General features: G+C 71.5%; 55 protein-coding genes, 1 tRNA gene and 1 pseudogene (1 of these 57 only partly in view). 33 read left to right on the plus strand and 24 right to left on the minus strand.

Features of this window, described 5'->3' with window-relative positions; genetic code table 11:
• From moaC to galU, 3 genes are all read right to left on the minus strand, one after another.
• A protein-coding gene (gene moaC / locus RWE79_RS16435) for a cyclic pyranopterin monophosphate synthase MoaC (RefSeq protein ID WP_475945858.1) crosses the window boundary here: on the minus strand, positions 1-299 show its 5' portion. It extends 163 nt beyond the left edge of the window; the window shows 299 of its 462 coding nt (coding positions 1-299); the start codon lies at positions 297-299; the stop codon falls past the left edge of the window.
• A 71-nt stretch (positions 300-370) separates the two neighbouring features.
• A complete protein-coding gene (gene glp, locus RWE79_RS16440; RefSeq protein ID WP_475940823.1) occupies positions 371-1,699 on the minus strand; it encodes a molybdotransferase-like divisome protein Glp in 1,329 nt (442 codons plus the stop codon).
• A complete protein-coding gene (gene galU, locus RWE79_RS16445; RefSeq protein WP_475940824.1) occupies positions 1,696-2,604 on the minus strand; it encodes a UTP--glucose-1-phosphate uridylyltransferase GalU in 909 nt (302 codons plus the stop codon). The genes glp and galU overlap by 4 nt, the downstream gene beginning before the upstream one ends.
• An 81-nt stretch (positions 2,605-2,685) precedes the next feature.
• Here galU and RWE79_RS16450 point away from each other — a divergent pair, with 81 nt between their 5' ends.
• Complete coding sequence (locus tag RWE79_RS16450; protein WP_475945860.1) at positions 2,686-3,291, plus strand: 5-formyltetrahydrofolate cyclo-ligase; 606 nt, start codon at positions 2,686-2,688, stop codon at positions 3,289-3,291.
• A gap of 94 nt (positions 3,292-3,385) precedes the next feature.
• On the opposite strand, the gene RWE79_RS16455 is transcribed toward RWE79_RS16450, so the two are convergent.
• The gene (locus tag RWE79_RS16455; protein WP_475940825.1) at positions 3,386-6,199 is read right to left on the minus strand and encodes a penicillin acylase family protein; all 2,814 of its coding nucleotides are present in this window, start codon (positions 6,197-6,199) and stop codon (positions 3,386-3,388) included.
• Positions 6,200-6,397: 198 nt separating this feature from the next.
• On the opposite strand from RWE79_RS16455, the gene RWE79_RS16460 reads away from it, so the two are divergent.
• The 4 genes from RWE79_RS16460 to RWE79_RS16475 all read left to right on the plus strand — a co-directional run bounded on the left by RWE79_RS16460 (position 6,398) and on the right by RWE79_RS16475 (position 11,086).
• Positions 6,398-7,933, plus strand: coding sequence for a potassium/proton antiporter (locus tag RWE79_RS16460; RefSeq protein WP_475945862.1), 1,536 nt, complete (start codon positions 6,398-6,400; stop codon positions 7,931-7,933).
• Between the two features lie 279 nt (positions 7,934-8,212).
• A complete protein-coding gene (locus RWE79_RS16465) occupies positions 8,213-9,481 on the plus strand; it encodes an MFS transporter (protein ID WP_475940826.1) in 1,269 nt (422 codons plus the stop codon).
• Between the two features lie 65 nt (positions 9,482-9,546).
• Positions 9,547-9,903, plus strand: coding sequence for an FmdB family zinc ribbon protein (locus RWE79_RS16470; RefSeq protein WP_475940827.1), 357 nt, complete (start codon positions 9,547-9,549; stop codon positions 9,901-9,903).
• 154 nt (positions 9,904-10,057) lie between these two features.
• The gene (locus RWE79_RS16475; RefSeq protein ID WP_475945864.1) at positions 10,058-11,086 is read left to right on the plus strand and encodes a zinc-dependent alcohol dehydrogenase family protein; all 1,029 of its coding nucleotides are present in this window, start codon (positions 10,058-10,060) and stop codon (positions 11,084-11,086) included.
• Here the strand turns inward: RWE79_RS16475 and RWE79_RS16480 are convergent.
• The gene (locus tag RWE79_RS16480; RefSeq protein WP_475940828.1) at positions 11,046-11,705 is read right to left on the minus strand and encodes a helix-turn-helix domain-containing protein; all 660 of its coding nucleotides are present in this window, start codon (positions 11,703-11,705) and stop codon (positions 11,046-11,048) included. The genes RWE79_RS16475 and RWE79_RS16480 overlap by 41 nt on opposite strands.
• Before the next feature lie 288 nt (positions 11,706-11,993).
• Here RWE79_RS16480 and RWE79_RS16485 point away from each other — a divergent pair, with 288 nt between their 5' ends.
• Complete coding sequence (locus tag RWE79_RS16485; RefSeq protein ID WP_475940829.1) at positions 11,994-12,497, plus strand: hypothetical protein; 504 nt, start codon at positions 11,994-11,996, stop codon at positions 12,495-12,497.
• Positions 12,498-12,796: 299 nt separating this feature from the next.
• Positions 12,797-13,270: a large conductance mechanosensitive channel protein MscL gene (gene mscL / locus RWE79_RS16490; protein ID WP_475940830.1), complete on the plus strand. Its 474-nt coding sequence runs from the start codon at positions 12,797-12,799 to the stop codon at positions 13,268-13,270.
• A 19-nt stretch (positions 13,271-13,289) separates the two neighbouring features.
• On the opposite strand, the gene RWE79_RS16495 is transcribed toward mscL, so the two are convergent.
• The 5 genes from RWE79_RS16495 to RWE79_RS16515 all read right to left on the minus strand — a co-directional run bounded on the left by RWE79_RS16495 (position 13,290) and on the right by RWE79_RS16515 (position 18,564).
• Entirely contained in the window at positions 13,290-13,469 is a 180-nt protein-coding gene (locus RWE79_RS16495) for a hypothetical protein (protein WP_475940831.1), read from the minus strand.
• 89 nt (positions 13,470-13,558) lie between these two features.
• Complete coding sequence (locus RWE79_RS16500) at positions 13,559-15,577, minus strand: PTS fructose transporter subunit IIABC (protein WP_475940832.1); 2,019 nt, start codon at positions 15,575-15,577, stop codon at positions 13,559-13,561.
• Between the two features lie 37 nt (positions 15,578-15,614).
• On the minus strand, positions 15,615-16,565 hold the full coding sequence (pfkB, locus tag RWE79_RS16505; protein WP_475940833.1) for a 1-phosphofructokinase: 951 nt from the start codon (positions 16,563-16,565) through the stop codon (positions 15,615-15,617).
• Entirely contained in the window at positions 16,562-17,341 is a 780-nt protein-coding gene (locus tag RWE79_RS16510) for a DeoR/GlpR family DNA-binding transcription regulator (protein ID WP_475940834.1), read from the minus strand. The genes pfkB and RWE79_RS16510 overlap by 4 nt, the downstream gene beginning before the upstream one ends.
• 236 nt (positions 17,342-17,577) lie before the next feature.
• Positions 17,578-18,564, minus strand: a complete 987-nt coding sequence (locus RWE79_RS16515) for a sigma-70 family RNA polymerase sigma factor (protein WP_475940835.1) — start codon at positions 18,562-18,564, stop codon at positions 17,578-17,580.
• 165 nt (positions 18,565-18,729) lie between these two features.
• Between RWE79_RS16515 and RWE79_RS16520 the strand changes: the two genes are divergently transcribed.
• Together RWE79_RS16520 and RWE79_RS16525 are read left to right on the plus strand one after the other, a co-directional pair.
• Positions 18,730-19,275, plus strand: coding sequence for an N-acetyltransferase family protein (locus RWE79_RS16520; protein ID WP_475940836.1), 546 nt, complete (start codon positions 18,730-18,732; stop codon positions 19,273-19,275).
• A gap of 180 nt (positions 19,276-19,455) precedes the next feature.
• A complete protein-coding gene (locus RWE79_RS16525) occupies positions 19,456-20,109 on the plus strand; it encodes a peptidoglycan-binding domain-containing protein (protein WP_475940837.1) in 654 nt (217 codons plus the stop codon).
• 30 nt (positions 20,110-20,139) lie between these two features.
• Here RWE79_RS16525 and RWE79_RS16530 read toward each other — a convergent pair whose 3' ends face one another.
• Complete coding sequence (locus tag RWE79_RS16530; RefSeq protein WP_475940838.1) at positions 20,140-20,637, minus strand: MarR family winged helix-turn-helix transcriptional regulator; 498 nt, start codon at positions 20,635-20,637, stop codon at positions 20,140-20,142.
• A gap of 183 nt (positions 20,638-20,820) precedes the next feature.
• Here RWE79_RS16530 and RWE79_RS16535 point away from each other — a divergent pair, with 183 nt between their 5' ends.
• Both RWE79_RS16535 and RWE79_RS16540 read left to right on the plus strand, forming a co-directional pair.
• Complete coding sequence (locus tag RWE79_RS16535; RefSeq protein ID WP_475945866.1) at positions 20,821-21,579, plus strand: dioxygenase family protein; 759 nt, start codon at positions 20,821-20,823, stop codon at positions 21,577-21,579.
• Between the two features lie 9 nt (positions 21,580-21,588).
• Entirely contained in the window at positions 21,589-22,404 is an 816-nt protein-coding gene (locus RWE79_RS16540) for a hypothetical protein (protein ID WP_475940839.1), read from the plus strand.
• Positions 22,405-22,603: 199 nt separating this feature from the next.
• On the opposite strand, the gene RWE79_RS16545 is transcribed toward RWE79_RS16540, so the two are convergent.
• From RWE79_RS16545 to RWE79_RS16555, 3 genes are all read right to left on the minus strand, one after another.
• Positions 22,604-24,130: an MFS transporter gene (locus tag RWE79_RS16545; protein ID WP_475940840.1), complete on the minus strand. Its 1,527-nt coding sequence runs from the start codon at positions 24,128-24,130 to the stop codon at positions 22,604-22,606.
• A gap of 160 nt (positions 24,131-24,290) precedes the next feature.
• Entirely contained in the window at positions 24,291-24,896 is a 606-nt protein-coding gene (locus RWE79_RS16550; RefSeq protein WP_475945868.1) for a TetR/AcrR family transcriptional regulator, read from the minus strand.
• A 221-nt stretch (positions 24,897-25,117) separates the two neighbouring features.
• A complete protein-coding gene (locus tag RWE79_RS16555) occupies positions 25,118-25,528 on the minus strand; it encodes an organic hydroperoxide resistance protein (protein WP_475940841.1) in 411 nt (136 codons plus the stop codon).
• Between the two features lie 108 nt (positions 25,529-25,636).
• Here RWE79_RS16555 and RWE79_RS16560 point away from each other — a divergent pair, with 108 nt between their 5' ends.
• The 6 genes from RWE79_RS16560 (at position 25,637) to RWE79_RS16585 (ending at position 30,505) form a co-directional block, all read left to right on the plus strand.
• Positions 25,637-26,182, plus strand: a complete 546-nt coding sequence (locus RWE79_RS16560; protein ID WP_475940842.1) for a MarR family winged helix-turn-helix transcriptional regulator — start codon at positions 25,637-25,639, stop codon at positions 26,180-26,182.
• 109 nt (positions 26,183-26,291) lie between these two features.
• The gene (locus RWE79_RS16565; RefSeq protein WP_475940843.1) at positions 26,292-27,698 is read left to right on the plus strand and encodes a cellulose binding domain-containing protein; all 1,407 of its coding nucleotides are present in this window, start codon (positions 26,292-26,294) and stop codon (positions 27,696-27,698) included.
• Positions 27,699-27,768: 70 nt separating this feature from the next.
• Positions 27,769-27,841 (plus strand) — tRNA-Arg (locus tag RWE79_RS16570).
• A 458-nt stretch (positions 27,842-28,299) separates the two neighbouring features.
• Positions 28,300-28,809: a hypothetical protein gene (locus tag RWE79_RS16575; protein ID WP_475940844.1), complete on the plus strand. Its 510-nt coding sequence runs from the start codon at positions 28,300-28,302 to the stop codon at positions 28,807-28,809.
• 19 nt (positions 28,810-28,828) lie between these two features.
• Positions 28,829-29,356, plus strand: a complete 528-nt coding sequence (locus RWE79_RS16580) for a hypothetical protein (protein WP_475940845.1) — start codon at positions 28,829-28,831, stop codon at positions 29,354-29,356.
• 159 nt (positions 29,357-29,515) lie between these two features.
• Entirely contained in the window at positions 29,516-30,505 is a 990-nt protein-coding gene (locus RWE79_RS16585) for a cation diffusion facilitator family transporter (RefSeq protein ID WP_475940846.1), read from the plus strand.
• A gap of 34 nt (positions 30,506-30,539) precedes the next feature.
• On the opposite strand, the gene RWE79_RS16590 is transcribed toward RWE79_RS16585, so the two are convergent.
• The 4 genes and pseudogenes from RWE79_RS16590 to RWE79_RS16605 all read right to left on the minus strand — a co-directional run.
• On the minus strand, positions 30,540-30,947 hold the full coding sequence (locus RWE79_RS16590; RefSeq protein ID WP_475940847.1) for an arsenate reductase ArsC: 408 nt from the start codon (positions 30,945-30,947) through the stop codon (positions 30,540-30,542).
• Between the two features lie 89 nt (positions 30,948-31,036).
• Entirely contained in the window at positions 31,037-31,399 is a 363-nt protein-coding gene (locus RWE79_RS16595; RefSeq protein ID WP_475940848.1) for an ArsR/SmtB family transcription factor, read from the minus strand.
• Between the two features lie 347 nt (positions 31,400-31,746).
• On the minus strand, positions 31,747-31,935 hold the full coding sequence (locus RWE79_RS16600) for a hypothetical protein (RefSeq protein WP_475940849.1): 189 nt from the start codon (positions 31,933-31,935) through the stop codon (positions 31,747-31,749).
• 95 nt (positions 31,936-32,030) lie between these two features.
• Positions 32,031-32,354: pseudogene (locus tag RWE79_RS16605) on the minus strand (GNAT family N-acetyltransferase); the annotation flags it as partial.
• Between the two features lie 97 nt (positions 32,355-32,451).
• Here RWE79_RS16605 and RWE79_RS16610 point away from each other — a divergent pair.
• The 3 genes from RWE79_RS16610 to RWE79_RS16620 are packed head-to-tail and all read left to right on the plus strand — an operon-like array spanning position 32,452 to position 34,728.
• Complete coding sequence (locus RWE79_RS16610; protein WP_475940850.1) at positions 32,452-33,552, plus strand: LLM class flavin-dependent oxidoreductase; 1,101 nt, start codon at positions 32,452-32,454, stop codon at positions 33,550-33,552.
• A complete protein-coding gene (locus tag RWE79_RS16615) occupies positions 33,549-34,232 on the plus strand; it encodes an FMN reductase (protein WP_475940851.1) in 684 nt (227 codons plus the stop codon). The genes RWE79_RS16610 and RWE79_RS16615 overlap by 4 nt, the downstream gene beginning before the upstream one ends.
• Positions 34,233-34,275: 43 nt before the next feature.
• Positions 34,276-34,728 (plus strand): tetratricopeptide repeat protein, encoded by a 453-nt coding sequence (locus RWE79_RS16620; protein ID WP_475940852.1) that lies wholly within the window; start codon positions 34,276-34,278, stop codon positions 34,726-34,728.
• On the opposite strand, the gene RWE79_RS16625 is transcribed toward RWE79_RS16620, so the two are convergent.
• Complete coding sequence (locus RWE79_RS16625; protein ID WP_475940853.1) at positions 34,688-35,590, minus strand: GNAT family N-acetyltransferase; 903 nt, start codon at positions 35,588-35,590, stop codon at positions 34,688-34,690. The genes RWE79_RS16620 and RWE79_RS16625 overlap by 41 nt on opposite strands.
• Before the next feature lie 269 nt (positions 35,591-35,859).
• On the opposite strand from RWE79_RS16625, the gene RWE79_RS16630 reads away from it, so the two are divergent.
• The 5 genes from RWE79_RS16630 (at position 35,860) to RWE79_RS16650 (ending at position 39,719) form a co-directional block, all read left to right on the plus strand.
• On the plus strand, positions 35,860-37,371 hold the full coding sequence (locus RWE79_RS16630) for a carotenoid oxygenase family protein (RefSeq protein WP_475940854.1): 1,512 nt from the start codon (positions 35,860-35,862) through the stop codon (positions 37,369-37,371).
• Between the two features lie 8 nt (positions 37,372-37,379).
• Positions 37,380-38,195 (plus strand): hypothetical protein, encoded by an 816-nt coding sequence (locus RWE79_RS16635; RefSeq protein ID WP_475940855.1) that lies wholly within the window; start codon positions 37,380-37,382, stop codon positions 38,193-38,195.
• Positions 38,196-38,410: 215 nt separating this feature from the next.
• Positions 38,411-38,713: a hypothetical protein gene (locus RWE79_RS16640; RefSeq protein WP_475940856.1), complete on the plus strand. Its 303-nt coding sequence runs from the start codon at positions 38,411-38,413 to the stop codon at positions 38,711-38,713.
• Positions 38,714-38,799: 86 nt separating this feature from the next.
• The gene (locus RWE79_RS16645) at positions 38,800-39,195 is read left to right on the plus strand and encodes an RNA-binding S4 domain-containing protein (protein ID WP_475940857.1); all 396 of its coding nucleotides are present in this window, start codon (positions 38,800-38,802) and stop codon (positions 39,193-39,195) included.
• Between the two features lie 128 nt (positions 39,196-39,323).
• Entirely contained in the window at positions 39,324-39,719 is a 396-nt protein-coding gene (locus RWE79_RS16650) for a nuclear transport factor 2 family protein (protein WP_475940858.1), read from the plus strand.
• Between the two features lie 36 nt (positions 39,720-39,755).
• On the opposite strand, the gene RWE79_RS16655 is transcribed toward RWE79_RS16650, so the two are convergent.
• Together RWE79_RS16655 and RWE79_RS16660 are read right to left on the minus strand one after the other, a co-directional pair.
• The gene (locus tag RWE79_RS16655) at positions 39,756-40,139 is read right to left on the minus strand and encodes a VOC family protein (RefSeq protein ID WP_475940859.1); all 384 of its coding nucleotides are present in this window, start codon (positions 40,137-40,139) and stop codon (positions 39,756-39,758) included.
• Positions 40,140-40,141: 2 nt separating this feature from the next.
• The gene (locus RWE79_RS16660) at positions 40,142-41,410 is read right to left on the minus strand and encodes a cytochrome P450 family protein (protein WP_475940860.1); all 1,269 of its coding nucleotides are present in this window, start codon (positions 41,408-41,410) and stop codon (positions 40,142-40,144) included.
• A 190-nt stretch (positions 41,411-41,600) separates the two neighbouring features.
• On the opposite strand from RWE79_RS16660, the gene RWE79_RS16665 reads away from it, so the two are divergent.
• Both RWE79_RS16665 and RWE79_RS16670 read left to right on the plus strand, forming a co-directional pair.
• The gene (locus tag RWE79_RS16665) at positions 41,601-41,819 is read left to right on the plus strand and encodes a heavy-metal-associated domain-containing protein (protein WP_475940861.1); all 219 of its coding nucleotides are present in this window, start codon (positions 41,601-41,603) and stop codon (positions 41,817-41,819) included.
• Positions 41,819-44,014 carry a heavy metal translocating P-type ATPase gene (locus RWE79_RS16670; RefSeq protein WP_475940862.1) on the plus strand — a complete coding sequence of 732 codons (2,196 nt, stop codon included), beginning with the start codon at positions 41,819-41,821 and terminating at the stop codon, positions 44,012-44,014. Before RWE79_RS16665 ends, RWE79_RS16670 begins: the two co-directional genes overlap by 1 nt.
• Positions 44,015-44,272: 258 nt before the next feature.
• Here the strand turns inward: RWE79_RS16670 and RWE79_RS16675 are convergent, their stop codons facing one another.
• The gene (locus tag RWE79_RS16675; RefSeq protein WP_475940863.1) at positions 44,273-44,686 is read right to left on the minus strand and encodes an SsgA family sporulation/cell division regulator; all 414 of its coding nucleotides are present in this window, start codon (positions 44,684-44,686) and stop codon (positions 44,273-44,275) included.
• Positions 44,687-44,867: 181 nt separating this feature from the next.
• Here RWE79_RS16675 and RWE79_RS16680 point away from each other — a divergent pair, with 181 nt between their 5' ends.
• Positions 44,868-46,334, plus strand: a complete 1,467-nt coding sequence (locus tag RWE79_RS16680) for a sigma factor (RefSeq protein ID WP_475940864.1) — start codon at positions 44,868-44,870, stop codon at positions 46,332-46,334.
• On the plus strand, positions 46,334-47,515 hold the full coding sequence (locus RWE79_RS16685) for a winged helix DNA-binding domain-containing protein (RefSeq protein ID WP_475940865.1): 1,182 nt from the start codon (positions 46,334-46,336) through the stop codon (positions 47,513-47,515). Before RWE79_RS16680 ends, RWE79_RS16685 begins: the two co-directional genes overlap by 1 nt.
• A 62-nt stretch (positions 47,516-47,577) precedes the next feature.
• On the opposite strand, the gene RWE79_RS16690 is transcribed toward RWE79_RS16685, so the two are convergent.
• Positions 47,578-49,338, minus strand: coding sequence for a D-alanyl-D-alanine carboxypeptidase (locus tag RWE79_RS16690; protein ID WP_475940866.1), 1,761 nt, complete (start codon positions 49,336-49,338; stop codon positions 47,578-47,580).
• A 617-nt stretch (positions 49,339-49,955) separates the two neighbouring features.
• Here RWE79_RS16690 and RWE79_RS16695 point away from each other — a divergent pair.
• The 3 genes from RWE79_RS16695 (at position 49,956) to RWE79_RS16705 (ending at position 52,271) form a co-directional block, all read left to right on the plus strand.
• Positions 49,956-50,654 (plus strand): GOLPH3/VPS74 family protein, encoded by a 699-nt coding sequence (locus tag RWE79_RS16695; RefSeq protein WP_475940867.1) that lies wholly within the window; start codon positions 49,956-49,958, stop codon positions 50,652-50,654.
• Between the two features lie 365 nt (positions 50,655-51,019).
• Positions 51,020-51,877, plus strand: a complete 858-nt coding sequence (locus RWE79_RS16700; protein ID WP_475940868.1) for a helix-turn-helix domain-containing protein — start codon at positions 51,020-51,022, stop codon at positions 51,875-51,877.
• Positions 51,878-52,064: 187 nt separating this feature from the next.
• Positions 52,065-52,271, plus strand: coding sequence for a DUF397 domain-containing protein (locus RWE79_RS16705; protein ID WP_475940869.1), 207 nt, complete (start codon positions 52,065-52,067; stop codon positions 52,269-52,271).
• Positions 52,272-52,623: 352 nt separating this feature from the next.
• Here RWE79_RS16705 and RWE79_RS16710 read toward each other — a convergent pair whose 3' ends face one another.
• Positions 52,624-53,487 carry a hypothetical protein gene (locus RWE79_RS16710; RefSeq protein WP_475940870.1) on the minus strand — a complete coding sequence of 288 codons (864 nt, stop codon included), beginning with the start codon at positions 53,485-53,487 and terminating at the stop codon, positions 52,624-52,626.
• A gap of 116 nt (positions 53,488-53,603) precedes the next feature.
• Here RWE79_RS16710 and RWE79_RS16715 point away from each other — a divergent pair, with 116 nt between their 5' ends.
• Positions 53,604-54,812 carry an aminotransferase-like domain-containing protein gene (locus RWE79_RS16715; RefSeq protein ID WP_475940871.1) on the plus strand — a complete coding sequence of 403 codons (1,209 nt, stop codon included), beginning with the start codon at positions 53,604-53,606 and terminating at the stop codon, positions 54,810-54,812.
• The last annotated feature ends 168 nt before the right edge of the window (positions 54,813-54,980 follow it).

Below are 54,980 nucleotides of genomic sequence, written 5' to 3' on the forward strand. Positions count from 1 at the left end.
TCGACGCCCGTACGGTCGGTGGTCCGCACGGTCGCCGTGATCTCCACGGCGTCGTCGGCGACCGCCAGGTCGAGCTTGACGCCGGACAGGGCCAGCGGGTGGCAGAGCGGGATCAGGTCGGGGGTGCGTTTGGCGCCCATGATGCCGGCGATACGGGCGGTGGCGAGGGCGTCGCCCTTGGGCAGCCCCTCGCCGGGGGCGTCCCCGCGCAGCAGCTCGACGACGCGGGGGGAGACAAGGACCCGGCCGGTGGCGCGGGCGGTGCGGGCGGTGACGTCCTTGGCGGAGACGTCGACCATGCGGGCCGCGCCGGCCTCGTCGATGTGGGTGAGATGTGGTTGCTGCTCGGTCACCGGGCCACCGTACCGGCTCAGTCGAGCAGTACCACGTCGACCTCGGCGCCGTCGGGGACGTCGGTGGTGTCCTCGGGGACGACGATCAGGGCGTTGGCGTGGGCCAGCGCTTTGACCAGGTGTGATCCGGCGCCGCCGACCGGGGCGACCCGTCCGGTGCTCGCGTCGTACCAGCCGCGCAGGAACTGCCGCTTGCCCTTGGGCGACTCGGTGACGCCGCCGGCGCAGACCGCACGCGCGGAGTACCGGAGGACCGGCTCGACGCCCATCAGGGTGCGGATGGCGGGGCGGACGAAGAGCTCGAAGGAGACGTATGCGCTGACCGGGTTGCCCGGCAGGGCCAGAAGGGGGACGCGGGCGGTGCCGGGCTCGCCCTCGACCTCGCTCTCGCCGCCCATGAAGCCGAAGCCCTGCGGCTTGCCGGGCTGCATGGCGAGCCGGCGGAAGTCGATCCCGTCGCCCAGCGCCTCCTTGACGACGTCGTACGCGCCGACGCTGACGCCGCCGGTGGTGACGATGAGGTCGGCGCGGATCAGCTGGTCCTCGACGGTGGTCCGGAAGGTCTCCGCCTCGTCGACGACGGCGCCGACCCGGTACGCGATGGCACCGGCGTCCCGCGCGGCGGCGGTGATCATGAAGCTGTTGGAGTCGTGGATGGTGCCCGGGGCCAGCTCCTCGCCGGGCGGGACCAGCTCGCTGCCGGTGGACAGGACCACGACGCGGGGCCGGGGCCGGACCCGTACCGCCGCCCGGCCGACGGCGGCGAGCAGCGCGATCTGCGGCGGCCCGAGGACCGTGCCGGCCGCCAGGGCCAGCTCGCCGGCGGCGATATCGCTGCCCCGGGCCCGTACGTACTGCCCGGGGTCGACGGGGCGGTGGACCCGGACCTCGGCGCCGGGCGCGAGCGGGGCGGCGCTGGCCGCGCGCATGGCGTCGGCGGGGCCCGCGGAGCCCGTACCGCCGTCCGTCCACTCCACCGGGACCACGGCCTCGGCGCCCGGCGGCAGGGGCGCGCCGGTCATGATGCGGGCGGCCTCGCCGGGGCCGACGGTGGGCAGCTCGCCCGCCCCGGCCGCGACATCACCGACGACGGTGAGGACCGCGGGGTGCTCGTCGGTCGCGCCCAGGGTGTCGGTGGTGCGGACCGCGTAGCCGTCCATCGAGCTGTTCTCGAAGGGCGGCAGCGCGACCGGCACGGTCACGTCCTCGACCAGGACACAGCCCTGGGCGTCGAGGAGTTGCAGCTCGATCGGTTCCAGCGGCTTGAGCTGCCGGAGGATGTTGTCGAGGTGGTCGGACACGGACCAGACGCGGTCGCCCGCCGCGCTGCTCGCGGTACTGCTCAATCTTGCATCTCCTCGTTGACATACTCGCGAAGCCAGGACCGGAACTCCGGTCCCAGGTCATCACGTTCGCATGCCAGTCGGACAATCGCACGCAGGTAGTCGGCGCGGTCCCCGGTGTCGTAGCGGCGGCCGTGGAAGACCACGCCGTGCACCGGGCCGTCGGGGCCGCCTTCCTGGGCGAGTTCGCGCAGCGCGTCGGTGAGCTGGATCTCGTTGCTACGGCCCGGCTTGGTCTTGTTGAGAGCCGCGAAGATCGCCGGGTCGAGCACATAACGGCCGATCACGGCGTACGAGGACGGGGCCTCGCCCGCGGCGGGCTTCTCGACCAGGTCGGTGATGCGGACGACGTCCTGGTCACCGGTGGGCAGTATGGCGGCGGAGCCGTAGAGGTGGATCTGGGCCGGGTCGACCTCCATGAGGGCGATGACGCTGCCGCCGTGCTCCTCCTGGACCTCGATCATGCGCGAGAGCAGGGGGTCGCGCGGGTCGATCAGGTCGTCGCCGAGGAGGACCGCGAAGGGCTGGTCGCCGACGTGCGGCTCGGCGCACAGCACGGCGTGGCCGAGGCCGCGCGGGTCGCCCTGGCGGACGTAGTGCATGGTGGCGAGGTCGCTGGACTCCTGCACCTTGGCGAGCCGGGACTCGTCACCCTTGCGGGTGAGGGCCTCTTCGAGCTCGTAATTGCGGTCGAAGTGGTCCTCAAGGGGGCGCTTGTTGCGGCCGGTGATCATCAGGACGTCGGAGAGACCGGCCGAGACCGCCTCCTCGACGACGTACTGGATCGCGGGCTTGTCGACGACCGGCAGCATCTCCTTGGGCGTCGCCTTCGTGGCGGGCAGGAAGCGGGTACCGAGGCCCGCGGCGGGGATGACAGCCTTGCTGATCCGAGTACGCGCGTGAGTCATGTTCTGCACCATAACCGCTGACTATGAGGGGAAGATGAAGTTCCGGACGTTTAATGGCGATAGGCGGCTATTGTGCGCCAAATAGGCGAGGGTCAGGGTAACGGTAACAAGTCCGTGTTGCGGGCAGATCTCCTAGGGGTCAGACGCTCGTTGACGGCTGCGGCACGGGCGGCGGCCGAGCGCGCCATCGCCGAACACGCCCTTGAGCTGGAGGAATTGACGGGAGCGCGGACCGTGGCCGGCTACGTGTCGGTCGGCGCCGAACCGGGGACCCGGGCCCTGCTGGAGGCGCTGCGGGGGCGCGGGAAGCGGGTGCTGCTGCCGGTGCTGATGGCAGACAACGACCTGGACTGGGCGGCCTACGAGGGCCCGCGGCGGCTGGAGCGGGCCGCCCGGGGGCTGTACGAGCCGGCCGGGCCCCGGCTGGGGTCCGCGGCGGTCCTGGGCGCCGACGTGGTCCTGCTGCCCGGGCTCGCCGTGGACGGCCGGGGGCTGCGGCTGGGGCGGGGCGGCGGTTCGTACGACCGCGTACTGGCGCGGCTGGAGGCGGCCGGGGCGAACCCGGCGCGGGCGGTGCTGCTCTACGCGCACGAGCTGATCGGCGCCGTCCCCGCCGAGCCGCACGACCGGCCGGTGGACGCGGTGGTGACACCGGAAGGGGTGACGCGCTTCGCGGCCGGGGGGTGACGCGCCGCGGGGGCGGGGGCGGCCGTCTCCGGCCGTTTCCCCCGCCCCCGCCCCCGCCCCTACGGCTACAGCTACAGCTACAGCTACGGCTCGGCTACGGCGTCAGCGCGAGCGTGTCGGACGTCGTGGCGTCGACCTTCTTGCTGGAGAACGCCCAGGGCAGCAGCTCGCCCTTGGCCCACTTCGTCGTCTGATCGGAGTAGTGGGCGCTGTAGGCGTGGCCCGAGGCGCCCGTCAGGTTGATCCAGCGGGACTTGTCGAAGTCGGCCAGCGAGACGACCATCCGCATGGACGGCACCCAGACCACGTCGTAACCGCCGGCCGCGTTCCAGCCGGTGGCGTTGACCGCCGCCTCGCCACCACTGAGCTGCCAGGGACCCCGGTTGAGGAGCCACTTGACGATGCCGGGGCCGGAGGTGCCCAGGGTCTGGTTCCTCAGCGTCAGCGTGTGGAGCCGGCCCCAGCTCCAGGTGTCGACGTCCTTGCCGAGCTTGGCGGTGAGCTCGAAGCGGGCGTCCTTCATGGCCTCGGCGAGGAGTTCGTCGCGCGTCGTGCGCTTCTTGTCGCTGTTGACGTCGTAGAAGGCCGTCGGCGAGGAGATCCACCACTTGTTGGTCTTGTCGCTCAGGATCGACCGGACCACCTCGAACCAGCGGTCGCCGCCGTCGGGCTGCGCCTGGTCGGAGGCGCGCTCACCGCATTCGCGTACGAGCTTCGACTTGCCGTTGAGATCGTCGACAGGCCCGGAGGAGTCGGTGGCGGGGACGGTGAGGCACTGGCCCTCGGGGCGCAGTTCCTTGGGCAGCTTGTTGCCGAAGGCCAGCTTGAGGGTGTTGCGCCACACGGCGTTGAAGTAGGCCGCGGCGGCGGAGTCGGAGTCCTGGTTGTAGTCCCAGGTCTCCAGCAGCTTCTGGGCCTCGCGTACGTAGTCGTTCTTGTCGTTCTTGATGTCGATCTTGGTCAGGATCGGGACGAGCAGCTTGGCGATCTCGCTGCTGCTGTCGCTCTGCATCTCCTGCATGTCGTCCATGGAGATGACGCCGCTGTCCTTGATCTTGGACTTGATGAGGTTGTTGATCCGCTGGCTGCGGGTGCCGTACCCCCAGTCCGAGGTGATCAGGTACGGGTACTTGTCCTCGTCCACCACGGCCTGGTTGGCGGTGACGATGTAGCCGCGCTCGGGGTTGTACTCGGTGGGCATCTCGTCGTACGGGATGTAGCTCTTCCAGCGGTAGGCGGAGTCCCAGCCCGGAGCCGGGTAACGGCCGTCGCCGGTGGCGCGGACCGGGACCCGGCCGGGGGCCTGGTAGCCGATGTTGCCGTCGGTGTCGGCGTAGATGAGGTTCTGGGAGGGAACGGCGAAGTTCTTCGCCGCGGCCCGGAACCCGGTCCAGTCGGTGGCGGTGTCGATCTCGAAGACCGCGTCCATGGTCCTGGAGGGCGTGAGCGCGGTCCACTTGAGCGAGACCGCGTAGCCGTCGCCGCGGTCCGGGGCGGAGGCGGTGACCGGGGCCTCGTCGCCGACGTCGCGCAGTTCGGAGTCGCGGTCGGAGATCACCGGGCCGTTGTTGGTGCTCCGTACGGTGATGGTGCGGTCGGCGCCGCCGGCGACCTTGATGGTCTCCTTGCGGGTGGTGAACTTCTTCTGCTTGCCGTCGTAGAGATAGCTGTCACTGGTGACCTTCTCCAGGTAGAGATCGGTCACGTCGGCGCCCAGATTGGTCATGCCCCAGGCGATGTCCTGGTTGTGGCCGATGACGACACCCGGCATGCCGGAGAAGGTGTAACCGGCGACGTCGAAGGGGCAGGCCGCGCTGACCGTGGTGCAGTGCAGGCCCATCTGGTACCAGAGCGACGGCATCTGGGGCGCCAGGTGCGGGTCGTTGGCGAGCATGGGCTTGCCCGTGGTGGTGTATTTGCCGGAGACGACCCAGGAGTTGGACCCGATGCCGTTGCCGGACGGGCCGAGCAGTGACGGGATCTCGTCGAGGGTGTCGGAGAGCGCGGACAGCTGCGACTCCACGTTCGTGGCGGCGGTGGCGGCGGTCGTGGTCGCCGTCGCCGTGGTCGCCGTCGCCGTGGTCGCCGTCGCCGTGGTGCCGGAGGTGGTGGTGCCGGAGGTGGTGGTGCCGGAGGTGGTGGTGCCGGTGCTGCCGGTGCTCGTGCTCGTGCTGCTGCCGGTGCCGGTGCCGGTGCCGGTGCTTTCGACGACGGTGTCGTTCCGGCTGTACGGGTAGTCCGGGTACAGGTCCGAGATCTGCTTGGCGCTCAGCCGGCTGGTGAGCAGCGAACGGTCGATCTCGTCCTGCATATTGCCGCGCAGGTCCCAGGCCATCGCCTTGAGCCAGGCCACCGAGTCGACGGGCGTCCACTTCTCGGGCTTGTAGTCGTTGACGAACCCCAGCGCGGCGTACTCGACGGAGAGTTCGGATCCGCTGTGGTCGGCCAGATAGGCGTTGACGCCGGCCGCGTAGGCGCGCAGGTACTTCTTGGTGGTCGCCGACAGCTTGGTGTCGTACTCCTTCTGCGCGACCTTGCGCCAGCCGAGGGTGCGCAGGAAGGCGTCGGTCTCGACCTGGCCGCTGCCGAACATCTCCGACAGGCGCCCGGAGGTCATGTGCCGGCGCACGTCCATCTCGTAGAAACGGTCCTGCGCCTGGACGAAGCCCTGGGCGCGGAACAGGTCCTCGGCGTTGCCTGCGTAGATCTGCGGGACGCCACTGCTGTCGCGTTTGACCTGGACGGGTTTGGTCAGCCCGTCCAGCTTGAGTGAACCGGTGGTCTGCGGGAAGGACGCGCGGACGGTGTCGACGCTCCAGTACGACCCGTAGCCGATGCCCGCCACGAGGAGGACCACGAGCCCGAGAACGAGCAGGCGCGTGCGGCGGGACTTCTTCTTGGCGGGCATCGATGTCCTTCGAGGGGCAGGGTGGACCGATTGCTGGGTCACACCTTAGGCGTAGCGCCTGGGCGGCCCCTACGCGGAGTCACTGAGATCGTCACGAGATCGCCCAAGTCTCAAGTACAGGTAAAATATTAGGCGCGGCGATGAACTTCCCGGTGGGCTTCCCGTGAGGCTTCCCGCCCTGTTCCGCCAAGCCCTGCCCTGCCACCGGCCCAGAGGAAGGACCCTCTCCTGACTGTCGACCGGCTCAACGAACTCCTGTTGGTGTGTGCGGCCGTACTGCTCGTCGCTGTCGTCGCGGTACGCCTGTCGTCGCGCAGCGGACTGCCCAGCCTGCTCATCTACCTCGGCATCGGGGTGGCACTGGGGCAGGACGGGCTCGGCATGCGCTTCGACAACGCCGAACTGACCCAAGTGCTGGGATATGCCGCTCTTGTGGTGATTCTGGCGGAGGGCGGACTCGGCACCAACTGGCGGGACATCAGGCCGGCGGTGCCGGCCGCGGCCGTGCTGGCGACGCTCGGGGTCGCGGTCAGTGTGGGCATCACGGCGACGGCCGCGCACCTGCTGGTGGGCCTGGACTGGCGGCAGGCGCTGATCATCGGCGCCGTGGTGTCCTCCACGGACGCTGCCGCGGTCTTCTCGGTGCTGCGGCGGGTGCCGCTGCCGTCCCGGCTGACGGGTGTGCTGGAGGCGGAGTCGGGCTTCAACGACGCACCGGTGGTCATCCTCGTCGTCGCCTTCTCCACCGCCGGGACGGTCGAGCACTGGTATCTGCTGATCGGCGAGATAGCCCTGGAGCTGGCGATCGGCGCCGCCGTCGGGCTGGCGCTGGGCCTGCTGGGCTCGTACGCGATGCGGCATCTGGCCCTGCCGGCCTCCGGCCTGTACCCGATCGCGGTCATGGCGATCGCGGTGCTGGCCTACGCGGGAGGCGCACTGGCGCACGGCTCGGGCTTCCTCGCGGTCTATGTGGCCTCGCTGGTGCTCGGCAACACCAAACTGCCGCACGGCCCGGCGACCCGGGGCTTCGCCGAGGGGCTCGCCTGGATCGCGCAGATCGGGCTGTTCGTGCTGCTGGGTCTGCTGGTGACCCCGCACGAACTGGGCGACGACGTCTGGCCGGCGCTGGTGGTCGGCCTGGTGCTGACTGCGGTGGCGCGGCCGGTGTCGGTGCTGCTGAGCATGGCGCCGTTCCGTACGCCGTGGCGGGAGCAGGCACTGCTGTCGTGGGCGGGGCTGCGCGGGGCGGTGCCGATCGTGCTGGCGACGATCCCGATGGTGTCGGGGATCCAGGAGAGCCGGCGGATCTTCAACATCGTCTTTGTGCTGGTGATCGTATACACCTTGCTCCAGGGCCCCACGCTGCCGTGGCTGGCGCGACGGCTGCGGCTCGCCAACGCGGAGGCGGCGGCGGACCTGGGGATCGAGTCGGCGCCGCTGGAGCGGCTGCGGGGGCATCTGCTGTCGGTCAGCATCCCGGAGGCCTCGCTGATGCACGGCGTGGAGGTGAGCGAGCTGCGGCTGCCGGCCGGGGCCGCGGTGACCCTGATCGTCCGTGACGGCAAGAGCTTCGTACCGCTTCCGATGACGGTTCTGCGGCGCGGGGACGAGCTGCTCGTGGTCGCGACCGACCCGGTCCGGGACCGGGCCGAGGCACGCCTGCGGGCGATCGGGCGCGGCGGAAAGCTCGCCGGCTGGCTGGGCACCGGCGGCAGCAGCCGGAGCTCGGGGTAGCCGGAGTTCCGGGTAGTCGGAGTTCCGGGTAGCCGGAGCCGGGAGCCGGGGTGCCGGAGGGCGCGGGGCGATCGTGGGCACACGATAGGATGAGCCGTTGTTGTAACGTGATGGAAACTTGTAATCACCAACTCTGCCTGATGTAGAGCTGGCGCGACCGCATGGCGGCCAGGGTCGATGAACCGACCCGGTATCTACCCCGGTACGGCGCGAGAGGACAGCTCTCGGCGCACCCCGCGATCGACGGGGCTCGCTACCAGGCGGCAGAAAGGCCCGGCCGTGGCATCCACGGTCACTCGTCGTCCCGGATACGGTCAGCTGCTGCGCACCCCCGGTGCCTGGAGCTTCCTGCTGCCCGGCTTCGCGGCCCGGCAGCCCTTCGCGATGCTGACGATCAGCATCGTGCTGCTGGTCGAACACACCACCGGCTCCTACGGCACGGCGGGCGCGGTCGCCGCCGCCACGGGCGTGTCCATGGCGCTGTTCGCCCCGCAGAGCGGCAAGCTCGCCGACCGCCACGGGCAGGGCGCCGTACTGTTGCCGGGCGTGCTGGTGCACGCCGCGTCGGTGGTGCTGCTGGCCGCGCTGGCTCTGGCGCACGCCCCGCTGTGGGCGCTGTTCGCCGCCGCCGTACCGGCCGGCGCCTCGGTGCCCCAGGTCGGGCCGATGGTGCGGGCCCGATGGGCGGCGGCTCTGGACTCCGGTTCGCCGCTGATGCCGACGGCGGCCGCCTTCGAGTCGGTGACGGACGAGTTCACGTTCGTCATCGGCCCGGTCCTGGCCACGGCACTGTGCGCCGGTGTTCACCCGGCGGCCGGGCTGGCCGCCGAGGCCACGCTGACTCTGGCCGGCGGGCTGCTGTTCGCCGCCCGGCGCCGTACACAGCCCGTACCGGGCCGCCTGGCCGGGGCGACCCGTGAGCCGAGCACCTCGGCGCTGGCCATTCCGGGCGTACGCGTGCTGGCCGTGGCCTTCCTGGGCATCGGCGCCGTCTTCGGCGGTATGCAGGTCTCGCTGACCGCCTTCGCGCAGGAGGCGGGGCAGCCCGGCATCAACGGCGTGCTCTACGGCGTCTTCGCGGCCGGCAACATGCTCGCCGGCATAGCCTGCGGCGCCGTCGCCTGGAAGGCCGCGCCGCGCCGCCGCCTCCTCGTCGGCTACGCGGCCCTCACCCTGGCCGCGTCCACCCTGTGGGCCGTGCACTCGGTGCCTCTCATGGCGGCCGCCGGGCTGCTGGTCGGACTGTGCATCGCCCCGTCCCTGATCACCGGCTTCACCCTCGTCGAGGGCCTGGTCCCGGCCACCGCTCGCACCGAGGCCTTCACCTGGCTCACCGGGTCGGTCGCCCTGGGCCAGGCCGCCGCCGTCACGGTCGCCGGCCGGCTGGCCGACGGTTTCGGCGCCAGTGCGGGATTCGTGGTGCCGCTGGCCGGTACCGCACTGGCCCTGGTCACACTGCTCGCCCTGCGCCGCAGGCTCTCCACCCGGACTTCGGGCCGGGTCGTGGCTCGTGGGATCGGTCACCAAGTGCCGGTCGCAGTGGACTGACGCCGCGGAATGCTGCACTATTGACCGTCGTTAGCACTCAATGAGTGAGAGTGCCAGGAGGACACGTGCCGACGTACCAGTACCAGTGCACCGCTTGTGGCAATGGCCTTGAGGTGGTGCAGAAGTTCACCGACGACGCGCTCACCGAGTGCCCGGCGTGCGACGGACGCCTGCGCAAGGTGTTCTCCGCCGTCGGCGTCGTCTTCAAGGGCTCCGGCTTCTACCGGACCGACAGCCGTAGCTCGTCGTCGAGCAGCGCGCCGGCCTCGAAGGCCGCCGCCGCCAGCAGCGACACGTCGTCGTCGAGCACCTCGAAGACATCGAGTGCCTCCTCCTCCGGCTCGTCCGGTTCTGGTTCTTCCGGCTCTGGTTCTTCCGGTTCTGGTTCCTCCGGCTCGTCGAGCAGCAGCTCGGCCGCCTGAGGCCACTGCGCCCGGGGTTGCTGAGGGCCGCTGCCTGAATCTTCGTTGGGCCCCGCCGATTCGTCCGGCGGGGCCCGAAGCATGCCCGCTCCCGTCCGGGCGGCCGCGTTACGCCGTGGCCCATTCGCCGTCGCGGTCGCAGACTGGATACATGCTGAGCGGGTGGGTCGTGGACCGGCCCGGGCCAATGGTGACGGAGCCGCTGGTGAGAGTCCGGCGTCCGGTGCCCGAGCCGGGGCCGGGTGAGCTGCTGCTGCGGGTCGAGGCCTGCGGGGTGTGCCGGACCGACCTGCACCTGGCCGAGGGCGACCTCGCGCCACGGCGCCGCGAGACCGTCCCCGGCCACGAGGTGGTCGGCCGGGTGATCGGCACCGGGCCGGGGGTGACGGCCTTCCGCGAGGGCGACCGGGCCGGGGTGGCCTGGCTGCGCGGCACCTGCGGGTCCTGCCGCTACTGCACGGCCGGCCGCGAGAACCTGTGCCCCGCCTCCCTCTACACCGGCTGGGACGCCGACGGAGGCTTCGCCGACTTCACCCTGGCGCCCGAGGCGTACGCCTACGAGCTGCCGGAGGGCCCCGACGCGGCTCAGCTCGCACCGCTGCTCTGTGCGGGCATCATCGGCTTCCGCGCCCTGCGCCGCAGCGCCCTGCCGCCGGGCGGCCGGCTCGGCGTCTACGGCTTCGGGGCATCCGCTCACCTGGCGGCCCAGGTCGCCATGGCCGAGGGTGCCACCGTCCATGTGCTGACCCGGTCCGCGGCGGCCCGGCAACTCGCCCTGTCGCTGGGTGCGGCCTCAGCCGGCGGCGCGTACGACAGGCCACCGGAACCCCTGGACTCGGCGATCCTCTTCGCCCCGGTGGGGGACCTGGTGCCGGTGGCGATGGCCGCCCTGGACCGTGGCGGGACTCTCGCCGTCGCCGGGATCCACCTCACCGACATCCCCGTACTGAACTACCAGCGCCACCTCTTCCAGGAGCGCGAGCTGCGCAGCGTCACCTCCAACACCCGCCGGGACGGAAGGGACTTCCTCGACCTGGCCACCCGGATCGGGATCCGGGCCACCGTCACCACCTACCCGCTGGACCGGGCCGACCAGGCGCTCGCCGATCTCGCCGGAGACCGGGTCAACGGCGCGGCCGTGCTCATTCCCGGTCCTGCCGCTCCGCCGCTTCGTCACGTATGAGGCAACCGCTGATCCGGTCGGGGACGATGCGTATCCACAGATCCCGCTTGCCCTCGGCCTCCTCCTCGGGCGGCGTGACCCGCTCCGCCGTGCCGACCGCGAGCACGCTCCACCCCGCGGCGATGGCCTCGTCGACCTGATCGACCTCGAATGCCACCTCGCAGCCGGCGGCGGCGGCCGGGGCGCCGCCGGACACCGCCCGGTAGACGATCGCCCCGTCGATGACGGCATAACCGAGGGGGAGGACCGCCGGGCCCTCGTCCGTGGCCAGCGCGAGCCGGCCGACGCCGTGCTCGGCCAGCCGATTCCAGCACTCCTCCGCGGCGAGCTCCTGCAGGACGGTCCTCGGCGGGGGCGCCAGTGCCTCCGCGGGATGCTCGGGACCCACGCCGAGCAGCTGTCTGCCGGTTGTGCGAAGGGCCGCGGCGAGCCGCAACAGGGCACTGGATCCGATCGTGTCCGACTGCTCCTCCACGTACTGCACATAGCTCGGTGCCATGCCGGCCCGCGCCGCCACCTCCTCCAGCGTGAGTCCCAGCTGCTCCCGCCGCAGTGCCACCCGGCGGCCGACGTCGCCCTGCTGGTGCGCCGCCCGGTGAGGCACGGTCTTGTGGGGCACGGTCACCACCTCCAGCTCGCGTATCGAACGAATATCTGTTACCAGCAGAGCACCCGGTGGGCTTCTTGACCAGGCTTGTCCATGAATGACCCTCGAACGGGTGATCGAGTTATCCACAACCGGCGAGTAATCCACAGGCTGGGGACGGCCGTCGGCGGGATGTCGCCGATGTGGTGCATGGTGGAGAGCAGTCAGCGAGCGGAGTGACAGGGGGTGGTCGCGTTGCCCGAGAGCAGCGTGAGTCGATGTGGTGTGGAAGGGACTCTTCCCCGGCCTGAGGGCTGGGCGGTGCCTCCACCGCCGAGCGGGGTGCCGGCCTTCGGGCCGATCCGGGTGGGCGGCGGCCGGCACCGGATCCGCCGGGCGGTGCGGGCCCGGCGCAGGACCATGGCAGCGGGTCTCGCGGTGAGCGCCGCGGCCCTGGCGGCCTCCGCGTCCCGTGGTGACACCGGTGCGGTGCGAACGTCCGCCCGTGCCACCGCCGCGCCGGTCGCGGCCCGGGACGTGGTGCGGGCACCGGTACGGATCGCCGACGCGGGCGTGGTCGCACTGCTCAGACCGGGCGACCGGGTGGATGTACTGGCCGGGACCCGGGTCGTCGCCCGGTCGGTGTCCGTGGTGGGTGTCCCCCGGGCCCCGGCCGGCCGGCCGGGGGAAGGCCCGCCCCCGGAGGCCGGCGCCACCGATGCCGTCGGCGGCGGGGCGCTCGTGGTCCTGGCGGTGCCGCGCCCGACGGCAGCCGCCCTGAGCGGGGCGGCGACGGGCTCACCTCTGGGGGTGGTGCTGTGCTGAACGCGGTCCACGACCACGACTTGCAGTCAACATCCATACAGGTGCCGCCCGTTGGCGGCCCCCGCCCCTGAAGTGAACGCCTCGGCTTCCGTGATCGGAGCTGTGATCATCTTCACACCGGCCGCCACAGCCGTCTGCTTCGTGGTGGTGCTCCCGCTCAATGCGTACAACCGGCGAGAGACGCCGGAGGGCGAGCCCGTACCCTCAGAGGCCGAGCTGCTCACCTATCCGTGACCTGCCGGCCGAGCAGCGCCGCTAGGCGGTCCCGGCCGCTGTCCGGACAAGAAAGGACCTGTCTGTTGAAGGGCTTCAAGGCCTTCCTCCTGCGTGGCAACGTCGTCGAACTGGCTGTCGCGGTCGTCATCGGCGCGGCATTCAGCAAGATCGTTGACGCGTTCGTGAAGGGCATCATCAACCCGGTCGTCGGTCTCATCGGCACACAGAACCTCGACGGCTACACGTGGTGCCTCAAGGCCCAGTGCCAGGTCAGCGCGACGGGCGAGATCAAGTCGGGCGTCGTCATCGCCTACGGCTCGGTGCTCGGCTCCGCGCTGACGTTCACGATCACCGCCGCGGTGGTGTACTTCGGGCTGATCCTGCCGATGACCAAGTTCAACGAGCGGCGCAAGGCCGGCAAGGACGAGGCACCCGCGGTGGTGACCGAGGTGGAGTTGCTGGCCGAGATCCGCGATCTGCTGGCGCGTGAGAGTGCGGGGCGGAACGCCAGGGTGCCCGCACCGATCGATCACGACGGGATGAAGCGGCTCGGCTGAGCCCGGCGGGCCCCGGGGCTCAGATGTGGTGCGGGGGCTTCTCGTCGAGGAAGCGGGCGAGGTCGGCGGCGCTGCCACCGCTCTGAGCCGGGCGGTCGCCCCATCCGGCGTCGGTGTCGTCCGAAGACGGCCGGTCCAGGGGATCGTCGAAGACAAGGGCTGCGGCGGGGTCGCGGGGCTCGGGGGCCGGGGTGGTCATGCCATCCAGGGTACGTGCGGGCCGCTCACGCCGAAGGCCCGGCCGCGCGTCGGGGGAGCTGACGCGCGGCCGGGCCGGTCGGGGCCGTGTCACACGGCGACGGGGGCCTTCGCCGGAACAGGTGCCTCGGCGGGAGCCGGGGCGGTGTCGGCGGAGACGGTCTCCGGGGTCTTGCGCAGACCCTTGAGCAGGATCACCAGACCCGCGGTGACCGCGGTACCGGCGGCGATGGCGATCAGGTAGAGGAACGGCTTGCCGATCAGCGGGACCACGAAGATGCCGCCGTGCGGTGCGCGCAGGGTGTTGCCGAACAGCATGGCCAGGGCGCCGGTGACCGCGCCGCCCACCATCGAGGACGGGATGACCCGCAGCGGGTCGGCCGCCGCGAAGGGGATCGCGCCCTCGGAGATGAAGGACGCTCCGAGAACCCAGGCGGCCTTGCCGTTCTCCCGTTCCTCCTCGGTGAACAGCCGGCCCCGCACCGTCGTCGCCAGGGCCATCGCCAGCGGCGGGACCATACCGGCGGCCATGACGGCAGCCATGATCTTCAGGGATCCGGGCGTGGGGTTGGTGACGGCGATACCACCGGTGGCGAAGGCGTAGGCCACCTTGTTGACCGGCCCACCGAGGTCGAAGCACATCATCAGGCCGAGGATGACGCCCAGGATGATCGCGTTGGCACCGGACAGGCTGCTCAGCCAGTCGGTCATCGCCTTCTGGGCCGAGGCGATCGGCTTGCCGATCACGACGAACATCAGGAATCCGACGACGATGGAGGACAGGAGAGGGATGACCACCACCGGCATGATGCCGCGCAACGTCTTGTGGACGTGGACCCTCTGGATGGCGAGGACCACCGCACCGGCGATCAGACCGGCGATCAGGCCGCCGAGGAATCCCGCCTTGATGACGACGGAGATATAGCCGCCGACGAAGCCGGGGACGAGACCGGGGCGGTCCGCCATGCCGTAGGCGATGTAGCCGGCCAGGACCGGGATCAGGAAGCTGAAGGCCCCTGCGCCGATCTGGAACATCAGGGCGGCCCAGCTCGCCTTGTCCGCCCAGTCGAAGTGGTCGACGACGGACTTGGCGTTGACGATCTCGTAGCCGCCGACGGCGAAGGACAGCGCGATCAGCAGACCACCGGCCGCGACGAACGGCACCATGTAACTGACGCCGGTCATGAGCCACTTGCGCAACTTCGTGCCGAAGTGGTCGCCGTCCCTGACACCCTTGTCCATCGGGACGCCACCGGCTGCGGCGGGGGCGGTGGCCTCACCGCGTGCCGCCTTGCCGCGGACCTCGTCGATCAGTTCGCCGGGGCGGTTGATGCCGGCCTTGACGCCGACGTCGACCGTGGGCTTGCCCGCGAAGCGCTCCTTCTCGCGGACCTCCACGTCGTGGGCGAAGATCACCGCGTCGGCGGAGGCGATGAGGGCCGGGTCGAGCCGGTTGAAGCCGGCCGAGCCCTGGGTCTCGACGGTCAGTTCGACGCCCTTGTCGGCGGCGGCCCGCTGGAGCTTCTCGGCCGCCATGTAGGTGTGGGCGATGCCGGTCGGGCAGGAGGTCACCGCGACGATCCGGAAGGGCTCGTCGGAGGTGGTAGCCGTCGCGCCCTCGGAGGAGGCCACTCCCGTAGGTCGGGGCGCGACGGCAGTCGTGGGATCCGCGTCACCGCGGATGAGGGCGGCCGCGTAGGACGCGTCGTCCGTGGAGCGCAGCGCGCCGGTGAACTCACCGTCCATCAGGCGGCGGGCCAGCGACGACAGGATCGTCAGGTGGTCGCTGTCCGCGCCGGCCGGGGCGGCGATGAGGAAGACCAGGTCGGCGGGGCCGTCAGCGGCGCCGAAGTCGATCCCACCGGTGCTGCGGCCGAAGGCCAGGGACGGCTCGGTGACGTGCTCACTGCGGCAGTGCGGGATGCCGATGCCGCCGTCGAGGCCGGTCGGCATCTGCTCCTCGCGGGCGGCCACATCGGCAAGGAAGCCGTCCAGGTCGGTGACCCGACCGGCACTGACCAGGCGTTCAGCCAGTGAACGCGTCGCTGCTTCCTTGGACTCGGCGGTCAGGTCGAGATCGACCAGATCCGCGGTGATCATGTCGCTCATCTCGCGGCTCCATTACGGGAGGTGGGGACGGTGTTCCTCACGCCGGCTCCCGCAGGAGACGGTCGGTCGGGACATCGGTGGTCGTGATGACCGCCGAGGGTTCGAGGTCCTCGGGCGTCGGCATGACGCTTCCGGGGAGCTGGACGGCGGCCGCACCGTGCGCGACCGCCGAGGCGAGGGCGGCGGCGCCGGTGCCGCCCGCCGCGAGGAAGCCGGCCAGGGAGGCGTCGCCGGCGCCGACGTTGCTGCGCACGGCGCCCGGGGCGACCTCGGCGCGGCCGTAGTACGTGCCGGTTCCGTCGACCAGCAGCTGGCCGTCGGCCCCGAGGCTGGCGAGGACGGCGACGGCGCCCATCTCACGCAGCTCGTCGGCGGCCTTCACCGCGTCGCCGATGGTGCTGAGCGGGCGGCCGACGGCCTGGGCCAGTTCCTCGGCGTTGGGCTTGACGACGTCGGGGCGCTCGCGCAGGGCGGCCAGCAGCGACGGGCCCGAGGTGTCCAGGGCGATCCGGGCGCCGGCCCGATGGGCGCGGGCGACCAGCTCGGCGTACCAGGACGGCGCCAGGCCTCGCGGCAGGCTGCCGCAGCAGGCGACCCAGTCGGCGCCGGCCGAGCGGGTGCGCACCGCGTCGAGCAGCGCCTCGGACTCGGCGGGGGTCAGGTGCGGGCCGGCCGCGTTGATCTTGGTGAGGGTCCCGTCGGGCTCGGCGACCGAGATGTTGACCCGGGTCCGTCCGCCGATCTCCACACCCGCCGCCTCGATGCCCTGCTCGGCCAGGATGCGGCGGAGCAGAGCGCCTTCCGGCCCGCCCAGGGGCAGTACGGCGACGGTGCGGCGCCCGGCCGCGGCAACCGCCCGGGACACGTTGACGCCCTTGCCGCCGGGGTCCACCCGGTCGCCGGTGGCGCGCAGCACCTCGCCGCGGTCCAGCGAGGGCACCTCGTAGGTGCGGTCGAGGCTGGGATTGGGGGTGACGGTGACGATCATGCGCGTACGACCTCCGTGCCGGCGCGCTCGATCGCGCGTGCGTCCTCGGGACTGAGCCCCTCGTCGGTGATCAGCACGTCCACGTCGGCCAGTTCACCGAAGCGGGCGAAGTGGGCCTGGCCGAACTTCGCCGAGTCGGCGAGCAGGACGACGCGGCGGGCGGCGCGGATCATGGCCCGCTTCACGGCGGCCTCGGCGAGGTCGGGGGTGGTCAGACCGCCCTTGCCTCCGTCGGCGAGGGAGAAACCATTGGCGGCGATGAAGGCGACGTCCGCGTTGATGTCCTCGTACGCGCGCAGCGCCCAGTCGCCCACCGCGGCACGGGTGCGGTGCCGGAGCCGGCCGCCGACCAGGTGGAGGGTGAGGTCCGGGTATTCGGCGAGGCGGGCGGCGATGGGGAGCGCGTGGGTGACGACGGTGAAGCCGGCGTCCAGCGGCAGGCAGGCCGCGAGGCGGGCGGTGGTGGTGCCGGCGTCGATGACCAGGCTCCCCTGGCCGCCACCGGGCAGCTCCGCGAGGGCCGCCCTGGCGATGCGGTCCTTCTCGTCGGCGGCGGTCGCCTCACGCTCGGTCAGATCCGGTTCGAAGTCCAGGCCGCCGGAGGGGATCGCGCCGCCGTGCACGCGCCGGATGAGGCCGGCCCGGTCCAGCGCCTTGAGATCCCGGCGGACGGTCTCCGGCGTCACGTCGAACTCCTCCGCGAGGGAGGGGACATCGACGCGGCCGCGTTCGCGGGCGAAGCGCAGGATTTCCTGCTGGCGCTCGGGAGCGTACATGTCTGGGTGAGTCCGTTTCATGTCCGAACCTGTGGTTTCGGCACACGCTACGCCCACATTGCGGGAAAGTAAACAGATCCGGGCAATATTCGGGCCCGCCCGGACATCGACGCTCACACCGCCCACAGCGCCCCGGAGTCCGACCCTGAGTCCGGGGCGGGACAGCAGAGAGCCCCCGGCGCCAGGGGGGAGGGCACCGGGGGCTCGACCAGGGGGGCCGGAACGGACGCGGTCCGCTAGGCGGCCTCGTACGCGAGGCCGGAGGCGCGGGCCATGCGCTTGAGATCGGCCAGGGCGTGCTTCTCGATCTGGCGGATCCGCTCACGGGTGAGGCCGTGCTGCTTGCCGACCTCGGTGAGGGTGCGCTCGCGGCCGTCCACGATGCCGTAGCGGGCACGGATGATGGAGGCGGTGCGGTCGTCGAGACGGCCGATCAGATCCTCCAGCTCCTCGCGGCGCAGCATGACCAGCACCGAGTCCTCCGGGGAAGCCGCGGAGGTGTCCTCGACGAGGTCGCCGAACTGGGTCTCGCCCTCGTCGTCGACCGCCATGTTGAGGCTGACCGGGTCACGGGCCCAGTCCAGCACGTCGGCGACGCGCTCGGGGGTGGAGTCCAGCTCCGAGGCGATCTCGGCGGGCTCGGGGTCGCGCCCGTGCTCACGGTTGAACTCCCGCTGCACGCGCCGGACCCGGCCCAGCTCCTCCACCAGGTGGACGGGGAGCCGGATGGTGCGGGACTGGTCCGCGATGGAGCGGGTGATCGCCTGCCGGATCCACCATGTCGCGTAGGTGGAGAACTTGAAGCCCTTGGCGTAGTCGAACTTCTCGACGGCGCGCACCAGGCCTGCGTTGCCCTCCTGGATCAGGTCGAGGAGCGGCAGGCCGCTGCGCGGGTAGCGCCGGGCGACCGCGACGACGAGGCGCAGGTTGGAACGTATGAACACGTCCTTGGCCCGGGCTCCGTCGGCCGCTATCGCTTCCAGCTCCTCCCGGCTCACGTCTTTGCCCGGCCCCGGCTCCCCGCCCGCGAGGAGCTGCTCGGCGTAGACGCCGGCCTCGACCGCCCTGGAAAGCTCGACCTCCTGCGCGGCGTCGAGCAGCGGCGTACGCGCGATCTCGTCCAGGTACATCCCGACGAGGTCGCGGTCCGCGATCTCGCCGTGTCCTGCGCGAGTGCTGCTGTTCCCGCCTGCGGTACGACGGGCGACGGCACGGGTTGCCATGCGTGCTCCCTTGCGAAGGTTCGGTCGGGTGTCGATTGAGTCAGCTACCTTGCGGCTGCCCACTCGAATAGGGATAACGACTGGAATCCGGACACAATTCCCACTCGGCGCGCCGATTTTTACGATCTTGCAGTACCCTGTCCCGCCACACAGGGAGGTTGCGCGTTGCCGGAGCGTACGGAAGTCCAGGTCAGGTCCGGTCGGAACGAGGACCTCGACGCTCTCACCGACCTCTACAACCACTACGTCCGCGAGACCCCGATCACCTTCGACCTGGAGCCGTTGACGCCCGAGCAGCGGCGTCCGTGGCTGCTCTCCCACCCGGAAGACGGCCCGTACCGGCTTCTGGTTGCCTGCGAGTCGGCCGCGGCCTCCGGGGGTAGCCGGATCCTGGGCTACGCCACCAGCAGCCCCTTCCGGCCCAAGGCCGCGTACGCCACATCCGTCGAGGTCTCCGTCTACTGCGCGCCCGACGCGGTCGGCCTGGGCGTCGGCACCCTCCTCTACAAGGCACTCTTCGAGGCACTGGAGGGCGAGGACCTGCACCGCGCCTACGCCGGCATCGCCCAGCCCAACGAGGTCTCGGGGCGGCTGCACGAGCGCTTCGGCTTCCGGCCGGTCGGGGTGTACCGGGAGGTGGGGCGGAAGTTCGGGCGCTACTGGGACGTCGCCTGGTACGAGAAGGAGTTCGGCCCTCACCCTTCCGCGTGAGCCGCGCCGGGGCCGCCCTGCGCGCGGCGGGGTGCGCGGGCCCGCCGCGCCCGCGCACCCCGGCTCGCGCTTAGCGCATCGGCCTCCCCCGGCGCCGGACAACGCGCAATCCCGTCCGCCCGGGCCCGGGCGGCGCCTAGCCTCACGAGGCAGTAGGCAGGAGAGGCCAGGGAGGCTGCTGTGGCTACCGAATCCAGGCGTACGGTGATCGAACCGACCCGGGTGATCGGACCGCTCCGAACGGCCCGTCAGCTGGACGACGACGAGCTGTTCCGCCCCGCGCACGCCGTGTTGACGCCGGCCGGTGACGACCCGGCCGACGACCCGGCGGGGGCCGACGCGACCAGTCCCGCCCCCGACGGCTGCGGGATCGCCGGCGACGACACCCAGGTACTGCCCCGCGCGACGGCCCGCCGACGCGGGTGGCGACGGGCCCGGCTGCCGGTGATCATCGCGGCGAGCATCGGGCTCGGCTTCCTGCTGGCGCTCGCACTGACCGCGCGGATCGTCGTACCGGCCGGAGGAACAGGCACCCAGGCCGGCGGTCAGAGCCCGTCCGCGAGCACCAACCCGTCCGCCACGGCCACCTCGGCCGGGCAGAACGCCGTTGCCGTGCTGCGGCTCGGGGACAGCGGCGCCGCCGTCACCGACCTCCAGAGCCGCCTGCTCAAGATCCCGGACGTCTATCCCGACGGCGCGACCAACGGCCGGTACGACGCCGTCCTCGCCGCCGCCGTGGCCCGCTTCCAGCTCTGGTACGGGATCCGGGGCGACGAGGAGGGCGAGTACGGGGATGCGACGCGCCTCGACCTGGAATCGCGTACGCAGGGCTGACGCGGTGACCGCGTCGGGCCACCGAGGCGGCTAGCGCAGCCAGGGCAGGTCGGCCGTGCCGCCGACCTGCGGCTGGAGGCCTTCGGCGATCACCCGGTGGATCTCGCCGAGTTGCTGGACCTGTTCGGGGCTGAGCCGGTCGAAGATGGCGTTGCGGACCGCCTCGACATGTCCGGGGGCGGCCTCGGCCAGCGCCGCGAAGCCCTCGTCGGTGAGGACGGCGAGCTGGCCGCGCCGGTCACTGGGGCAGTTCTCGCGGCGGACCCAGCCGTTCTGCTCCAGCCGTGAGATGGCATGGGACAGGCGGCTGCGCGTAATCTTCGAGCGTTCGGCCAGTTCGGTCATGCGCATGCGGCGCTCGGGGGTCTCCGAGAGCCACACCAGCAGGCTGTAGTAGGCGTGGGGCATCCCCGCGTCGCGCTGGAGCTGCCGGTCCAGGGCGTCGGAGACCAGCTGCGCCGATGCCATGTAGGCGCGCCAGGCGAGCTGCTCCTCCTCGCTCAGCCAGCGGGGTTCGGTCGTCGTCATGTGTCCAGCTTATTGACATCTCTTGAAATTTCAATAATTTCGCCGTACCGTCACCCCTAAGAGCTTGAAACTTCAAGCTACTCAGGGAGTGAGCGAGCGATGACGACCCAGACCAGCGGCGCGAGCACCGGTGCCTTCGCGGCCGCGGATGCGGACGCCCACACGCCGGCGTACGCGGGGCGCATGCCGGCGATCTACCTCTCGCACGGCGCCCCGCCGCTCGCCGACGACCCCGTCTGGCCGGGCCAGCTCGCCGCCTGGTCCGCGGACCTCCCCCGCCCCAAGGCGATCCTGATGGTCTCGGCCCACTGGGAAGAGGCCCCGCTCGCCCTGGGCGCGACCACCGCCGTGCCGCTGGTGTACGACTTCTGGGGCTTCCCCCAGCACTACTACCAGGTCCGGTACGCCGCCCCCGGCACCCCCGCCCTCGCCGACTCCGTGCGCAAGCTGCTTCGCGGCGCCGGCACGCCGGTCCAGGACATCCCGGACCGCGGCCTCGACCACGGGGCGTACGTCCCCCTGGTGGAGATGTTCCCCGAGGCGGACATCCCGGTCCTGCAGATCTCGATGCCCACCCTCGACCCGGTGCGGCTCCTGGAGATCGGCCGCAAGCTCGCCCCGCTGCGCGACGAGGGCGTGCTGATAGTCGGCAGCGGCTTCTTCACCCACAACCTGCGCGCCATCAGCCCGGACAACCAGGTCAGTTCGGTGATGGCCGAGTTCGACGACTGGGGCCGCCGCGCGCTGGACGCCCAGGACATCGACGCCCTGCTCGACTTCGAGCACAAGGCCCCCGCCGGACGGATGGCGCACCCGCGCACCGAGCATTTCGCGCCGCTCTTCGTCACCCTCGGGGCCGCCGGGGACCAACTCGGCGAGCAGCGCAGCGTCATCGACGGCTTCTGGCTGGGGCTGGCCAAACGTTCCATCCAGATCGGCTGAACCTGAACCATGAGCACCAACAGCAAGCCCCAGGCTGCCAAGGCCGCCAGGGCGGCCAAGCCCACCGAGCCCGCCAAGGCCGCTGCCGAGCGCCGCGCGCGGGTCGCCGCCCAGCGCGAGGAGGCGAGGCGCGCCGCGGCCCGCCGCACCCTGATCCGCCGGATATCCATCACCGCCGGCGTCCTCGTACTGGCCGGCGGCGTGGTCGGCGGCGCGATAGCGGTCCACGACGCGGGCACGGGCGGCGCCCCGACCGCCGCCTCCGGCAACGGCACCGCCTCCGGCAACGGCATCGCCTCCGTCCCCTCCACACCGCTGACCACCGTCAAGGGCGCCGCCACCGCCCCGCCGTGGCCCGCCCCCGCCGACGCCTCCGCCCGCGCGAGGACCGCGGGCCTGCCGATGCTCGGCACCGAGGGCCAGGTGCTGCACATCCACGCCCACCTGGACGTCATCGTCGACGGCAAGGCTGTGACCGTACCGGCCGACATCGGCATCGACGAGGCGAAGCAGCAGCTCAGCCCGCTGCACACGCATGACACGACGGGCGTCATCCACATCGAGTCGCCGAAGAAGGCGGACTTCACCCTCGGCCAGGTCATGTCCGAGTGGGACGTGGCGCTGAACGCCAGGGGCATCGGCGGCCTCAGGACCGGCGACGGCGACGAACTGCACGTCTACGTCAACGGCAAGGAGCGGACCGGCGACCCCGGGGCCGTCAAGCTCGCCGCGCACGAGGAGATCGCCGTCGTGTACGGCAGGTTCCCCCAGGGCACACCTCAGGTGAAGGTGCCGGGTTCGTACACCTTCCCGGACGGCGAATAGCCTCGGCACACACGAAGGGCCCCGCCTCCTTGCCCGAGGCTGGGCCCTTCGTGTGTTCCTGCGCCTAAGCGCCGGCCGGGATACGGCATTCGGGATCTGGTATCTGGTATCCGATATCAGATACCAGATATTCGATATCTGGTATGCAGGACCAGGTGTATGCAATATCCCGTAGCCGGTATCCAGCTCCGGCTCCGGATCAGTGCGCGATGACCGGTATCGCGAGCTCGTCCACGACACCGTCGACGTCGCCGGAGGACGCGACCGGGCCGCTGTCACCGTGCCCGGTGTTGATCAGGACGGCCGAGATGAGCGCCGACACCACCAGGATGCCGACCGCCCACCAGATGGCGGCGGAGTAGCCGTGCACGGCCGCGGCGTTGGCGAAGCCCTGCTTGCCGAGCGTGCCGGCCTGCGTGGCGTGCGAGGTGGCCCAGGCGGTGGTGGCGCTGGCGGCGATGGTGTTGAGCAGGGCGGTACCGATGGCGCCGCCGACCTGCTGCGAGGTGTTGACCATCGCGGAGGCGACACCGGCGTCGCGCGGCTGGACGCCGTGCGTGGCCAGGCTCATGGCGGGCATGAAGGCGGTGCCCATGCCGAGACCGAGCAGGATCTCCGCGGGGAGGATCACCCCGGCGTACGAACTGCCCACCTCCAGCCGGGTCAGCAGCAGCATGCCGATGCCTGCGGTCAGGAAGCCGGGGGTCATCAGCAGGCGCGGCGGGACCCGGGTCATCAGCCGGGCGCCGATCTGGGTCGAGCCGGCGATCATGCCACCGACCATCGGCAGGAAGGCGAAGCCGGTCTTGAGCGCCGAGTACTCCTTGACGCCCTGGAGGTAGTAGGTGAGGAAGAGGAACAGGCCGAACATCGCGATGACGGCGAGGCCGAGCGAGAGGTAGACGCCGCCGCGGTTGCGGTCGATGACGACCCGCAGGGGCAGCAGCGGTGCCTTGACCCGGGACTCGACGAAGACGAAGGCGCCCAGCAGCACGACGGTGGCGACGAACAGGCCGATCGTCACACCGGAGTCCCAGCCGTCGGACTCGGCGCGCGTGAAGCCGTAGACCAGCGAGACCAGGCCGCTGGTGGCCAGCAGGACGCCGGGGATGTCGAGGCTGCTGCTGTTGCGCGCGCCGGCCGGCTCACGGACGACGAGCACCGCACCGATCGCCGCGACGGCGGCGAAGGGGATGTTGACGAACATGGTCCAGCGCCAGCTCAGGTAGTTGGTGAGCACACCGCCGAGCAGCAGGCCGACGGCGCCGCCACCGCCCGCGATGGCACCGTAGATACCGAACGCCTTGGCGCGCTCCTTGGCCTCGGTGAACATCACCGCGAGCAGGGACAGGGCCGCGGGCGCGAGCAGCGCGCCGAACGCGCCCTGGAGTGCCCGGGCGCCGAAGAGCATGGCGTCGTTGGCCGCCGCGCCGCCGAGCGCCGAGGCGCCGGCGAAGCCGATGAGGCCGGTGATGAACGTACGGCGGCGGCCCCACAGGTCCGCGATACGGCCGCCGAAGAGCAGGAGCCCGCCGAAGGCGAGGGCGTAAGCGGTGATGACCCACTGCTTGTTGGCCTCGGAGATGCCGAGGTCGACCTGGGCGTGCGGCAGGGCGATGTTCACGATGGTCGCGTCGAGTACGACCATCAACTGGGCTATGGCGATGAAGGCCAGGGCCTTCCAGCGCCGGGGATCCGGCTGCAGGGCTTGAGCCGCTTGCGACATGGATTAACTCACTAACTGGTCTGCGGAGTGGTGAAAACGCGACGTGATCCGACGCGTGAGATGTGTAAGACGTATGAGACGTATGAGATGTGTGAGACGCATATCGCGCATATGACGTGTGAGATGTCTGTGATGTGACATGTGCATAAGAGCCGCCAGGTCAGACGCGTTGGAGCTCCTCCAACGTGACCGCCGTTCCGGGCAGTTCGGAGCGCGCCGGGGCGTGCAGCCCGTCGATGAAGAGCAGGAGGTGCCGCCGCATGAAGCGATCACCGTCCACGCACGCCGAACCGGGCAGCGGTCGGGTGAGCTGGGTGATCGCCACCATGAGGTCACCCATGGCGACATCGGGGCGCAGTTGGCCGGAGCGGCGCGCCCGGCCCATGAGGTCCGCGATCGTCCGCTCGAGACGGTCACGGGCCTGCAGGATTTCGGGGTGGGCCCGGTCGAACGCCTCCGAGAGCATCGCGCACATGGCGCCGACGCGCTCCTCGGCCGCCGCGAGCATGAAGCGCCGCAGTGCCTGGAAGGCGTCCGGCTCCTCGGCCAGGGCCGTGTCGGCCGCCACCTGGATCCGCTCCATGACCTGGAGCGTCACCTCCAGCACCAGCTGCCCCCGGTCGGCGAAGTGCCGGTAGACCGTGGCGTTGCCGACGCCCGCCCGCCGCGCGATCTCGTCCAGCGGCACATCCGCGCCGTGCTCGACGAGGAGTTCGCGTGCCGCCGCGACAATGCGGTCCCGGTTGCGCGAGGCGTCGGCCCGCATCCGGGTGACGGGGCACTTGCGGTCCACGGCTGGCCCTCCCTCTCACTGGCTCGTTCGTAGGCTTCGTATACGGGGATGGAGTCCCCGTTTCGCAATGACGTAGATGCAAACGGGGAGGGAGTCCCCGGATATTTCAGCGCCCGATGTGACCTGCGTCACACAAAAGCCGGCAGGCCGCACCGCGCGATCGCGGTACGGCCTGCCGGGTGTCGCCGCCTGGACTACTCGACGATGAGCTCGACCGGGATGTTGCCCCGGGTGGCCTTGGAGTAGGGGCAGACCTCGTGAGCCTGCTTGACCAGCAGCTCGCCCTTCTCGCCCTCCAGCTCGGCCGGGAGCTCGACGCGCAGTACGGCGGAGATCGCGAAGCCGGAGTCGTCCGGGCCGATGCTGACCTCGGCGGTCACGGAGATGTCCTTGGTGTCGATCTTCGCCTGACGGCCGACCAGGCCGAGCGCACTGGCGAAGCAGGCCGCGTAGCCGGCGGCGAAGAGCTGCTCGGGGTTGGTGCCCTGGCCGTTGCCGCCCAGCGCCGGGGGCATCGCCAGGGGGAGGTCCAGCTGGCCGTCGGAGCTGACGGCACGGCCCTCACGGCCGTTGGCGGTGGCGACGGCGGTGTACAGCGCGCTCATGGAAACCATCCCTCTCGTCGAATGACGCTTCGAACTCGATGAGGAAAGTAGAGCACACGATTCAGTTGTGCACAACTGAACGGCGGGCGGCCGAGCTATTCTGGGTCCATGACAACGAACACGCCCGTCGCGCAGACCGGGCCGGCGGGGCAGACCGGGCCGGCGGGGCAACCGGAACAGGCGCAGCCGGAACAGGCAGTGCAATCAGGGGGCGAGGACTGGCTCCGCCTCGACCACATGGTCTGCTTCTCCCTGCACGCCGCCTCCCGGGCCTTCGACAGCGTGTACCGCGGCATCCTCCGGGACCTCGGCCTCACCTACCCCCAGTACCTGGCGATGCTCGTCCTGTGGGAGCACGGCGAGCTGCCGGTGAAGAGGATCGGCGAACACCTGCGGCTGGAGTCCGGCACCCTGTCCCCGCTCCTCAAGCGGCTCGAATCCGCCGGTCTCGTACGGCGCGAGCGCAGCGCCGCCGACGAGCGCTCGGTCACCGTCCGCCTCACCGACGAGGGCGCCGCGCTGCGCGAGCAGGCACTGCTCGTCCCGCACCGCATCTACGACGCCACCGGAATCGAACTCGACGAACTGCACGAGCTGCACACCCGGCTCGACCGGCTCACCTCGGCGCTCGACGCGGCCCTACTGGACCAATAGCGCCTCTGCAAAGGGCGCTTGTCACCCTGTGGAGGTTGTGAAAAGATCCGGGGCCATCAACGATGAACCGTTGAACCACCGTTGCACGTGAGCCAGGAAAGTGCCGCCAATGGCTTCTGACACGGCTGGTGACCGCCCGAATCTCGAAGCAGCTCTGCTGTCCGAGCACTGGGATTCGGTCCTGACCTACGCCGAACTGTGCACCATCACCTCCGAGGAAGCCACAACGCTCGCCTCGCAGGCCTTCACCCGCACCCTCCGCGAAGCGCCGCCCTGGAGCGCGCCCCACTTCGCCTGGCTGCCCCGACTGCTCATTGGCGTACGCAACACCGCCGCCGACTGGCAAGCGGAAGGCCACGCCCACCTGTTGGCCCCCGGCCTCCAGCGCTGGCTCCGGACGGACGAGGCGGACTCCCCCTCCACCGCCCTGCACGGCTTCCAGGACATGCCCGAGCCCGACAAGTCGCTGCTCTGGCACGCCGAGATAGAGGCACGGCCGACAGCCGAGAGCGCCGCTGCCCTCGGCATAACCGCCGACCGCGCGGCGGAGGAGATCGTACGGACCCGGGAACTCTTCCGGGAGTCCTGTCTCCGGCTACGCCTCCACAGCCTCGTCGACGACGCGTCCCTCGAATGCCGGGGCTACGCCAAGCTCCTCGACGTGGCCACCCGCGACCCCGACCCGACCTACCCCCCGGACCTGCGCCTCCACCTCGCGCGCTGCTCCGACTGCGCCATCACCGCCGACGACTACGCCCTCCACGGCCAACACCTCGCCCACACCCTCGCCGACGGTGTCCTCGGCTGGGCCGGCGTCGCCTACCTGGTACGACGTCACGCCGCCGCCCCGGCGGCCCCCGGCACCCCCGCACCGCCGCCCACCCCGCACGCCGCCCGGCGCCGGGTGGGCCTCACCGCGGCAGCGCTCGCCGTACCGGCCCTCGTGATCGCCGCCATCCTCGCGCCGTCCAGCAACGCCCCCACCAGCAATGCCGGAGCCCCCGCCCCCATCCCCACCGCCTTCCCCACCATCCCCGACGGCGCCACGCCCTCCGCCTCGCCGTCGCGCTCCGCCACCGCCGCGGGCCCCGGCCACGTCACCGACGACGCGACCCGCCTCACGGCCGCGCCCTCGCAGGCCGCGACCAAGAGCAAGGCCCCGCACGCGTCCGCGTCCCCCTCGCACACCCACGTCAACGCCCCCGCGAACTGCACCGCCCACTACCGCGTCGTCAACGAGTGGAACGACGGCTTCGAAGCCTCCGTCGAGCTCACCTCGCGCACCGCCCTCAACGGCTGGCGCGTCGAATGGAACTACCCCGACGGCCAGCACCTCACCCAGGTCTGGAACGGCACCCTCGGCCAGTCCGGTGCCCACGTCACCATCACCGAAGCCTCGTACAACGCCTCCATCCCCTCCGGCCAGACCCTCTCCTTCGGCTTCCTCGGCACCTGGTCCGGCTCCAACGGCGCCCCCTCCTCCCTCACCCTCAACGGCGCCGCCTGCGCCACCTGACCCAATACCCGCCCCACCCCACCCCGCAGACCCGGTAGGCTGACCCCCGACCGGCCGCTGAGCCGGTCTTGCCTCAGTAGCTCAGGGGATAGAGCACCGCTCTCCTAAAGCGGGTGTCGCAGGTTCGAATCCTGCCTGGGGCACAAGCGCAAAGGCCCCGGACCGATCATGGTCCGGGGCCTTCCGGTACCTCATTGCGCTGACCGAGGCTGAAGCCGCATTACAAACACTCGCGTTGAGTCGCCCCACGCCGATCTCACGTAGCGATGTGGTGGAGGCATTTCGCTCGACAGGCGTAGTAGCGGCCAGGTACGAACTGTTTCTCGTGGCATCACCTAGCGTCCACGACGCCACACGCGCGGCCTACGACCTCCTGAGAACGCTGCGAGTCGCGATCGCCACGACTGACGTGGAGGTAGGTGATGACTCCGCCGATTGGCAGGCGCTCCGCTCCCCGTGCGACACCGCCTTGCGACATCTCCGCGCCGCCGTGCGGGACTCACCAGGACCTGGCTTCACACACAGCCCACCACCCCACCACCACGGTTGGAAAGGGTGCAGGTCGGTGTGAGTGTCAGAGGTCGGGCGTACGGTCCGGGGTATGGGGATCAGACCATCTGAGAACTGGCGTGCCCGGGTAGTCGAGGAGCCACGCGAGGTTGCGGCCGGGACGCTGGACCCGGCGTGCGCCTATATGGCGCAGCTCTTTCCGGAGTCGTTGTTGAAGGCCACGGACACCGCGTTGCAGTCGTTCGAGGCGGAGGTAGGGGCGCTGGGTGCACCCACGGACGAGCAGGTCTTCCAGTCAATCAAACGTGTCGTTCTGATACTCAACGTGATCAACGAGGATCACGGCGGCGCGGGATACGAGACCGGTGAGCGGGAGGAGCTATGCGAGTACCGAAGCCGGATGGCCGTGGACGAGACCACCGTGCGGGCCCGCGCGGTCGATGCCGTAGTCGTCCACCACGCTGTACGGGCTGCCGTAGACGGCGTCGCCGTTGTCGGAGGTGCGGGGAGCATGTCGCCACCGACAATGCGGGGCGGGGACTGTACTCCATTCCCGGTGCCGCAGGTTCGATCTTCGGGGATTCGGTCACGCGGCGGCTGAACTGGGCCACGGTGACTGCATGCTGATGACGCCGAGCCCCTCCACGACGAAACCGCCGGTGAGGGTGGTGCTGTTCACGGCGGGTGCCGTGGTCCTGCTCGGGGCCACGGTCCTTGCGGCTGTCGCGTCCGGTACGTCGGGCAGCAGTACGCCGGCCAGTTCCTCGGCGAGCCCGGCCGCGGCGGCATTCCCCGAGGTCGACCTGCATTTCGACACCGGTTCGCCGGGCGGGACGGGCACGGTCAACGTCACCATCGATCCCGGCCTGATCGGCCGCAACGGTGTGCAGGCGGTCGTGTTCGACGCGCGGGGCGGTATCGCGACCGTCCCGGAGATGCGGATGACCCTCGCCCTGCCGAGCAAGGGCATCGGACCCCTCGACGCGAAGCTGAAGAACAAGGGCGGCTACTTCAGCTCGGACGCCCTGAATCTGCCGGTCCCCGGTACATGGACGATGACCGTGACGATGCGGACCTCGGACACCGACCGGAAGACGACGACCGCGACCGCGAAGGTGGTCATCGGCCGCAGCAGACCGGCGTCCTGACCCGGCGCGGCCCGCTGCCCCTTTCCTCATTCGCTCCGCCGCAGGTCGCGGCGGCGTTATCGGTGTTGACAACGGTCACCGATGCAGCCTTTGGCGATCTGTTGCCGCCTGTGTTTCCCTGCGGGGGAGGGACACCGCCGACGGGGAGGAAACGCGGCCATGAGCACTCACGACCACGCCCACGACCACGCCCACGGGGTGAGCGCGGACGCCGACCGCCACTGGCTGGGCATCGCCCTCGGCCTGATCGTCTCCTTCATGGCCGTCGAGGTCGTCATCGGCGTCGTCGCGGGCTCCCTGGCGCTGCTCTCCGACGCCGCGCACATGCTCACCGACGCGGCCTCCATCGTCCTCGCCCTCGTCGCCATGCGGCTGGCCGCCCGCCCCGCGCGCGGCGGCTTCACCTACGGCCTCAAGCGCGCGGAGATCCTCTCCGCCCAGGCCAACGGTCTGACGCTGCTGCTGCTCGCGGCCTGGCTGGCGTACGAAGCCGTCCGCCGTCTGATCAGCCCGCCGCAGGTGGAGGGCGGACTCGTCCTGGTGACCGCGCTGGCCGGGATCGTGGTCAACATCGCGGCGGCCTGGTCCCTCTCCAGGGCCAACCGCTCCTCGCTCAATGTCGAGGGCGCCTACCAGCACATCCTCAATGACCTGTTCGGTTTCGTCGCGACCGCCGTCGCCGGCCTGATCGTCCTGCTCACCGGCTTCAACCGGGCTGACGCCATCGTCTCCCTGATCGTCGTGGCGCTGATGCTCAAGGCCGGTTACGGACTCGTCCGCGAATCCGGCCGGATCTTCCTCGAAGCCGCCCCCGCCGGTCTCGACCCCGATGTCATCGGCGACCGGCTGGTCGCCCAGCCCTCGGTCACGGAAGTCCACGACCTGCACATCTGGGCCATCACCTCAGGGCAGCCCGCCCTGTCCGCCCACGTTCTGGTCGCTCCCGACGGCGACTGCCACGCCGTACGCCGGGACCTGGAGCACCTCCTCGGTCACGACTACGACCTCACCCACACCACCCTCCAGGTCGACCACGTCCCCGACCCGGTTCTCACCCTCACCCGCCCCGGCGCTCACGGCACCGGCGCCCCCTCGCACTGCGGCGACGCCCACGGCCCGGTCCACCGCGACGGACCCCACGACCACTGAGGGACGCGGACGGCAGCGGACGGTCAGGGGGCGGTCAGGGGGCGGGGGCGATCTCGGCGATCAGGCTCTCGATGCGCGCCCTGATCTCGTCGCGGATCGGGCGAACCGCCTTCACGCCCTGGCCCGCCGGGTCGTCCAGCTTCCAGTCCAGGTAGCGCTTGCCGGGAAAGACGGGGCAGGTGTCACCACACCCCATCGTGACGCACACGTCGGACGCCCGGACGGCCTCGACCGTGAGGATCTTGGGGGTTTCGGCCGACATGTCGATGCCGACCTCCCTCATGGCCTCGACGGCCGCCGGGTTGACCGTGTCCGCCGGAGCCGAACCCGCCGAACGGACCTCGACGCGGTCGCCCGCGAGGTGGGTCAGCCAGGCCGCGGCCATTTGCGAGCGGCCCGCGTTGTGGACGCAGACGAAGAGCACGGAGGGCTTGTCGGACATCAGGTTCTCTCTTGCTCTTTCTTGTACTTTCTTGTTTCTTTTTCTGTCCTGCTCGCTTGTCCCATGACGGACGGACCGGGATTGACGTACTACCGGTCGACGCCCGCCAGCAGTCCGGCCATGACGGCCAGTACGCCCGGCGCGACCCGGTAGTAGACCCAGGTGCCGCGCCGTTCGGACTCCAGCAGCCCGACCTCGCGCAGCTTCTTCAGGTGATGGCTGACGGTCGGCTGGGACACCCCTACGTCGGAGATGTCGCACACGCAGGCCTCACCGCCCGGGTGCGAGGCGACCCGGGAGAACAGCCGCAGTCGCACCGGGTCGCCGAGCGCCTTGAACATCGCCGCCATCCGCACGGAGTCCTGCTCCGACAGGGCCGCCGAGGTCAGCGGCGGACAGCACGGCGTGACCGTGGTGAGGACCGGCAGTTCAACCACCCTTGGATTCGACATGCGTCTATGTTGACACTTGCCGATACAAAGTGCCAGGCCCGGGCCGGCAACGGCTGCCGCCGCTGCTGGTTCAATGGCGGTGGGATGACAGAGGACGAGGCGGTCAAGCAGCTGAGGACGCTGGCGCAGTCGCAGGGGTTCGGGCGGCCGGTGGGGGCGGACCAGCTGATCCGGGCGGGGCTCGACGCGCTTCTGGCCGAGGCCGACGCGCCGTCGCTCGCCCTGTTGGCCGGTCTGGCGCGGCGCGAGGAGCCAGAGGCTCACGAGTTGTTCGCCCGGGTGGTGGAGGAGCTGGGGCTCGGGTTCGAGGCGCCGGCGGATCCGGTCGACGCCCGATGGGCCCTGGCCTACTGGCTGGCCGGCCGGATCGCGGACGGGTCCCTCGATCCCGCGACGGGGGCCGACCAGATCTGGATCGAGGCGGCCATGGACCTCGGCTGTCCCGCCGAGCTGGAGCCGATCGTCTCGTGCGCCGTCCAGCTGGACGACTGGGACGAGCGATGGAGCCCGCCGCTGGACGAGATCAGCGAGGACATCCTCCGCGCCGCCCGCGCCCTCAGGCTTTCCGGTCCCCCTGGTCCTTCTGGTCCTCCTGGCCCCCCTGGTCCCCCTGGTCCCCCTGGTCCTTCTGGAGCCCGAAGCGCGAGTGCTGGTCCTGCGGGACGAGGTCGGCGTACATGGGGTGCCTGGCGATCCAGCCGCGGATGAAGGGGCAGTAGGGGAGGACGGCGAGCCCCCGGTCGCGGGCGGAGTCGAGGACGGCGCGGGCGAGCTCGCCGGCCAGGCCGCGGCCTTCGAAACGGGGGTCGATCTCGGTGTGGATGAAGGCGATCTCGTCCTCGTAGCGGTGGTACTCGGCGAAGCCGGCCAGTTCGTCACCGTCGAAGATCTCGAAACGCGACCGCTCCGGGCTGTCCGCCACACGATGCGGGTTCCGGTCCTGCTCCTGCTGCATTGGTCCTCCGGTGAGTACTGGGCGTGGGGAATAGACCCGCCGCCCTCGACGCTTCGCATGATAGTTGAATCGTAAACGAAATGAGGAGATGGCCTCGATGCAGTTCGGGATCTTCACCGTCGGCGATGTCACCCCCGACCCCACCAACGGCCGGACGCCGACCGAGCACGAGCGGATCAAGGCGATGGTGGCCATCGCGCTGAAGGCCGAAGAGGTCGGGCTGGACGTGTTCGCGACCGGTGAGCACCACAACCCGCCGTTCGTGCCCTCCTCCCCGACCACCATGCTCGGCCACATCGCGGCCCGCACCGAGCGGCTGATCCTGTCCACGTCCACCACGCTGATCACCACCAACGACCCGGTGAAGATCGCCGAGGACTACGCGATGCTCCAGCACCTCGCCGACGGCCGCGTCGACCTCATGATGGGCCGGGGCAACACCGGGCCGGTCTACCCGTGGTTCGGCCAGGACATCCGGCAGGGTATCCCGCTCGCCGTCGAGAACTACGCGCTGCTGCACAAGCTGTGGCGCGAGGACGTCGTCGACTGGGCCGGCCGGTTCCGCACCCCGCTGCAGGGCTTCACCTCCACCCCCCGGCCGCTGGACGGCGTACCGCCGTTCGTCTGGCACGGCTCCATCCGCAGCCCGGAGATCGCCGAGCAGGCCGCGTACTACGGCGACGGGTTCTTCGCCAACAACATCTTCTGGCCCAAGGAGCACTTCAAGAAGCTCGTCAACCTCTACCGCGAGCGGTACGCGCACTACGGCCACGGCACCGCCGAGCAGGCGATCGTCGGACTGGGCGGCCAGATATTCATGCGCCGCAACTCCCAGGACGCGGTACGCGAGTTCCGGCCGTACTTCGACAACGCGCCGGTGTACGGACACGGGCCGTCGCTGGAGGAGTTCACCGAGCAGACCCCGCTGACCGTGGGCAGCCCGCAGGAGGTCGTCGACAAGACCCTGGCCTTCCGCGAGTCCTTCGGCGACTACCAGCGCCAGCTGTTCCTGGTCGACCACGCCGGGCTGCCCCTCAAGACCGTGCTGGAGCAGCTCGACCTCCTCGGCGAGGAGGTCGTCCCGGTGCTCCGGAAGGAGTTCGCCAAGGGCCGTCCCGCCGAGGTGCCCGACGCCCCCACGCACGCGTCGCTGCTCGCCGCCCGCAACCACGACACCGTTGAGGAGATGACCCGATGACTGTCCGTCAGCCCCTGCGGCTCACCGTCGTGTCGGCCGGACTGAGTGTGCCGTCCTCCACCCGGCTGCTCGCCGACCGGCTCACCGAGGCCGTCCGGCGGCAGCTGGCCGAGGGCGGGCCGGGCACGGTGGGTGAGATACGCGAGGTACGCGAGGTCGAGGTGCACATGGTCGAACTGCGCGACCTGGCCGTCGACATCGCCAACAACCTGGTGACCGGATTCCCGTCGCGGCCCCTGGCCGAGGCCGTCGAAGCGGTCACCGGGGCGGACGGCGTCATCGCCATCACCCCCATCTTCTCGGCCTCGTACAGCGGCCTGTTCAAGTCCTTCTTCGACATCATCGACAACGACGCCCTGACCGGCACACCCGTGCTGGCCGGGGCGACCGGCGGCACCGCCCGCCACTCGCTGGCGCTGGAGCACGCGGTGCGCCCGCTCTTCGCCTATCTGCGGGCGGTCGTCGTACCCACCGCCGTGTACGCCGCCTCCGAGGACTGGGGCGGCAGCGGCGACCCGCTCACCGACACCCTGCCCGACCGGATCGTACGCGCGGCGGGCGAGCTGGCCGAGCTGATGCGTCACCGCGCCGGCAGTGCCGTACGGCCCGCACGGGCGGCCGCCGAGACCGACGGTTTTGTGCCGTTCGAGCAGCAACTCGCCGCGCTGCGAACCGAGTAGTACGAGTAGCACGAGTAGCACGAGTAGCACGAGAGGAGTCGCCATGACCGACAGGTTCGACACCTACCGCCCCGACGGCGAGCCCACCGCCGACCGCTGGGTGGGCGCCCTTCGCCTCTTCGAGGAGGAGACCACGGCGGACCGCTGGGAGCGCGCCGGGCTGCTCTTCGAGGACAGGAAGTACATCGAGGCGGCGAAGCTGCTGGCCGGCGTCGTCGACGAGTTCCCCGGGCACACGGCCGCCCGGCTGCTGCTGGCCCGCGCCTACTACCACTCGGCGCAACTGCGGCGTGCCGAGGAGCAGTTGCGGGCGGTCATCGAGGCCGACCCGGTCGAGCACTACGCCCATCTGATGCTCGGCCGCACCCTGGAACGCCAGGACCGTGGCGCCGAGGCCGCGCCCTGGCTGCGCATGGCGGACGCCTTCTCCGGCGGCTTCGACGAGACCGGGGGTTTCAGCTCCCCGCGGCCCGGGACAGGTCGAGCTGGTACGTGATCGTGCGGTGCGTCGGCAGGTAGCCGAGGGCGTCGTTGATCCGGCGCATGTACGGGTTGCTGTCGGCGGTGTCCGTCAGCAACCCGCTCAGGGCGGGGTGGCGGGTGTGGGCCTGGAGTACGGCGGCGGCCTTCATCCAGCGGGCGAGGCCGTGGCCCCGGTGGGCGGGGAGTACGGCGGTGCCGTAGTGCTGGGCGTCGCCGTGGCCGTCGGAGGGGACGACGAGTTCGGTGAAGGCGACGACGGCGCCGGTGGCGGAGTCGAGGGCGGCCACCGTGTGGAGGTGCTCGCCGCGCTTGGCGATGACGGCGGCGGCCGAGCGGACGCGGTCGACGTCCCAGGTGACGGTGCCGTAATCGGTGTCGTCCATGGGCATGTCGTCCATCGCGTGCCGCGAGTCGGCGTAGCTGCGGGCGAGGTGGTCGGGGACGGTGCCGTCCCAGGAGAGCAGACGGTAACCGGGGTGCGGCAGTTCGGCGAGGGCGGTCAGGGCGGCGTGGTCGGCGTCGGCGAGGGCGAGCCGGGCGTAGGTGAGGGTGAGCACCTCGCGCAGACCGCGGGCGGCGAGGAAGGCGGCGCCGGGTGAGCCGGCGTCGGCCTGGGTGACGAGGGTGCGTCGGCCGGCGTCCCGGGCGGCGGCCGCGGCGGCGTCCAGGAGGAGGGTGCCGGTGCCGTGGCGGCGGTCGGCGGGGTGGACGTCGATCCGCAGTTCGGCGAGGTGGTCCTGACCGGGGCGGGTGAAGAGCCGGAGGTAGGCCGAGCCGACGGGGTGTCCCGCGGCCCGGTCGTGGGCCACCCAGGCGAGGCGCCGGGCGGAGGGCGTGGAGTCGGGGTCGGTCAGCGGGGTGAGGCGGACGGGCAAGGTGGCTCCATGGGGGTGGCGGGGGCGGGGGCGGGTCGGCGGCGAGGGCGAGTCGTGGCGCGAGTCGTGGGCGGGGGCGGGGCGCGAGTCGTGGGCGGTTCGGTGGGTCGGTGCAGGTCACCGGGCCGGCGGCGGGCAGGTCCCGGTGGTGCCGGACGCTCCCCCTCGCGTGCCCCCGCGACCGGGGCGGGCCGGCCCGGCCCGGTTGCAGGGGCATGACCCCGGTGCTCGTATGGAAGAACGGAGATCGTGCGTCAGAGAGGCTCATCATGACGCCGGGCACGGCACAGCGGAAGCGATTTGATCCCACGCGCGTCGCCCACCTGTCGGGGCTGTTCGCCCCGGTCACGGACGAGGTGGATCTCGTGGAGCTGCAGGTCACGGGCGTGCTGCCGGCGGATCTGGACGGGGTGTACCTGCGCAACGGGCCGAATCCGCGCTTCGGTCCCATCGGGTCGTACCTGTATCCGCTCGACGGGGACGGCATGGTCCACGGGGTGTGGATCTCGCAGGGCCGCGCCCGGTACCGCAACCGTTTCGTGAGGACCCCGGCGGTCGTGGCGGAGGAGCGGGCGGGCCGGGCCCTGTGGGGCGGCCTGGAGTCGATGATCATGCCGGGGCCGGAGGAGGTCGGGCCGGCCCTGGCGAACACCTTCAAGGATCTGCCGGACATCAATGTGGTGCGGCACGCGGGCCGGTTGCTGGCGCTGGCCGAGGCGGCGTGCCCGTTCCGGCTGACGGACGATCTGGAGACGGTGGGCCCGGAGACGTTCGGGGGCGTCCTGCCGGCCGGGATGACGGCACATCCCAAGATCGATCCGGTGACCGGCGAGATGGTGGTCTTCTGCTACGCCTTCGAGGCGCCGTTCCTGACCTGGTCGGTGATCGGGCCGACCGGCGAGGTCCGGCGCGGGCCGACACCGGTCGACGGCGCCGGCGAGCCGATGATGATCCACGACATGGCGCTGACCAGCCGGTACGTGGTGCTGGTGCTCGCGCCCGCGTTCTTCGACCTCGCGGCCGCCATGAACGGCGGCTCGATGATCGCCTGGCGCCCGGAGGAGGGCTGCCGGGTCGCGCTGATCCCCCGGGACGGGTCGGCCGTGCGCTGGGCGTCCGACGAGGCGTTCTGGCTGTGGCACACCGTCAACGCCTACGACAGGCAGGACGGCGCGGTGGTCCTGGAGTACGCCCAGTGGCCGCGGCTGACGCTCGGCGGCCACGGAGACGAGGACGGGGACGGGCACGGGCACGAGTACGGGCACGAGTACGAGAACGGGCACGTCGCCGCGGCGGGATCCGGGACCGGTGCCGTCGGCGGCCTGGTGCGGGCGGTCGTCGACCCGGTGGCCGGGACGATGCGGCGGACCGTGCTCGACGACACGCGGCTGGAGTTCCCCAGGGTGGACGACCGGTCGCTGGGGCGGCGGCACCGGCGGGTGGCGATGGCCTCCGGGAGCGGTGACGCCGCGGATCTGCTGCCGGGCGAGTACAACAGCCTCCGGTTCTTCGACACCTCCGCCGACGACGGCAGCGTGCGCCACACGGAGTGGCGGGCCGGAAACCTGTCCGTGGGCGAGGCGGCCTTCGCGCCGGTCCCCGGGGACCCCTCGGACGAGCGCGGCTACTGGCTGACCTTCGCCACCGACCGTACGGACGCCACGAGCTGGCTGCTCGTCATCCCCGCGCAGGATCCGGCGTCCGGGCCGGTGGCCCGGGTCCGTATCCCGGTGCGGGTGCCGCTCGGGCTGCACGGGGCCTGGCTCCCCACCGGGGAGTGATCCGCCGGATGAACGCGCACACCGTCGCCGGGACAGCGCCGGGCAGGCGGCTGGCCGGCCTGCTGGACCATCCGTTCGTGGGGATGGCCCCCTGGATCGTCTTCTCGGTCCTGGTCGGGCCGGGGCGCTACGAACCCGCCGTGGGCGTCTCGCTCGCTCTGGCGGTCTTCGTCCTGGTGGCCGGGCGGGTGCTGCACCCCGGTACGTCGATGAAGATCCTCGAAGTGTCGGACGTCGTCTTCTTCACGGTCCTGGCCGTCCTCGGGGCGCTGTCGTCGGCCGGGACGCACCGATGGCTGGAGACCTACGCCGGCGAGATCTCCAACATCGCGCTGGCGCTCATCGCCTTCGGGTCGATGGCGGTCAAGGTGCCCTTCACCCTCCAGTACGCGCGGGAGCGGGTGGAACCCCAGTACTGGGACTCCCCCGCGTTCCTGCGGACGAACCACGCGATCACAGGGGTCTGGGGGCTGGCCTTCCTGGTGGCGGCGGTGGCGGGCGGTTACGGCGATCTCGTACTGAGGAACCCGAACAACATCTGGACCGGCTGGATCATCCAGATCGCGGCGATCGTCGCCGCCCTGCGCTTCACCGAGTGGTACCCGCGCAGGGTGCGCGCACGGGCCCGCGCCGACCGGCCCGCACCGAGGCCGCGGCTCAGCGGGCTGCTGGCCCCGCTGGCCGGGCTGCTCATCCCGGTCGGCATCCTCGTGCTGGCCTTCGACGGCGGGCCGGTCTGGCTCGGCGTGGCCCTGATCGTGGCGGGGATCGTGGGGGTGCGGGCCCTGCGGTCGGCCGGCGGCCGGGAGGGGCAGGAGGGCTAGCAGGGACCGGGGAGGCGAGAGGGTCCGGGCAGGCCGGAGAGGCTGGAAGGCGGCCTACGCACGACCTGGGGGTTTCGGTTCCATGAATCATCGAATTCCAGCATATTGAGTGTGTTTAACGGAATGGCGCACCATTTCGGGCATGCCAGGGCGGAGGCTTGCCCTGTCCAACTCGTGCAGGCGCTGGGACGGCGCCTGCGGTGACAGGAGATCGCATGCGTGTTTCCCGCTTTGCGGCTGCGCTCGGTGTAGCAGCTGCCATGGTGCTCGGCGGCGCGGTGAGCGCCGGGGCTGTCACGCCGGAGACGGCGGCAGCAACAACGGCCGGTGCGCAGGTGGCGCACGACCACGACGGACGGCACGGCGACGACCGTGACGACCGTTGGAACGGCGACCGCCGTGACGGCCGCTGGAACGGCGACCACGACAGGCGCTGGGGGCACCACGGCCGGCACCACCACTGGTGGCACGGCCGCCACCACCACAACCGCTGGGACGGGCACCACCACGGCCGCTGATGTACGACGCAGTCTCTGAGGGGCGTCCTCCCGGTGCGGGAGGGCGCCCCTCGTCGTGACCCCGGACAGGCCCTAAGGTCGGAAGCATGGCTGCAGACGAGGGAACCGTACGGGTCGACAGCTGGATCTGGTCCGTGCGCCTGACCAAGACCCGATCGCTGGCCGCCGCCGCGTGCCGGGCCGGCCATGTGCGGGTCAACGGGGAACGGGTGAAGCCGGCGCAGGCGGTGCGCTCAGGGGACGAGGTGCGGCTGTACCACGCGGGGCGCGAGCGGATCGTGGTGGTGAAGGACGTCGTACGCAAGCGGGTCGGCGCGCCGGTCGCGGCGGAGGCGTACACGGACAACACCCCGCCACCTCCGCCCCGGGAGGAGCGCGTGGTGATGGCCGTACGGGAGCGAGGGGCCGGACGCCCCACGAAGCGGGAACGGCGCGACCTGGAACGGCTGCGCGGGCGGGGCCGGGAGGAGCCGCAGCCGTAGGGGCGGTTGGCCGACGGCCACCGGCCACCGGCCACCGGCCCGCGACCGTGGCCGCACGGGCCGCGCGGTGGGAAAGTGGTAGCGACAGCCTGATTTGCCCCGCTTTCCCATGAAAGGTAACGATCACCATGGCTGAGCATCCGCACGTCACACTGGTACGCGAGGGCTACGCGGCCTTCTCACGCGGCGACATGGAGGCCCTGCGCTCCATGATGACCGGTGACTGCACGCACCACGTCCCGGGCAACCACCCGCTGGCCGGTGACTACAAGGGCATCGACAACGTCCTGCGCTTCTACGCGCAGCTCGGCGCCGACAGCGACGGCACACTGCGCGTCGAGCTGCGCAGCCTGTTCGCCGACGGGCGCGGGCACGTGGTGGCGGTCCACCGCGCCACCGCCGCGCGGTCCGGAAGGACGATCGACCAGGACAACTGCATCGTCTTCCGGATCATCGGCGACAAGATCACGGACCTGGACGAGTGCTCGTCGGACCTGGACGCGGAGAACGCCTTCTGGGCCTGATCACGGGCCTGGTCACGGGCCTGGTCACGGGCCTGATCAGCGCGGGTACCAGCGCAGCTCGACGGTGTTGCCGTCGGGATCACGGACGTAGACGGACTGGGCGGTGCCCTGCGCGCCGAAGCGGTTGCCGGGACCGTCCAGGACGGTGAACTCGCCGGACTCGATCACCTGTTGCCAGTCCAGGGGCTCGACGACCAGACAGATGTGGTCGACGTTGGCACCCCGGGGCTCATCGGCCGGGGCCCGTACGAGGTCGATGATGGTTGTGGGGCTCACCCGCACCGACGGGAAGGGCGCCTCGCCCGCGCGCCACGCGTCGACGCGGACCGGCTCCAGGCCCAGCGGGCCGCAGTAGAAGTCGAGCGAGCGCTCGATGTCGGCGACGTTGAGGACGAGGTGGTCGAACCCGATCACACGCATGCTCACATCCTAGGCTCGGCGAATTCGGCGGGTTCGGCGGGTTCGGCGGGTTCGGCGGTCACCGGGAACACCCGGACGCTGTTGCTGACGATCGACGGCAGCGGCTCCAGCTCCTCCGGGGCCGCGGCGGCCGTCAGCCCCGGGAAGCGCGCGAAGAGCGCGGGCAGGGCGATCTCGGCTTCGAGGCGGGCCAGGGGCGCGCCGAGGCAGAAGTGGGCGCCGTGCCCGAAGGAGAGGTGGCGGGTGGCCGGCCGGGTGATGTCGAAGCGGCCGGCGTCGGGGCCGTGCCGGCCGGGGTCGCGGCCGACGGCGGCGTAGGAGGCGAGGATGGCGTCACCCCGGGGGATGCGGGTGCCGGCGATGTCGATGTCCTCGATGGCGTAGCGCAGCGGGAACTGGCCGACGGGCGAGTCCCAGCGCAGGGTCTCCTCGATGACGGCCGCCCAGGGGACCGTGCCGGCGGTGACGAGCGCGAGCTGCTCGGGGTGGGCGAGCAGGGCGCGTACGGCGTTGGTGATGAGGTTGAGCGTGGTCTCGTGGCCGGCCACGAGCATCAGCAGCAGGGTGCCGGCGATCTCCTGCTCGGCGAGCCGGTCGCCGTCCTCGTCGGCGGCGATCAGGTCGCTGGTGAGGTCGTCGCCGGGGGTGGCCCGGTGGTCGGCGACGATGCCGCCGAGGAGGGCGTAGAGGGCGCGCTGATCGGCGAGTACGTCCGCCGGCGCGGTGGCGCTGCCGACCACGCTGCCGCAGAGCCGGTGCAGTTCGTCGCGCAGGTGCTCGGGGACGCCGAGGAGTTCGCAGATCACCCGCATCGGGAGCGGGTACGCGAAGTGGGCGCGCAGATCGGCCGTCCCGCCGTCGGCGAGGGCGGCGGCCAGGCGGTCGAGCAGTTCGGCGACCATCGCCTCGACGCGGGGGCGCAGCGCGGCGACCCGGCGGGGCGTGAAGGCCTGGGTGACCAGAGCGCGCAACCGGCGGTGGTCGTCGCCGTCGGCGGTGGTCATACCGGGGACGGTGACGAAGTTGATCAGCGGCCAGCCGTCCGGGACCCGGCCGTCGGCGAGGGCCCGCCAGTGGCGGTGGTCCTTGCCGACCCGGGGGTCGGCCAGCAGTTCCTGGAGGAGGTCATGGCGGGTCACCGACCAGGCCGGAACGCCTCCGGGCAGCTCGACGGGGACCACGGGGCCGAGGGCGCGGAGCCCTTCGTTCTGGCCGTGCTGGTCGCGCCCCAGCGGGTCGAGCCGGACGGGCGCGGGCGATGCGGCGGTCATACGGACGCTCCTGGGGCGGCGGGTGACGGACTGCGGCAGCCGGCGGCGGGTAGCGGGCCGTCGGGGAGGGCGAGTTGGACCTGTGCGCATCATCGGGCCCTCGGGGCTCGTGCGCCACCCCTCCTCGATACCCCTGGGGGGTATACTCTGGAGGCATCATGAACGAGGTACCCCACGCAAGGAGCGCACCATGACCGTCACCTACACCGTCACCGGCATGAGCTGCGGCCACTGCGAGTCCGCCGTCACCAAGGAGGTCTCCGCCCTCCCCGGCGTGACGGACATCAGCGCCGACGCCGCGACCGGCCTGCTGACCGTCACCGTCGCCCCCGAGCAGCCGCTGGACGACGAGGCCGTCCGCGCCGCCGTCGACGAGGCCGGTTACGAGTTGGTCGGCAGGACGGTCTGATGAGTTCCGTCGATCTGGAGATCGGCGGGATGACCTGCGCCTCGTGCGCCGCCCGCATCGAGAAGAAGCTCAACCGGATGGACGGCGTCACGGCCACCGTCAACTACGCCACCGAGAAGGCCCGGGTCGCGTACGAGGACGGCTCCGGGGTCGGCATCGGCGACATCGTCGCCACGGTCGAGGCCACCGGCTACACGGCGGCGCTGCCGGCGCCCCGGGCCGGCGGGGAGGACCTGCTGCCGCTGGAGCAGCGGCTGCTGACCGCCGTCGTGCTCGCGATACCCGTGATCGCCATGGCCATGGTCCCGGCGCTCCAGCTCTGCGGCTGGCAGTGGCTGTCGCTGATCCTGACCACACCGGTGGTCGGCTACGCGGCCTGGCCCTTCCACCGGGCGACCTGGGCCAATCTGCGGCACGGCACGGCCACCATGGACACCCTGATCTCGGTGGGCACCCTGGCCGCCTACGGGTGGTCGGTGTGGGCCCTGTTCCTCGGCGACGCGGGGACCCTCGGCATGAAACACCCCTTCGAGCTGACCGTGGAGCACGGAGCCGGCAGCACCGGGCTCTACTTCGAGGTCGCCGCCGGGGTCACCGCCTTCATCCTCGCCGGGCGCTTCTTCGAGGCCCGCAGCAAGCGCCGGGCGGGCGCGGCACTGCGCGCCCTGATGGAACTGGGCGCCAAGGACGTGGCCGTACTGCGCGACGGGCGGGAGATCCGGGTACCGACCGGCGAACTCGCGGTCGGTGACCTCTTCGTCGTACGGCCGGGCGAGAAGATCGCCACCGACGGCGTCGTACGGGAAGGGGTCTCGGCCGTCGACGCGTCCATGCTGACCGGCGAGTCGTTGCCGGTCGAGACCGGGCCCGGCGACACCGTCACCGGGGCCACGGTCAACGCGGGCGGACGGATCGTCGTCGAGGCGACCCGGATCGGCGCGGACACCCAGCTCGCCCGGATGGCCCGGCTGGTCGAGGACGCGCAGAACGGCAAGGCGGCCGCACAGCGCCTGGCCGACCGGGTCGCGGCGGTCTTCGTCCCCGTGGTGATCGCGCTCGCGCTCGCCACCCTCGCCGGCTGGCTCCTCGCGGGCGGCGGTACGGCCGCCGCCTTCACCGCGGCCGTCGCCGTACTGATCATCGCGTGCCCGTGCGCGCTGGGCCTGGCGACACCGACCGCGCTCATGGTCGGCACCGGGCGCGGCGCGCAGCTCGGCATCCTCATCAAGGGCCCGGAGGTCCTTGAAACCACCCGCGAGGTGGACACGATCGTGCTCGACAAGACCGGCACGGTCACCGAGGGCGCCATGGCACTCACCTCCGTCCACCTCGGCGACGGCGAGGACGAGACCGAGGTGCTGCGGCTCGCCGGAGCCCTGGAACACGCCTCCGAGCACCCGATCGCCCGGGCGGTCGTGGCCGCGGCGGGCACGCCGCTCCCGGCCCCGGCGGAGTTCACCGCCGTGCCGGGGCTGGGCGTACAGGGCGTGGTGGACGGCCACCAGGTCGTCGTGGGACGCGAACGGCTGCTGCCCGAACCGCTGTCCGGCAAGCTCGCGCTGGCCCGGACCGAGGCGGAGGAAGCCGGCGGCACCGCGATCACCGTCGCCTGGGACGGGCGGGCGCGGGCCGTGCTCGTCGTCTCCGACACGGTCAAGCCGAGCAGCGCCGAAGCGGTACGGACGCTGCGCGGGCTGGGGCTGAGGCCGCTGCTGCTCACCGGGGACAACGCCGCCGTCGCGCACGCCGTCGCCGCCGAGGTCGGGATCGGCCCGGCCGACGTCATCGCCGAGGTCATGCCCGAGGAGAAGGTCGCCGTCATCCGGCGGCTCCAGGCCGAAGGCCACCGCGTGGCCATGGTCGGCGACGGGGTCAACGACGCCGCGGCGCTCGCCCAGGCCGACCTGGGCCTCGCCATGGGCACCGGCACCGACGCGGCCATCGAGGCCGGCGACCTCACCCTGGTCCGGGGCGACCTGCGCGTCGCGGCCGACGCGATCCGGCTCTCCCGCCAGACCCTCACCACCATTCGGGGCAACCTGTTCTGGGCCTTCGGCTACAACGTCGCGGCGCTGCCGCTCGCCGCGGCGGGGCTGCTCAACCCGATGATCGCCGGGGCCGCCATGGCCTTCTCCTCGGTCTTCGTCGTCGCCAACTCCCTGCGGCTGCGGCGGTTCCGCCCGCTGGCGGGGTAGTGGGCGCGCCTTGTCGTTCTTGCGCGTGATGTGCCCGGTGGACGGTTGCGCACACGGGCCGGTGGCCCGGGTGCCCGTCCCCTCCGCGCCCCTCGCGGCCCCGCACGGACGCACGCCGCCCGCGCGGCGGGCGGTTGCGCACGCGACCGTACCCGGTGGGTGGTTGAGATCTCTGGCGCCTGCGGGCCGCCGGCCGGTTGTGCCGTCCTCCCCCGGCTGGACGCTGGGAGGTGCGGCCCTGCCGGAGGGCGGGAGGCGTCAGTCCGTGGTCAGGAGGGCGGCGAGGGCGGCTTCCAGGTCGAGGAAGTGGGCTTCCCGGCCCGGGGGGACCGCCTGGTGGGTGCGGGTGAGGAACGTGCGGATGTCGCGGGTGGGGACCTCCACGAGGGCGACGCCTTCACGGGCGCGGAGCTCGATCATGGTGTGGTGGGGGCCGTAGGCCCAGATGTGGACGTCGCCGTCGCCGGAGGGGGTGCGCAGGCCGGCGTCGAGGAGGCCGCGGGCGAAGGCCCAGGTGACCTCGGTGTTGTCGAGGGAGACGGCCGCCGGGAAGGTCAGGTGGACGGCTAGCGGGTCCTCGCGGTGGTATCGGAACGTCGCGTCGACGGCCTGGTCCCATGCGCCGGGCGAACAGATGCGGACCTGCGCGATGTGGTCGATGTCGGTGAGCACGGGCGTTTCCCTCCGGTGTGGCGGCGTGGTGCGTCCCCCCTTAGACCGGGAACCGTGGGGCCTCATTACGCGACTTGGGCACGGGAAAATGTGACCTGCGCCACAGTCGACCGCCAGGTTCGACAAGTTGCCGACCTATAGTGCCCAATGCCCGGACTTCTACGAAGGGTTGACCAAGACCATGACCGAGGGCCCTGCCGAAACCCACAGACCGCCCACCGCCGTCGAGGCGGGGGACACCGAGGCCTATGCCCTGGTCTACGCGGAGCAGCATCCGCGTCTGGTCGGTTACGCGCACACCCTGACCGGCAACTCCTGGCAGGCCGAGGACCTGGTCGCGGAGGCCCACTTCCGGGTCTGGCGACGGCTGTCGGCCGGGCACCGGATCGAGAACGTACCGGCCTATCTGACCACGACGGTACGGAATCTGGCCGCGACCGTCGGGCCCGCGGCGGCCCGCGAGATCCCGCAGGACCCGGGTACAGGCATCGGCATCGGTATCGGTATCGGCAGGCAGCGGGCGACGGACGACGAGGGCGCGGGCGACCCGGCGCAGCGGATCGCCTACGTGGGGCTGCTCGGTGACGTACTGAAGCAGCTTCCGGAGCGATGGGTGCGGGCGCTGTGGCTGGCGGAGGCCGAGGACCAGCCGCTGGAGGCGGTCGGCCGGGAACTGGGCACCAGCCGCAACGCCACGGCGGTGCTGCTGAGCCGGGCGCGGGAGGGGCTGCGGCAGGCGTTCCTGCGCGCGCTGCCCGGGGAGCCGGAGAAGGCGGGGTGCCGGGAGTTCTGGGACCGGATGCCGGCGTATGTGCGGGACGTCGACTCGCCCCGGCACGCGGCGGCGCTGCGCACGCACACCGAAGCGTGCGAGGACTGCCGCACGCGCATGCTGGCCCTGGTGCAGGCCAACCACCGGCTGCCGGCGCTGGTCGGTCCGGCACTGCTGGTGCTGGCCGGCGGAGGCGCCCTGCGCTTCCTGGCGGCGGGCGCGGGGGCCGGGGCGGGTGCCTCGGCGGCGGCAACGGCCGCGTCCGGGAAGGCGGCCGCGGGAGCGGGCGCCGGGGCCGGCGGCGGGATCGGCGGAGGTGTGGTGGCCGCCGCGGTGGCGGGCATCGCGGTGGTCGCGGCGGCGGTCGCCGTCGCGGCGGCCGTGGCCGGCGGCAGCCACGGCAGGCCGGTGACCGCGGAGCGGGCCGCCGCCGACCGGTCGACCCCGACGGCGGGGCCGGTCCGCGGGACGCCGGGGTCCGGAAGCACCTCGCCGGACCCGACCGGGACGGCGACCGGGACGGCCACGGCGACGGCGAAGAGCAGCGCCATGACGACCACGACCTCGCCGTCGGTCCTCACCGACCTGACGAACCCGGCGGCGGTGCCCGTCTCGCCCACCACGTCGGGGACGCCCTCGCCGGCCGTGACGGACCCTGCTTCGGCGACCCCCACGGCGGAGAGCTCCAGCCCGGCAGCCTCCCCGACCCCGACCCAGACCCAGACCCAGACCGCGACTCCGACCTCGACTCCTTCGCAGACGCAGCCCCCGACCGAGAGCCCGACCCAGACGGCCGAGCCCGAACCCACCGGCACCGACGACGGGGGCCACCACTGCGGGCGCTGCGTCATCCATCCGCCGCACCGGCGGGACTGATGGGCGCGGCCCCCCGCCACGTCACCGCCGCCGAGCGCCGCTCCCGGCTCGGTGCGCGGCACCGGCTCGCCGCCGCCCACCGTGCCGGGAGCGCCGAGGAGGTCGCCGACTCGCTGGTGGCCCTGCACGGCACGGACCCGGCGACGGTCTACCTCGCGGTGGCGGCCCGGCTGCGCGGCCCCGGTACGGAGGACCTCGACCGGGCGCTGCACGAGGAGGGCACGCTGCTGCGGCTGCTGGCGATGCGCCGCACGATGTTCGTGGTCACCCGGGCCTCTGCCCCGGTGGTCCACGCGGCCGCCGCGCGGGCCGTCGCGGCCGACGAGCGCCGGAAGCTGCTCACGTATCTCGCCGACGGCGGCGGCTGGGACGCCGCCTGGCTGGCCGACGTCGAGGCGGCCGCGCTCGCGGTCCTGGCCGCGCGCGGTGAGGCCACCGCGGCCGACCTCGGGGCCGCCGAGCCCCGGTTGCGCTCCCAGGTCGTCGTGGCGCGCGGCAAGCCCTACGAGACGACCCAGAACGTCGCCAGCCGGATCCTGCGCGTGATGGCCGCCGAGGGCCGCATCGTCCGGCGCCGCCCGGTCGGCGGCTGGACCAGCAGCCAGTACCGCTGGGCGGCCGGCCGGCCGCTGCCCGAACTGCCGGTCGCCGAGGCCCAGGCGGAGCTCGTACGCCGCTGGCTGACCGCCTACGGGCCGGGTACCGAGGCCGACCTCAAGTGGTGGACGGGCTGGACCCTCACCGCTGTCCGCAAGGCGCTCAAGGCCGTCGGGGCGGAGCCGGTCACCCTGGACGAGGGCCCCGGCCACGTGCTGCCCGGGGATGCCGGGGGCGCCGGGGATGCCCCGGCCGGTGAACCCTGGGCGGCGCTGCTCCCCGCCCTCGACCCGACGGCGATGGGCTGGCAGCAGCGTGACTGGTATCTGCCCGGGGGCGCGGACCGGGCGGCGCTCTTCGACCGCTCCGGCAACATCGGGCCGACGGTGTGGTGGAACGGGGACGTCGTCGGCGGCTGGGCGCAGCGCGCGGACGGGAGCATCGGGTACCGCCTCTTCGGCGACCACGGCGCGGAGGCGGTGGCCGCCGTCGAGGGCGAAGTGGCCCGGTTGGCGGGCTGGTTGGGGCAGGTGCGGGTCACCCCGCGTTTCCGGACGCCGCTGGAGCGCGAGCTGTCCGGCTGACCGCTCACGGCCGACGGTGGGCGGGGTCCGGGGCCGGCAGGCGCCCCCGGACCCCGCCGACGTCAGGCGACCCGGGTGAGCTTGCTGTCGAAGCCCGGTTCGGTGAGGGCGGACCGCAGGGCGACCGGGACCTTGATGGTGCTGTCGCCGTTCCCGACGGTGAGGGTGCCGACCTTGGTGCCGGACGGCGCCTCGTGGGCGATGCCGGACCTGGACGCCTTCAGCGAGATGCTGACCTTGAGGCCGGACCAGCCGACCGCCGTGACGTTCTCGGTGGCGACGACGGCGGTGTGGCCGCCCAGCCCGTCGTCGACGTAGCCGACGACATCGCCCTTGCGGACGATGGTGTCCGAGCTCAGCGCGGCCTGGGTGGCCTGGATGAGCTCCTTGCTGCGGGCCAGCACCGTGTCGATGATCGGCGACTTGTACTGGCCGAGCATCGCGCCGATGATCAGCTGCTTGGTGCCGTCGACCTCACGGGTGGCGGCGAACAGCAGATTGCCGCCGGCGGCGGTGCTGGTGCCGGTCTTGATGCCGACGATGTGGTTGAACCCGGCGAGGCGGTTGTAGTTGCTCTGGACGGTGCCGTCGCTGTCCGTGTACTTGATCGTGGTGGCGATCGCGGCGAAGACGTCGTCCTTCATCGCCTGCCGGCCCAGCTTCACCTGGTCCTTGGCGGTGCTGACCGTGGTGGACTCCAGCCCGCTGGGGTCCGTGTAGGTGGTGTTGGTCATGCCGAGGGACTTGGCGGCGGCGTTCATCTTCTTCACGAAGGCGGACTCCGAGCCGGCGTCCCAACGGGCCAGCAGCCGGGCCACGTTGTTCGCCGAGGGGAGCAGTACGTGCTCCAGCGCCTCGTACTCGCTGAGCTTCTGGCCCTTCGTCACCTTGACGACGGACTCCTGCTCCTCCTGACCGCTCGTGTACTGGTCGGCGGCCTTCTGGTCGACCGTGATGGTCGCGCCCTTGGTACCGGCCTTGATCGGGTGGTCGCGCAGGATCACGTACGCCGTCATCACCTTGGCGACGCTGGCGATCGGCACCGGCTTCTCCTTGCCGGACGACCCCAGGGTGCCCAGGCCCTCGACCTCGACGACGGCCTGGCCCTCGGTGGGCCACGGCAGTGAGGGCTCGTCGCCGTCGAAGGTGTGGGAGGCGGCGGCGGTGAGGCGGAGCTGCGGATCGGGCAGCGGACGGAACGTCTGCACGAGGGCGAAGACCAGGACCAGCAGCAGGACCAGCGGGGTCCAGATCTTGAACCGCCGGGCCACGGTCCGCAGCGGGGTCTCCCGCGGCGGGGGCGTGTTGGTCAGCTCGGCGAGCAGCTTCAGCGGCTCCCCGGGCACCGGCGGCAGCGGCATCTGCTTGGTGCGCTCGCGCGGCACGGCGGGCTCGTCGTCGGTCACCAGCGGTACGAAGGTGCCGACCGGCACGGGGGGTGCCGTGGGCTTGGCATCGGGCAGCGCGACGCTCGCCCGGGCCTCCGCGACGGTGCGGCCCGCCAGCACGAGCGTGCCCTCACGGGGGCGCGGCCCGGGCTCCGGCTCCGGCTCGGGTCCGGCCTTCACGGACCCGGACCCACCCCGGGACTCCTTCTCCGGCCCGGACTTGGCCGCCCCGGACCCACCCTGCTCGGGCTCGGGCTCGCGCTCGTCTTCGGGCTCGCGCTCGTCTTCGGGCTCGGCATCGGCGTCGGGCTCGGCATCGGCGGGCTCGGCGTCGGCGTCGGGCTCGGCATCGGCGTCGGGCTCGGCATCGGCGGGCTCGGCGTCAGCCGGTTCCGCGCTCGCCCGTGCGTCCGCGAGGGCGCGGCCCGTCAGCATGAGGGTGCCCTCGCGGGGACGGGGCTCCGACTCCGGCTCCGACTCCGACTCCGGCTCGGATTCCGGTTCCGGTTCGACTTCCGCTTCCGTCTCCCGCCCGTCGGGATCCGTATCTTCGACGGGTTCCGCGTCTACCTCGGCTCCCTCATCCTCCGCAGCCGGAATACGCTCCTCGGAAGCCGCCTCATCGGGCTCCTCCGAGGCACTGGAGGAAACCGTGTCCGGATCGTTACGATCAGCGTCGGAGGAACCTTCCGCCTCTCCTGGCCCACGGAATACCGCGAGCCTCGGATCCTCCGTCCTGCGCCCGGTCACCTCCCCCGACGACTCCTGCTGCTCCGCACTGCCGGGGGACTCGCCCGCCACGCAGACCTCCTCCACACGTCAGGCGGACCACCGTCACGGCGGCCCGCTCCACCCTTACACCAGTGTCCTGCCCCAGGCTGAGAAGCCTCTGAGAGACCCGCCGAAGCGCTTTACGACATGTCCTCGACACCCCCGCACCAGGGGGAGACGAGAACGACATATGAGTCGGTTCCCGCACGAACGGGCAAGGCGCTCTCGACAGGTCCCTGTGAGAGGCGTCACCCTGTCTTCATCCACGCGGGGAGGCATGGATGGGCAGGAGCCGCAGAAGTATTCCGGAGGAGCTACTGCTTCTCGCCCTGGACCCGACCACGGGTACCACGGCGCAGCCGCAGTCGCTCGACCTAGGCCTTGCCGGGGCACAGCTAGTGGAGCTGGCTCTGGCAGGGCGAATAGCCCCTGATGGGGATCGTATCGCCGTGGTGCACCCACGGCCGACAGGAGATCCGACCCTGGACTCCGCGCTCGAACTGCTGCGGCGACGCGGCAGCCCCGTGCGTGCCGTCCACTGGATCGGCGGGCCCCGCCTGGGGCTGCGCCAGACATATCTCGCGCATCTCGAACGGTGCGGCATGGTGCATGCCGTGGCGGGGCAGATGTGCGGGGTGCTGCCGACCACCCGCTATCAGGCGACCGACAGCGAAGTCAGCCGGGAGATCAGGGCCCGTCTGGACAACGCGATCCGCACCGGCGTGCCGCCGGACCCGCGGACCGCGGCGCTGGCCGCGCTCGCCCACGCGGTGGGCCTCGGCAAGCACCTCTACCCGGGTAACGAGGGCCGGTCGTCACGTTCGCGCCTGAGGGACCTGATCCGGTACGACCCCATGGGCGGCCTCGTCGCGCACGCGGTCATGGACGTACAGAACGGCGTTGCCGCTCAGCCGAAACGGGCACCCGCGCAGGGGCGACCCCAGGCGGGGCACGGCATGGCCAGGGCCGGCGTCCGATGAGTGAGGAGAGCGTCCCCCACGTGCACAGCTCCGCGTAGTTCAGGCAGTTGAGGCAGTTCACGCACCGCACGCACTTCCGACACGTAGTAACCAGGACGGGAATCGGAGTCCGGAGGCAGGGCCCGGACACCGAAACACCGCACCCGTCCCCAGCGACCCGGTCACGGGAGCCGCTGTGACGCGCGGGGCACGGACCGGTCGACGGTCCGCGCCCCGCGCGTCGCTGTGTGTCCGGCCGGGGCCGAAGACCGGACCATACGACCATTTCCCAGCGCGCCGGTGACCGGTAGTGGCAGGCTGCTGACCAGCAGTACACACAGCGCGGAAGAATGCAGAAACCATTCTGAACCGGAGGTGCGCATCCCGTGGCCGCCAACGTCAATCCCACCGTCAGGCGACGGCGTCTTGGATCCGAACTGCGCAAACTGCGCGAGTTGAAGGGGCTGACGGCGGAAGCGGTAGCGGCAGAGCTGCTCGTCTCCCAGTCGAAGATCAGCCGCCTGGAGAACGGCCGCCGCAGTATCAGCCAGCGCGATGTCCGTGATCTGTGCGGGGTGTACGGGGTCGAGGATCCGCGCATTGTCGACTCCTTGATGCAGATGGCCAAGGAGTCCCGTCAGCAGGGCTGGTGGCACGCTTTCGGCGATATCCCGTACAGCGTCTACATCGGCCTGGAGACCGAGGCGGCCTCACTGCGGACCTACGAGTCGCTGATCGTTCCGGGGCTGCTGCAGACGCGTACGTACGCCGAGGCGGTCATCTTCGGCATGGGGCCCGAGGCGACGCCCGCCGACATCCAGAAGCGGGTCGAGGTGCGGCTCAAGAGGCAGGACCGGATCGCCGATCAGGAACATCCGCTCCGGCTGTGGGTGGTGGTCGACGAGTCGGCGCTGCGGCGGGTGGTGGGCGGCCCGCAGGTGATGTGCGAGCAGTTGGAGCACCTGGCGGACATGAGCACCCTGCCGCACGTCACGGTGCAGATCCTGCCGCACGAGGTGGGCGCCCACCCGGGCATGTACGGCTCCTTCAGCGTGCTGGAGTTCGAGGACAGTTCTGACTCCACCGTGGTCTACCTGGAAGGCGTGACCAGCGATCTCTACCTGGAAAAGCACGCCGATGTGCAGAAGTACGTGATGATGTACGAGTACCTTCGCGCCCAGGCGCTGAATCCGGAGAAGTCGAAGGAGTTCATCCTCGACGTCGCGAAGGAATACGCGCCCTGAATCAACCAGTCGGGGCTCAGGGCGGCACGGTACACCTGAGTTCGCACCGTGGAAGGCGCAAGTGGAATATGCCATCCGGTCGAGTGAATGCCTCTCCTCAGACAGTGATGTCGGCGCGTAGCGTTTCGGAACGTGCCTACCTGCACAGGCACATCACGTCAGTTCACAGACGATCGGAGTGACGATCATGCAGCGGGAAGACACCTTCCTCTCTTGGCGAAAGTCCTCGTATTCCGGGAACAACGGCGCGTGCGTCGAAGTCGCGGTCCCGGGGCAGGACAGCATCGCCGTACGCGACTCCAAGGACCCTGAGGGGCCGAGGCTGAGCTTCCCCTCCCAGGTCTGGTCGGCCTTCGTGACCGGAGTCGGTCAGGGAACGTTCGACCTCTCCTAGCCGGCGCCGGCAGGAGTCATATGCCCTCTCGACCGGCATCGCCGTCCTGGCCGAGGGGGCTTCCGCCTGTTCAGCGTGATCCAGCGAGGAACCTCCGGCGCTCACGCCCGAGAGGCATCGCTTCTCCGGACTGCCCTGACGCGCGCCTCACAGCGGACATGTGCTGCTTGATGACGCACAACGGAGCCCTGCCACGGCCGGGTGGTGCCCCTTGCCGGAGGCTGTGGGCGGACACGCCTTGAGGGACCGGCCGGCCGGGACAGCGCCGCCTCGGGCGGGTTGTGCGTGTGATCGAGTTCGCCGTTGAACTCGATCGGTTCACTTTCTCCAAGCCCGGTCCTTCACGGCCGGATCAGGTTGACCGCAGTTGGTCCACATAGGTGTCGGTGCCCGGGACGGTCGGGATGAAGGGCGCCACCAGCTCGACCCGGCCCAGCCCGGAGGCGGCGATCTCCTCGTCCAGGCCCGTGAAGTGCCTCCCCCAGTCCTCGCGCGGGTCCCGCTCCAGGAACCAGAGCAGGGTGAGCCGGGTGTCGGTGCCCTCGACCTGCTTGACGTACGACATCCGGTCCAGCGGCAGCGGGGTGGGCCGGAAGACGGTGACCATGGCGGCCGGTGATCCGGCGGCGAGCCGCCTCGGCAGGTGCCGGGCCCGCAGCCACTCCAGCAACTCCGCCCGCTGCGCCGCCGACTCGGCGTCTACGACCTGGAGGACGAGCCCGGCGTAGGGGTGGTCGAGGGCGTGGATGTCGCGGGGGCCGGCGGCGCCGTCGCGGTAGACGGTGGCGGCGTGGTCCTGGAAGGCCGTGAAGACATGGGTGCGGGCGTGGTGGACCCGGCCGTCGCGGTTGAGGCGCTTGTTGATGCCGACGGTCCACTTCATGTGGTCGGCGTAGCGGCCGGCGGTGATCCAGTAGACGGTGAGGTAGCAGCCGGCGCCGACGGGCTCGGCGACGGCGGACTTCTCGGGGTAGCGGAGCCCCTGGAGGTCCCGGGTGGCGACCCAGCGCCGGCCGGCGTACATCCAGGGCATGGCCATGGCACCGGCGATGAAGTGGTCGTCCTCGTACCAGCGGTTGTACGCGTACTCGTGGCCGGGCCGGGGCTCGACCATGGTGATGAGGGCGTGGCCGAAGGCCGGTCCGTAGGGGCCGAGGGCGGCCAGTTCGGCGTAGGTGTCGCTGCGGGTGTCCTGGGGGGCGTCGTCGGATGTCATGACACCGGTTTAGCTGACTGAGTGTCAGATTTGGAAGGGTGTGGCGGCCCCGGCCGGATTAGATGTAGCTTCCAGCCACTTCCGCACGGCAGACGAGCCCAGGAGATAGATCAGTCATGCGCGCCCCCGTTCCCGGTCTCGCCGCCCGCGCCGCCTCGGTCGCAGCCTCGCCGGTACGCGAGATCCTGGCGCTGACCGCCCGGCCCGAGGTCATCTCCTTCGCCGGCGGGCTGCCCGCCCCCGATTTCTTCGACGCCGAGGGGATCCGGGCCGCGTACGACCGCGTGCTCGCCGAGGACCCGGAGCGCGTCCTGCAGTACTCCACCACCGAGGGCGACCCGGCGCTGCGCACGGCCGTGGCGGCCCGGCTCACCGCCCGGGGGCTGCCCAGCGGGCCGGACGAGCTCCTGGTCACCGGCGGCTCGCAGCAGGCCCTGTCGCTGCTGGCGACCGCCCTGCTGGAGCCCGGCGACGTGGTGCTGGTCGAGGACCCGACCTATCTGGCGGCCCTGCAGAGCTTCGGCTTCGCCGGGGCCCGGATCGTCCCGGTGCCCGGCGACGGCTCCGCCGACGGGGGCATCGATCCGGCCGCACTGGAGGAACTGGTCGTCCGGGAGCGCCCCAAGCTGCTCTACCTCATCCCGACCTTCCAGAACCCGACCGGGCGCACCCTGCCGGCGGCCCGCCGCGAGGCCGTCGCCGCGATCGCCGAACGGCACGGCCTGTGGATCATCGAGGACGATCCGTACGGGGAGCTGCGCTACGAGGGCGAGGCCGCGCCGTGGATCGCCTCCCTCCCGACCGCCGCCGGCCGCACGGTGCTGCTCGGCAGCTTCTCCAAGATCATGTCGCCCGGAATGCGGCTCGGCTGGCTGCGCGCCCCGGCCGCGCTGCGGCGGGCCTGCGTCGTCGCCAAGCAGGCCGGCGATCTGCACACCTCGACCGTCGACCAGGCCGCCGCGGCCCGCTATCTCGCCGACTCCGACCTCGACGCCCACCTCACGCGGGTCCGCGGCGCCTACCGCGAACGCCGGGACGCCCTGCTCGGCGGCCTGGCCGACGCCCTGCCGCCGGGCAGTTCCTGGAACCGCCCAGAGGGCGGCATGTTCGTCTGGGCCCGGCTCCCGGAGGGCTACGACGCGACCGCCCTGCTGCCGACGGCGGTCGCCCACGGCGTGGCGTACGTCCCCGGCGCCCCCTTCTTCACCGGCGAGCCCGACCCGGCGGCGCTGCGGCTGTCGTTCGTCACCCACACCCCGGCCGAGATCCGGGAGGGACTGCTGCGACTCGGCAAGGCCCTGGCGATCCCCGGCGAGCGCATCTAAACTGACGGTCCGTCAGCATTGCGGCACCGGTTCCCCGTCGGCGAGTGAGCCGAAGTGGAGCGGTCGCTGTCGAAAAGGAGAACGCGCGCAGGTCGTGAGGAACGAGCGACCGAGCACGATCGACCGTCGACAGCGACTGAGCGAAACGGAGGCGAACCGAGCCGCCCA

This window comes from Streptomyces sp. RLA131 (genome assembly GCF_056270125.1).

What these genes read in the sequence shown, in the direction of transcription:
- galU (WP_475940824.1), bottom strand. Translation starts at nt 2,604, where the DNA reads ATGACTCACGCGCGTACTCGGATCAGCAAGGCTGTCATCCCCGCCGCG.
- RWE79_RS16455 (WP_475940825.1), bottom strand. Translation starts at nt 6,199, where the DNA reads ATGCCCGCCAAGAAGAAGTCCCGCCGCACGCGCCTGCTCGTTCTCGGG.
- RWE79_RS16495 (WP_475940831.1), bottom strand. Translation starts at nt 13,469, where the DNA reads ATGACCACCCCGGCCCCCGAGCCCCGCGACCCCGCCGCAGCCCTTGTC.
- RWE79_RS16500 (WP_475940832.1), bottom strand. Translation starts at nt 15,577, where the DNA reads ATGAGCGACATGATCACCGCGGATCTGGTCGATCTCGACCTGACCGCC.
- pfkB (WP_475940833.1), bottom strand. Translation starts at nt 16,565, where the DNA reads ATGATCGTCACCGTCACCCCCAATCCCAGCCTCGACCGCACCTACGAG.
- RWE79_RS16510 (WP_475940834.1), bottom strand. Translation starts at nt 17,341, where the DNA reads ATGTACGCTCCCGAGCGCCAGCAGGAAATCCTGCGCTTCGCCCGCGAA.
- RWE79_RS16515 (WP_475940835.1), bottom strand. Translation starts at nt 18,564, where the DNA reads ATGGCAACCCGTGCCGTCGCCCGTCGTACCGCAGGCGGGAACAGCAGC.
- RWE79_RS16530 (WP_475940838.1), bottom strand. Translation starts at nt 20,637, where the DNA reads ATGACGACGACCGAACCCCGCTGGCTGAGCGAGGAGGAGCAGCTCGCC.
- RWE79_RS16535 (WP_475945866.1), top strand. Translation starts at nt 20,821, where the DNA reads ATGCCGGCGATCTACCTCTCGCACGGCGCCCCGCCGCTCGCCGACGAC.
- RWE79_RS16540 (WP_475940839.1), top strand. Translation starts at nt 21,589, where the DNA reads ATGAGCACCAACAGCAAGCCCCAGGCTGCCAAGGCCGCCAGGGCGGCC.
- RWE79_RS16545 (WP_475940840.1), bottom strand. Translation starts at nt 24,130, where the DNA reads ATGTCGCAAGCGGCTCAAGCCCTGCAGCCGGATCCCCGGCGCTGGAAG.
- RWE79_RS16550 (WP_475945868.1), bottom strand. Translation starts at nt 24,896, where the DNA reads ATGCGGGCCGACGCCTCGCGCAACCGGGACCGCATTGTCGCGGCGGCA.
- RWE79_RS16555 (WP_475940841.1), bottom strand. Translation starts at nt 25,528, where the DNA reads ATGAGCGCGCTGTACACCGCCGTCGCCACCGCCAACGGCCGTGAGGGC.
- RWE79_RS16560 (WP_475940842.1), top strand. Translation starts at nt 25,637, where the DNA reads ATGACAACGAACACGCCCGTCGCGCAGACCGGGCCGGCGGGGCAGACC.
- RWE79_RS16565 (WP_475940843.1), top strand. Translation starts at nt 26,292, where the DNA reads ATGGCTTCTGACACGGCTGGTGACCGCCCGAATCTCGAAGCAGCTCTG.
- RWE79_RS16575 (WP_475940844.1), top strand. Translation starts at nt 28,300, where the DNA reads ATGGGGATCAGACCATCTGAGAACTGGCGTGCCCGGGTAGTCGAGGAG.
- RWE79_RS16580 (WP_475940845.1), top strand. Translation starts at nt 28,829, where the DNA reads ATGCTGATGACGCCGAGCCCCTCCACGACGAAACCGCCGGTGAGGGTG.
- RWE79_RS16585 (WP_475940846.1), top strand. Translation starts at nt 29,516, where the DNA reads ATGAGCACTCACGACCACGCCCACGACCACGCCCACGGGGTGAGCGCG.
- RWE79_RS16590 (WP_475940847.1), bottom strand. Translation starts at nt 30,947, where the DNA reads ATGTCCGACAAGCCCTCCGTGCTCTTCGTCTGCGTCCACAACGCGGGC.
- RWE79_RS16595 (WP_475940848.1), bottom strand. Translation starts at nt 31,399, where the DNA reads ATGTCGAATCCAAGGGTGGTTGAACTGCCGGTCCTCACCACGGTCACG.
- RWE79_RS16600 (WP_475940849.1), bottom strand. Translation starts at nt 31,935, where the DNA reads ATGTCCTCGCTGATCTCGTCCAGCGGCGGGCTCCATCGCTCGTCCCAG.
- RWE79_RS16610 (WP_475940850.1), top strand. Translation starts at nt 32,452, where the DNA reads ATGCAGTTCGGGATCTTCACCGTCGGCGATGTCACCCCCGACCCCACC.
- RWE79_RS16615 (WP_475940851.1), top strand. Translation starts at nt 33,549, where the DNA reads ATGACTGTCCGTCAGCCCCTGCGGCTCACCGTCGTGTCGGCCGGACTG.
- RWE79_RS16620 (WP_475940852.1), top strand. Translation starts at nt 34,276, where the DNA reads ATGACCGACAGGTTCGACACCTACCGCCCCGACGGCGAGCCCACCGCC.
- RWE79_RS16630 (WP_475940854.1), top strand. Translation starts at nt 35,860, where the DNA reads ATGACGCCGGGCACGGCACAGCGGAAGCGATTTGATCCCACGCGCGTC.
- RWE79_RS16635 (WP_475940855.1), top strand. Translation starts at nt 37,380, where the DNA reads ATGAACGCGCACACCGTCGCCGGGACAGCGCCGGGCAGGCGGCTGGCC.
- RWE79_RS16640 (WP_475940856.1), top strand. Translation starts at nt 38,411, where the DNA reads ATGCGTGTTTCCCGCTTTGCGGCTGCGCTCGGTGTAGCAGCTGCCATG.
- RWE79_RS16645 (WP_475940857.1), top strand. Translation starts at nt 38,800, where the DNA reads ATGGCTGCAGACGAGGGAACCGTACGGGTCGACAGCTGGATCTGGTCC.
- RWE79_RS16650 (WP_475940858.1), top strand. Translation starts at nt 39,324, where the DNA reads ATGGCTGAGCATCCGCACGTCACACTGGTACGCGAGGGCTACGCGGCC.
- RWE79_RS16655 (WP_475940859.1), bottom strand. Translation starts at nt 40,139, where the DNA reads ATGCGTGTGATCGGGTTCGACCACCTCGTCCTCAACGTCGCCGACATC.
- RWE79_RS16660 (WP_475940860.1), bottom strand. Translation starts at nt 41,410, where the DNA reads ATGACCGCCGCATCGCCCGCGCCCGTCCGGCTCGACCCGCTGGGGCGC.
- RWE79_RS16665 (WP_475940861.1), top strand. Translation starts at nt 41,601, where the DNA reads ATGACCGTCACCTACACCGTCACCGGCATGAGCTGCGGCCACTGCGAG.
- RWE79_RS16670 (WP_475940862.1), top strand. Translation starts at nt 41,819, where the DNA reads ATGAGTTCCGTCGATCTGGAGATCGGCGGGATGACCTGCGCCTCGTGC.
- RWE79_RS16680 (WP_475940864.1), top strand. Translation starts at nt 44,868, where the DNA reads ATGACCGAGGGCCCTGCCGAAACCCACAGACCGCCCACCGCCGTCGAG.
- RWE79_RS16685 (WP_475940865.1), top strand. Translation starts at nt 46,334, where the DNA reads ATGGGCGCGGCCCCCCGCCACGTCACCGCCGCCGAGCGCCGCTCCCGG.
- RWE79_RS16690 (WP_475940866.1), bottom strand. Translation starts at nt 49,338, where the DNA reads ATGCTGACGGGCCGCGCCCTCGCGGACGCACGGGCGAGCGCGGAACCG.
- RWE79_RS16695 (WP_475940867.1), top strand. Translation starts at nt 49,956, where the DNA reads ATGGGCAGGAGCCGCAGAAGTATTCCGGAGGAGCTACTGCTTCTCGCC.
- RWE79_RS16705 (WP_475940869.1), top strand. Translation starts at nt 52,065, where the DNA reads ATGCAGCGGGAAGACACCTTCCTCTCTTGGCGAAAGTCCTCGTATTCC.
- RWE79_RS16710 (WP_475940870.1), bottom strand. Translation starts at nt 53,487, where the DNA reads ATGACATCCGACGACGCCCCCCAGGACACCCGCAGCGACACCTACGCC.
- RWE79_RS16715 (WP_475940871.1), top strand. Translation starts at nt 53,604, where the DNA reads ATGCGCGCCCCCGTTCCCGGTCTCGCCGCCCGCGCCGCCTCGGTCGCA.